The sequence below is a fragment of the Serratia sp. L9 genome, from assembly GCF_050632285.1.
GTDB lineage: Bacteria > Pseudomonadota > Gammaproteobacteria > Enterobacterales > Enterobacteriaceae > Chania.
Genome location: NZ_CP192591.1, coordinates 1,671,317 through 1,725,799, shown reverse-complemented (window position 1 = coordinate 1,725,799; position 54,483 = coordinate 1,671,317). Strand labels below are relative to the sequence as shown.

At 51.9% G+C, this 54,483-nt stretch carries 61 protein-coding genes and 6 pseudogenes (2 of these 67 only partly in view); 22 read left to right on the top strand and 45 right to left on the bottom strand.

Annotation, left to right across the window (positions count from 1 at the left end; genetic code table 11):
* From aroQ to ACQ86O_RS08135, 11 genes and pseudogenes are all read left to right on the top strand, one after another.
* On the top strand, nt 1-158 hold the 3' portion of the coding sequence (gene aroQ / locus ACQ86O_RS08185; RefSeq protein ID WP_431224818.1) for a type II 3-dehydroquinate dehydratase. The gene continues 295 nt to the left of window position 1, outside the view; 158 of the gene's 453 nt are visible here — the last part of the coding sequence; its start codon lies off the left edge, out of view; the stop codon is at nt 156-158.
* Nucleotides 159-190: 32 nt separating this feature from the next.
* Nucleotides 191-652: an acetyl-CoA carboxylase biotin carboxyl carrier protein gene (accB, locus tag ACQ86O_RS08180; protein WP_431224817.1), complete on the top strand. Its 462-nt coding sequence runs from the start codon at nt 191-193 to the stop codon at nt 650-652.
* Nucleotides 653-663: 11 nt separating this feature from the next.
* Nucleotides 664-2,013 (top strand): acetyl-CoA carboxylase biotin carboxylase subunit, encoded by a 1,350-nt coding sequence (gene accC, locus ACQ86O_RS08175; protein WP_431224816.1) that lies wholly within the window; start codon nt 664-666, stop codon nt 2,011-2,013.
* A 200-nt stretch (nt 2,014-2,213) separates the two neighbouring features.
* Entirely contained in the window at nt 2,214-2,456 is a 243-nt protein-coding gene (locus tag ACQ86O_RS08170) for a YhdT family protein (RefSeq protein ID WP_431224815.1), read from the top strand.
* Nucleotides 2,446-3,890, top strand: a pseudogene (panF, locus tag ACQ86O_RS08165) (sodium/pantothenate symporter). Before ACQ86O_RS08170 ends, panF begins: the two are co-directional and overlap by 11 nt.
* A gap of 10 nt (nt 3,891-3,900) precedes the next feature.
* Nucleotides 3,901-4,782 (top strand): 50S ribosomal protein L11 methyltransferase, encoded by an 882-nt coding sequence (gene prmA, locus ACQ86O_RS08160; RefSeq protein WP_431224814.1) that lies wholly within the window; start codon nt 3,901-3,903, stop codon nt 4,780-4,782.
* Nucleotides 4,783-4,973: 191 nt separating this feature from the next.
* The gene (locus tag ACQ86O_RS08155) at nt 4,974-5,708 is read left to right on the top strand and encodes a carbonic anhydrase (RefSeq protein WP_431224813.1); all 735 of its coding nucleotides are present in this window, start codon (nt 4,974-4,976) and stop codon (nt 5,706-5,708) included.
* Between the two features lie 377 nt (nt 5,709-6,085).
* A complete protein-coding gene (gene dusB / locus ACQ86O_RS08150) occupies nt 6,086-7,051 on the top strand; it encodes a tRNA dihydrouridine synthase DusB (RefSeq protein ID WP_431225681.1) in 966 nt (321 codons plus the stop codon).
* Between the two features lie 20 nt (nt 7,052-7,071).
* Entirely contained in the window at nt 7,072-7,368 is a 297-nt protein-coding gene (gene fis, locus ACQ86O_RS08145) for a DNA-binding transcriptional regulator Fis (RefSeq protein ID WP_000462905.1), read from the top strand.
* 484 nt (nt 7,369-7,852) lie between these two features.
* On the top strand, nt 7,853-8,113 hold the full coding sequence (locus ACQ86O_RS08140) for a hypothetical protein (RefSeq protein ID WP_431224812.1): 261 nt from the start codon (nt 7,853-7,855) through the stop codon (nt 8,111-8,113).
* A complete protein-coding gene (locus tag ACQ86O_RS08135) occupies nt 8,113-8,604 on the top strand; it encodes a hypothetical protein (protein WP_431224811.1) in 492 nt (163 codons plus the stop codon). Before ACQ86O_RS08140 ends, ACQ86O_RS08135 begins: the two co-directional genes overlap by 1 nt.
* Before the next feature lie 180 nt (nt 8,605-8,784).
* On the opposite strand, the gene ACQ86O_RS08130 is transcribed toward ACQ86O_RS08135, so the two are convergent.
* The 8 genes from ACQ86O_RS08130 to ACQ86O_RS08095 form a co-directional block, all read right to left on the bottom strand.
* Nucleotides 8,785-10,446: a terminase large subunit gene (locus ACQ86O_RS08130; RefSeq protein ID WP_431225680.1), complete on the bottom strand. Its 1,662-nt coding sequence runs from the start codon at nt 10,444-10,446 to the stop codon at nt 8,785-8,787.
* The gene (locus tag ACQ86O_RS08125; protein WP_223536482.1) at nt 10,430-10,786 is read right to left on the bottom strand and encodes a phage terminase small subunit P27 family; all 357 of its coding nucleotides are present in this window, start codon (nt 10,784-10,786) and stop codon (nt 10,430-10,432) included. Before ACQ86O_RS08125 ends, ACQ86O_RS08130 begins: the two co-directional genes overlap by 17 nt.
* Before the next feature lie 271 nt (nt 10,787-11,057).
* Nucleotides 11,058-11,504 carry an HNH endonuclease signature motif containing protein gene (locus ACQ86O_RS08120; protein ID WP_431224810.1) on the bottom strand — a complete coding sequence of 149 codons (447 nt, stop codon included), beginning with the start codon at nt 11,502-11,504 and terminating at the stop codon, nt 11,058-11,060.
* Nucleotides 11,505-11,798: a head-tail connector protein gene (locus ACQ86O_RS08115; protein ID WP_431224809.1), complete on the bottom strand. Its 294-nt coding sequence runs from the start codon at nt 11,796-11,798 to the stop codon at nt 11,505-11,507.
* Complete coding sequence (locus tag ACQ86O_RS08110) at nt 11,795-12,130, bottom strand: phage head closure protein (protein WP_431224808.1); 336 nt, start codon at nt 12,128-12,130, stop codon at nt 11,795-11,797. Before ACQ86O_RS08110 ends, ACQ86O_RS08115 begins: the two co-directional genes overlap by 4 nt.
* Nucleotides 12,127-13,344 (bottom strand): phage portal protein, encoded by a 1,218-nt coding sequence (locus ACQ86O_RS08105; protein ID WP_431224807.1) that lies wholly within the window; start codon nt 13,342-13,344, stop codon nt 12,127-12,129. The genes ACQ86O_RS08110 and ACQ86O_RS08105 overlap by 4 nt, the downstream gene beginning before the upstream one ends.
* A 1-nt stretch (nt 13,345) precedes the next feature.
* Nucleotides 13,346-13,897, bottom strand: a complete 552-nt coding sequence (locus ACQ86O_RS08100; protein WP_431224806.1) for an HK97 family phage prohead protease — start codon at nt 13,895-13,897, stop codon at nt 13,346-13,348.
* Between the two features lie 49 nt (nt 13,898-13,946).
* On the bottom strand, nt 13,947-15,119 hold the full coding sequence (locus tag ACQ86O_RS08095) for a phage major capsid protein (RefSeq protein WP_431224805.1): 1,173 nt from the start codon (nt 15,117-15,119) through the stop codon (nt 13,947-13,949).
* A 323-nt stretch (nt 15,120-15,442) separates the two neighbouring features.
* Here ACQ86O_RS08095 and ACQ86O_RS08090 point away from each other — a divergent pair, with 323 nt between their 5' ends.
* Complete coding sequence (locus ACQ86O_RS08090) at nt 15,443-15,670, top strand: hypothetical protein (protein ID WP_431224804.1); 228 nt, start codon at nt 15,443-15,445, stop codon at nt 15,668-15,670.
* Between the two features lie 40 nt (nt 15,671-15,710).
* Here the strand turns inward: ACQ86O_RS08090 and ACQ86O_RS08085 are convergent, their stop codons facing one another.
* The 8 genes and pseudogenes from ACQ86O_RS08085 to ACQ86O_RS08050 all read right to left on the bottom strand — a co-directional run bounded on the left by ACQ86O_RS08085 (nt 15,711) and on the right by ACQ86O_RS08050 (nt 19,317).
* On the bottom strand, nt 15,711-15,971 hold the full coding sequence (locus tag ACQ86O_RS08085; protein ID WP_431224803.1) for a hypothetical protein: 261 nt from the start codon (nt 15,969-15,971) through the stop codon (nt 15,711-15,713).
* 271 nt (nt 15,972-16,242) lie between these two features.
* Nucleotides 16,243-17,607, bottom strand: a pseudogene (locus ACQ86O_RS08080) (DNA primase family protein); the annotation flags it as partial.
* Nucleotides 17,490-17,975: a hypothetical protein gene (locus tag ACQ86O_RS08075; RefSeq protein ID WP_431224802.1), complete on the bottom strand. Its 486-nt coding sequence runs from the start codon at nt 17,973-17,975 to the stop codon at nt 17,490-17,492. The pseudogene ACQ86O_RS08080 and the gene ACQ86O_RS08075, both read right to left, overlap by 118 nt.
* Nucleotides 17,972-18,310, bottom strand: a complete 339-nt coding sequence (locus tag ACQ86O_RS08070) for a hypothetical protein (RefSeq protein WP_431224801.1) — start codon at nt 18,308-18,310, stop codon at nt 17,972-17,974. Before ACQ86O_RS08070 ends, ACQ86O_RS08075 begins: the two co-directional genes overlap by 4 nt.
* Entirely contained in the window at nt 18,307-18,609 is a 303-nt protein-coding gene (locus ACQ86O_RS08065; protein WP_431224800.1) for a hypothetical protein, read from the bottom strand. The genes ACQ86O_RS08070 and ACQ86O_RS08065 overlap by 4 nt, the downstream gene beginning before the upstream one ends.
* The gene (locus tag ACQ86O_RS08060; protein ID WP_431224799.1) at nt 18,602-18,790 is read right to left on the bottom strand and encodes a hypothetical protein; all 189 of its coding nucleotides are present in this window, start codon (nt 18,788-18,790) and stop codon (nt 18,602-18,604) included. Before ACQ86O_RS08060 ends, ACQ86O_RS08065 begins: the two co-directional genes overlap by 8 nt.
* Nucleotides 18,783-19,145: a hypothetical protein gene (locus ACQ86O_RS08055; RefSeq protein WP_431224798.1), complete on the bottom strand. Its 363-nt coding sequence runs from the start codon at nt 19,143-19,145 to the stop codon at nt 18,783-18,785. The genes ACQ86O_RS08060 and ACQ86O_RS08055 overlap by 8 nt, the downstream gene beginning before the upstream one ends.
* Nucleotides 19,138-19,317 (bottom strand): host cell division inhibitor Icd-like protein, encoded by a 180-nt coding sequence (locus ACQ86O_RS08050; RefSeq protein ID WP_431224797.1) that lies wholly within the window; start codon nt 19,315-19,317, stop codon nt 19,138-19,140. Before ACQ86O_RS08050 ends, ACQ86O_RS08055 begins: the two co-directional genes overlap by 8 nt.
* 132 nt (nt 19,318-19,449) lie before the next feature.
* Here ACQ86O_RS08050 and ACQ86O_RS08045 point away from each other — a divergent pair.
* Nucleotides 19,450-19,640 (top strand): annotated as a pseudogene (locus ACQ86O_RS08045) (toxin-antitoxin system HicB family antitoxin).
* 262 nt (nt 19,641-19,902) lie between these two features.
* Here the strand turns inward: ACQ86O_RS08045 and ACQ86O_RS08040 are convergent.
* The 5 genes from ACQ86O_RS08040 to ACQ86O_RS08020 all read right to left on the bottom strand — a co-directional run bounded on the left by ACQ86O_RS08040 (nt 19,903) and on the right by ACQ86O_RS08020 (nt 22,680).
* Entirely contained in the window at nt 19,903-20,385 is a 483-nt protein-coding gene (locus tag ACQ86O_RS08040) for a hypothetical protein (RefSeq protein ID WP_431224796.1), read from the bottom strand.
* An 8-nt stretch (nt 20,386-20,393) separates the two neighbouring features.
* Nucleotides 20,394-20,609, bottom strand: coding sequence for a helix-turn-helix transcriptional regulator (locus ACQ86O_RS08035; RefSeq protein WP_431224795.1), 216 nt, complete (start codon nt 20,607-20,609; stop codon nt 20,394-20,396).
* A gap of 78 nt (nt 20,610-20,687) precedes the next feature.
* Nucleotides 20,688-21,161: a DUF6387 family protein gene (locus ACQ86O_RS08030; protein ID WP_431224794.1), complete on the bottom strand. Its 474-nt coding sequence runs from the start codon at nt 21,159-21,161 to the stop codon at nt 20,688-20,690.
* An 11-nt stretch (nt 21,162-21,172) separates the two neighbouring features.
* The gene (locus ACQ86O_RS08025) at nt 21,173-21,460 is read right to left on the bottom strand and encodes a DUF6387 family protein (protein WP_431224793.1); all 288 of its coding nucleotides are present in this window, start codon (nt 21,458-21,460) and stop codon (nt 21,173-21,175) included.
* Nucleotides 21,457-22,680, bottom strand: coding sequence for a tyrosine-type recombinase/integrase (locus tag ACQ86O_RS08020; RefSeq protein ID WP_431224792.1), 1,224 nt, complete (start codon nt 22,678-22,680; stop codon nt 21,457-21,459). The genes ACQ86O_RS08025 and ACQ86O_RS08020 overlap by 4 nt, the downstream gene beginning before the upstream one ends.
* An 820-nt stretch (nt 22,681-23,500) precedes the next feature.
* Between ACQ86O_RS08020 and lpxP the strand changes: the two genes are divergently transcribed.
* Together lpxP and ACQ86O_RS08010 are read left to right on the top strand one after the other, a co-directional pair.
* A complete protein-coding gene (lpxP, locus tag ACQ86O_RS08015) occupies nt 23,501-24,421 on the top strand; it encodes a kdo(2)-lipid IV(A) palmitoleoyltransferase (protein ID WP_431224791.1) in 921 nt (306 codons plus the stop codon).
* A 271-nt stretch (nt 24,422-24,692) separates the two neighbouring features.
* On the top strand, nt 24,693-26,417 hold the full coding sequence (locus tag ACQ86O_RS08010; protein WP_431224790.1) for a SulP family inorganic anion transporter: 1,725 nt from the start codon (nt 24,693-24,695) through the stop codon (nt 26,415-26,417).
* A 40-nt stretch (nt 26,418-26,457) separates the two neighbouring features.
* Here the strand turns inward: ACQ86O_RS08010 and ACQ86O_RS08005 are convergent, their stop codons facing one another.
* The 4 genes from ACQ86O_RS08005 to ACQ86O_RS07990 all read right to left on the bottom strand — a co-directional run bounded on the left by ACQ86O_RS08005 (nt 26,458) and on the right by ACQ86O_RS07990 (nt 31,138).
* Complete coding sequence (locus ACQ86O_RS08005) at nt 26,458-28,107, bottom strand: Na+/H+ antiporter (RefSeq protein ID WP_431224789.1); 1,650 nt, start codon at nt 28,105-28,107, stop codon at nt 26,458-26,460.
* Between the two features lie 180 nt (nt 28,108-28,287).
* Nucleotides 28,288-29,649 carry an NCS2 family permease gene (locus ACQ86O_RS08000; RefSeq protein ID WP_431224788.1) on the bottom strand — a complete coding sequence of 454 codons (1,362 nt, stop codon included), beginning with the start codon at nt 29,647-29,649 and terminating at the stop codon, nt 28,288-28,290.
* A 375-nt stretch (nt 29,650-30,024) separates the two neighbouring features.
* The gene (locus ACQ86O_RS07995; RefSeq protein ID WP_431224787.1) at nt 30,025-30,432 is read right to left on the bottom strand and encodes a VOC family protein; all 408 of its coding nucleotides are present in this window, start codon (nt 30,430-30,432) and stop codon (nt 30,025-30,027) included.
* Between the two features lie 31 nt (nt 30,433-30,463).
* Nucleotides 30,464-31,138, bottom strand: coding sequence for a glutathione S-transferase family protein (locus tag ACQ86O_RS07990; protein ID WP_431224786.1), 675 nt, complete (start codon nt 31,136-31,138; stop codon nt 30,464-30,466).
* A 206-nt stretch (nt 31,139-31,344) separates the two neighbouring features.
* Between ACQ86O_RS07990 and bhsA the strand changes: the two genes are divergently transcribed.
* Nucleotides 31,345-31,605 (top strand): multiple stress resistance protein BhsA, encoded by a 261-nt coding sequence (bhsA, locus tag ACQ86O_RS07985; RefSeq protein ID WP_431224785.1) that lies wholly within the window; start codon nt 31,345-31,347, stop codon nt 31,603-31,605.
* Between the two features lie 190 nt (nt 31,606-31,795).
* Nucleotides 31,796-32,545 carry a 3-oxoacyl-ACP reductase family protein gene (locus ACQ86O_RS07980; protein ID WP_431224784.1) on the top strand — a complete coding sequence of 250 codons (750 nt, stop codon included), beginning with the start codon at nt 31,796-31,798 and terminating at the stop codon, nt 32,543-32,545.
* Between the two features lie 480 nt (nt 32,546-33,025).
* On the opposite strand, the gene ssb1 is transcribed toward ACQ86O_RS07980, so the two are convergent.
* Nucleotides 33,026-33,565: a single-stranded DNA-binding protein SSB1 gene (gene ssb1 / locus ACQ86O_RS07975; protein ID WP_431224783.1), complete on the bottom strand. Its 540-nt coding sequence runs from the start codon at nt 33,563-33,565 to the stop codon at nt 33,026-33,028.
* Between the two features lie 290 nt (nt 33,566-33,855).
* On the opposite strand from ssb1, the pseudogene uvrA reads away from it, so the two are divergent.
* Nucleotides 33,856-36,682 (top strand): annotated as a pseudogene (gene uvrA, locus ACQ86O_RS07970) (excinuclease ABC subunit UvrA).
* Between the two features lie 41 nt (nt 36,683-36,723).
* On the opposite strand, the gene ACQ86O_RS07965 reads toward uvrA, so the two are convergent.
* The 13 genes and pseudogenes from ACQ86O_RS07965 to ACQ86O_RS07905 all read right to left on the bottom strand — a co-directional run bounded on the left by ACQ86O_RS07965 (nt 36,724) and on the right by ACQ86O_RS07905 (nt 45,987).
* Complete coding sequence (locus ACQ86O_RS07965; protein WP_431224782.1) at nt 36,724-37,077, bottom strand: MmcQ/YjbR family DNA-binding protein; 354 nt, start codon at nt 37,075-37,077, stop codon at nt 36,724-36,726.
* Nucleotides 37,078-37,210: 133 nt separating this feature from the next.
* Nucleotides 37,211-38,062: a hypothetical protein gene (locus tag ACQ86O_RS07960; RefSeq protein ID WP_431224781.1), complete on the bottom strand. Its 852-nt coding sequence runs from the start codon at nt 38,060-38,062 to the stop codon at nt 37,211-37,213.
* Between the two features lie 156 nt (nt 38,063-38,218).
* Nucleotides 38,219-38,650 (bottom strand): fimbrial protein, encoded by a 432-nt coding sequence (locus ACQ86O_RS07955; protein WP_431224780.1) that lies wholly within the window; start codon nt 38,648-38,650, stop codon nt 38,219-38,221.
* Nucleotides 38,651-38,771: 121 nt separating this feature from the next.
* Nucleotides 38,772-39,257, bottom strand: coding sequence for a fimbrial protein (locus ACQ86O_RS07950; RefSeq protein WP_431224779.1), 486 nt, complete (start codon nt 39,255-39,257; stop codon nt 38,772-38,774).
* A 10-nt stretch (nt 39,258-39,267) separates the two neighbouring features.
* Entirely contained in the window at nt 39,268-39,756 is a 489-nt protein-coding gene (locus ACQ86O_RS07945) for a fimbrial protein (RefSeq protein WP_431224778.1), read from the bottom strand.
* Nucleotides 39,753-40,256, bottom strand: coding sequence for a fimbrial protein (locus ACQ86O_RS07940; RefSeq protein ID WP_431224777.1), 504 nt, complete (start codon nt 40,254-40,256; stop codon nt 39,753-39,755). Before ACQ86O_RS07940 ends, ACQ86O_RS07945 begins: the two co-directional genes overlap by 4 nt.
* Nucleotides 40,253-40,774, bottom strand: a complete 522-nt coding sequence (locus ACQ86O_RS07935) for a fimbrial protein (RefSeq protein ID WP_431224776.1) — start codon at nt 40,772-40,774, stop codon at nt 40,253-40,255. The genes ACQ86O_RS07940 and ACQ86O_RS07935 overlap by 4 nt, the downstream gene beginning before the upstream one ends.
* On the bottom strand, nt 40,767-41,369 hold the full coding sequence (locus ACQ86O_RS07930) for a fimbrial protein (protein ID WP_431224775.1): 603 nt from the start codon (nt 41,367-41,369) through the stop codon (nt 40,767-40,769). Before ACQ86O_RS07930 ends, ACQ86O_RS07935 begins: the two co-directional genes overlap by 8 nt.
* A gap of 73 nt (nt 41,370-41,442) precedes the next feature.
* Nucleotides 41,443-42,203: pseudogene (locus tag ACQ86O_RS07925) on the bottom strand (fimbria/pilus periplasmic chaperone).
* Between the two features lie 98 nt (nt 42,204-42,301).
* Nucleotides 42,302-42,541 carry a FimD/PapC C-terminal domain-containing protein gene (locus ACQ86O_RS07920; protein ID WP_431225679.1) on the bottom strand — a complete coding sequence of 80 codons (240 nt, stop codon included), beginning with the start codon at nt 42,539-42,541 and terminating at the stop codon, nt 42,302-42,304.
* A gap of 84 nt (nt 42,542-42,625) precedes the next feature.
* Nucleotides 42,626-44,732, bottom strand: a pseudogene (locus tag ACQ86O_RS07915) (fimbria/pilus outer membrane usher protein); the annotation flags it as partial.
* 91 nt (nt 44,733-44,823) lie between these two features.
* Nucleotides 44,824-45,378 carry a fimbrial protein gene (locus tag ACQ86O_RS07910; RefSeq protein WP_431224774.1) on the bottom strand — a complete coding sequence of 185 codons (555 nt, stop codon included), beginning with the start codon at nt 45,376-45,378 and terminating at the stop codon, nt 44,824-44,826.
* Between the two features lie 69 nt (nt 45,379-45,447).
* Nucleotides 45,448-45,987 carry a fimbrial protein gene (locus ACQ86O_RS07905; protein ID WP_431224773.1) on the bottom strand — a complete coding sequence of 180 codons (540 nt, stop codon included), beginning with the start codon at nt 45,985-45,987 and terminating at the stop codon, nt 45,448-45,450.
* A gap of 561 nt (nt 45,988-46,548) precedes the next feature.
* On the opposite strand from ACQ86O_RS07905, the gene ACQ86O_RS07900 reads away from it, so the two are divergent.
* Together ACQ86O_RS07900 and ACQ86O_RS07895 are read left to right on the top strand one after the other, a co-directional pair.
* Nucleotides 46,549-47,331, top strand: coding sequence for a winged helix-turn-helix domain-containing protein (locus tag ACQ86O_RS07900; RefSeq protein ID WP_431224772.1), 783 nt, complete (start codon nt 46,549-46,551; stop codon nt 47,329-47,331).
* Nucleotides 47,321-47,809: a hypothetical protein gene (locus ACQ86O_RS07895; protein ID WP_431224771.1), complete on the top strand. Its 489-nt coding sequence runs from the start codon at nt 47,321-47,323 to the stop codon at nt 47,807-47,809. The genes ACQ86O_RS07900 and ACQ86O_RS07895 overlap by 11 nt, the downstream gene beginning before the upstream one ends.
* A gap of 102 nt (nt 47,810-47,911) precedes the next feature.
* Here the strand turns inward: ACQ86O_RS07895 and ACQ86O_RS07890 are convergent, their stop codons facing one another.
* From ACQ86O_RS07890 to ACQ86O_RS07880, 3 genes are all read right to left on the bottom strand, one after another.
* The gene (locus tag ACQ86O_RS07890) at nt 47,912-48,034 is read right to left on the bottom strand and encodes a hypothetical protein (RefSeq protein ID WP_431225678.1); all 123 of its coding nucleotides are present in this window, start codon (nt 48,032-48,034) and stop codon (nt 47,912-47,914) included.
* Nucleotides 47,988-48,476 carry a hypothetical protein gene (locus ACQ86O_RS07885; protein WP_431225847.1) on the bottom strand — a complete coding sequence of 163 codons (489 nt, stop codon included), beginning with the start codon at nt 48,474-48,476 and terminating at the stop codon, nt 47,988-47,990. Before ACQ86O_RS07885 ends, ACQ86O_RS07890 begins: the two co-directional genes overlap by 47 nt.
* 758 nt (nt 48,477-49,234) lie before the next feature.
* Complete coding sequence (locus ACQ86O_RS07880; RefSeq protein WP_431224770.1) at nt 49,235-49,435, bottom strand: helix-turn-helix transcriptional regulator; 201 nt, start codon at nt 49,433-49,435, stop codon at nt 49,235-49,237.
* Nucleotides 49,436-50,956: 1,521 nt separating this feature from the next.
* Here ACQ86O_RS07880 and ACQ86O_RS07875 point away from each other — a divergent pair.
* Nucleotides 50,957-51,238, top strand: a complete 282-nt coding sequence (locus ACQ86O_RS07875; protein WP_431224769.1) for a helix-turn-helix domain-containing protein — start codon at nt 50,957-50,959, stop codon at nt 51,236-51,238.
* A gap of 61 nt (nt 51,239-51,299) precedes the next feature.
* Here the strand turns inward: ACQ86O_RS07875 and ACQ86O_RS07870 are convergent, their stop codons facing one another.
* Both ACQ86O_RS07870 and ACQ86O_RS07865 read right to left on the bottom strand, forming a co-directional pair.
* Nucleotides 51,300-52,493 carry an amino acid aminotransferase gene (locus tag ACQ86O_RS07870; protein ID WP_431224768.1) on the bottom strand — a complete coding sequence of 398 codons (1,194 nt, stop codon included), beginning with the start codon at nt 52,491-52,493 and terminating at the stop codon, nt 51,300-51,302.
* Nucleotides 52,494-52,571: 78 nt separating this feature from the next.
* On the bottom strand, nt 52,572-53,039 hold the full coding sequence (locus ACQ86O_RS07865) for an Lrp/AsnC family transcriptional regulator (RefSeq protein ID WP_431224767.1): 468 nt from the start codon (nt 53,037-53,039) through the stop codon (nt 52,572-52,574).
* 215 nt (nt 53,040-53,254) lie between these two features.
* Between ACQ86O_RS07865 and ACQ86O_RS07860 the strand changes: the two genes are divergently transcribed.
* A complete protein-coding gene (locus tag ACQ86O_RS07860) occupies nt 53,255-54,022 on the top strand; it encodes a transporter substrate-binding domain-containing protein (RefSeq protein ID WP_431224766.1) in 768 nt (255 codons plus the stop codon).
* A 56-nt stretch (nt 54,023-54,078) separates the two neighbouring features.
* On the opposite strand, the gene alr is transcribed toward ACQ86O_RS07860, so the two are convergent.
* Nucleotides 54,079-54,483 carry the final stretch of an alanine racemase gene (gene alr, locus ACQ86O_RS07855; protein WP_431224765.1) on the bottom strand. 675 nt of this gene lie beyond the right edge of the window, so the window shows 405 of its 1,080 coding nt (coding positions 676-1,080); the start codon falls outside the window, past its right edge; its stop codon occupies nt 54,079-54,081.

Sequence of the window (54,483 nt, the reverse complement as noted above, 5' to 3'; positions counted from 1 at the left end):
TTATCGAGATCCACCTGTCCAACGTGCATGCCCGTGAACCTTTCCGCCAACACTCTTACCTGTCTGATATTGCGGTAGGCGTGATTTGCGGCCTCGGCGCGGATGGCTACACATTTGCTTTACAGGCAGCGGTTCGCCGTCTGTCAAAAATCCACTAATAGCTTCACAAAAAGAGTACGGAATCACACTCATGGATATTCGTAAAATCAAGAAACTGATCGAGCTGGTTGAAGAATCAGGTATTTCTGAACTAGAAATCTCTGAAGGCGAAGAGTCGGTTCGCATCAGCCGTGCCGCACCGGTGCAGTCATACCCAATGATGCAACAGTACGCAATGCCGGCCCAGCAGCAACCAGCTCTGGCTACCGCTGTTGCCCCTGCTGCCGCAGAAACCCCTGCAGCACCGGCGGCCGTGAGTGGCCATATCGTTCGTTCACCAATGGTAGGCACTTTCTACCGCACGCCAAGCCCAGACGCGAAATCCTTCGTGGAAGTGGGCCAGAAAGTGAACGCAGGTGACACCCTGTGCATCGTTGAAGCAATGAAAATGATGAACCAGATCGAAGCGGACAAATCCGGTGTGGTTAAAGCTATTCTGGTAGAAAACGGCCAACCGGTTGAATATGACGAGCCGTTGGTCGTCATCGAATAACGAGGCGCACCATGCTTGATAAAATTGTTATCGCCAACCGTGGCGAGATCGCGCTCCGTATTCTGCGTGCTTGTAAAGAACTGGGCATCAAGACCGTTGCTGTCCACTCAAGCGCCGACCGCGATCTGAAACACGTTCTGCTGGCGGATGAGACCGTATGTATCGGCCCTGCGCCTTCGGTCAAAAGTTATCTGAACATCCCGGCAATCATCTCCGCCGCCGAAATTACCGGCGCTGTGGCGATCCACCCGGGCTATGGCTTCCTGTCTGAGAATGCCGATTTCGCCGAGCAAGTTGAACGCTCTGGCTTCATTTTCATCGGCCCACGCGCCGAAACCATTCGCCTGATGGGCGACAAGGTTTCTGCTATCAGCGCCATGAAAAAAGCTGGAGTACCTTGTGTACCAGGCTCCGATGGCCCGCTGACCGATGACATGGATAAAAACCGTGCCTTCGCCAAGCGCATCGGTTACCCGGTGATTATCAAGGCTTCGGGCGGCGGCGGCGGTCGTGGCATGCGCGTTGTGCGCGGCGACAAAGATCTCGAACAGTCCATCACCATGACGAAAGCGGAAGCCAAAGCGGCTTTCAACAACGACATGGTATATATGGAAAAATACCTGGAAAACCCACGTCACATCGAAATCCAGGTGTTGGCTGATGGCCAGGGCAACGCGATCTATCTGGCTGAACGTGACTGCTCCATGCAGCGCCGCCACCAGAAAGTGGTCGAAGAAGCTCCTGCACCAGGTATCACCCCGGAACTGCGCCGCTATATCGGCGAACGTTGTTCTAAAGCCTGTGTGGAAATCGGCTACCGCGGTGCAGGTACCTTTGAGTTCCTGTATGAAAACGGCGAGTTCTATTTCATCGAAATGAACACCCGTATTCAGGTAGAACACCCGGTTACCGAAATGATCACCGGCGTGGATCTGATCAAAGAGCAGTTGCGTATCGCTGCCGGTCAACCGCTGTCGATCAAACAGGAAGAAGTGAAGGTTCAAGGCCATGCGGTAGAATGCCGTATCAACGCCGAAGACCCGAATACCTTCCTGCCAAGCCCGGGCAAGATTACCCGTTTCCATGCGCCTGGTGGTTTCGGCGTGCGTTGGGAATCTCATATCTACGCCGGTTATACCGTGCCGCCGTACTACGATTCCATGATCGGCAAACTGATCACTTACGGTGAAAACCGTGATGTGGCGATAGCCCGCATGAAGAACGCCCTGGCTGAGCTGATCATCGATGGCATCAAAACCAACGTTGAGCTTCAGCAAAAGATCATGAGCGACGAAAACTTCCAACATGGTGGTACCAATATCCACTATCTGGAGAAGAAGCTGGGTCTGCAGGAAACCTGATCACCGGTTAACGGTTTGGGTTAATAAAAAACACCGTATGAGATCTTCTCTGCGGTGTTTTTTTATATGTCAAGCCGGCTCGTTACTGCCATTGGCCGGTTTTTTGTCGGCTTTAACCACATAACGGCTTGGCAAAACCGTCCCTTGTCGTAAAATCCCCTCCTTTGTAATCCATAACCGTAAACCCCCTGGAGGCACGGATGGAACAACGCTTTGTTCAAGCCCACCGCGAAGCTCGCTGGGCATTGGGCCTGACGCTATTTTACCTGCTGGCCTGGTCGCTGGCGGCCTACCTGCCAGACAGCGCTTCCGGCATCACCGGCCTGCCGCACTGGTTTGAAATGGCCTGTCTGCTGGTACCGCTGCTGTTTATTGGCCTGTGTTGGTTGATGGTACGCGGCGTCTTCCGCGATATTCCGCTGGAGGACAGTGATGCAAATTGAAGTCATTCTGCCGCTGGTCGCCTATCTGTTGCTGGTATTTGGCCTCTCGGTTTATGCCTACACCCGACGCCAGAGCGGTAATTTTCTGAGTGAATACTTCCTCGGCAACCGCTCAATGGGCGGTTTTGTTCTGGCAATGACGCTTACCGCCACCTATATCAGCGCCAGTTCGTTTATCGGCGGGCCAGGTGCCGCCTACAAATACGGCCTGGGTTGGGTGCTGCTGGCGATGATCCAACTGCCTGCCGTGTGGCTTTCGCTTGGCGTATTGGGCAAAAAGTTTGCCATTCTGGCACGGCGTTACAACGCGATTACGCTTAACGACATGCTGTTCGCCCGTTATCAGAGCCGCCTGCTGGTATGGCTGGCCAGCCTGAGCCTGCTGATCGCCTTCCTTGGGGCGATGACGGTGCAGTTTATCGGTGGGGCACGCCTGCTGGAGACCGCCGCAGGCGTTCCTTACGATACCGGGCTGCTAATTTTTGGTATCAGCATTGCGCTGTACACCGCGTTTGGCGGCTTCCGGGCCAGCGTCCTGAATGATGCCATGCAGGGATTGGTGATGCTGGTGGGCACGATACTGCTGCTGGTTGCAGTCATCCATGCTGCCGGGGGTTGCACAGCGCGGTAGATAAACTGCAGCACATCGATCCGGCGCTGGTAACACCGCAAGGCGGCGATCAGATCCTCAGCCTGCCGTTTATGGCTTCGTTCTGGATCCTGGTATGCTTCGGGGTGATTGGTCTGCCACACACTGCCGTGCGATGCATCTCCTATAAAGACAGCAAAGCCGTACATCGGGGCATTATCCTCGGCACTATTGTGGTGGCGATCCTGATGTTTGGCATGCATCTGGCAGGTGCCCTGGGCCGGGCGGTGATCCCGGATCTGAAGATCCCCGATCAGGTGATCCCAACGCTGATGATCACCGTGCTGCCCCCGTATGCCGCAGGGATCTTCCTGGCGGCCCCCATGGCGGCCATCATGTCGACCATTAATGCTCAGTTGCTGCAATCTTCCGCCACCATCATCAAAGACCTGTATTTGGGGGTTCGCCCACAGGAGATGCAGAACGAGAAGATGATCAAACGCTTCTCCAGCCTGACGACATTGATCCTCGGGTTGCTGGTGCTGCTGGCTGCCTGGCGGCCACCGGAAATGATCATCTGGCTTAACCTGCTGGCGTTCGGCGGGCTGGAAGCGGTGTTCCTGTGGCCATTGGTACTGGGCCTGTACTGGGAGCGAGCCAACGCACAGGGCGCCCTTAGCTCAATGGTCACCGGTGCGTTATGCTATACGCTATTAGCCAGCTTCGGCCTGCAACTGGCAGGGCTGCACCCTATTGTGCCTTCGCTGATACTCAGCCTGATGGCGTTTTATATCGGTAACGTCTACGGCGACAAACGCCGGTTGGCGTCGTCCTTATCCTCTTAAGAGAATTGTTATGCCTTGGATCCAACTAAAACTGAACACGACGGGCAGCCAGGCAGAAGACCTGAGCGATGCATTGGTTGAAAGCGGAGCCGTGTCGGTGACCTTCCAGGATACCCACGATAATCCGGTATTTGAACCCTTGCCGGGTGAGACCCTGCTGTGGGGCGATACCGATGTGATTGGCCTGTTTGACGCCGAAACCGAGATGGCCGAAGTGGTGGCCATGCTGGAGCAGCACCCGTTGCTGGGTGCCGGTTTCCGCCACAAAATCGAACAGTTGGAAGACAAAGATTGGGAACGCGAATGGATGGATAACTTCCACCCGATGCGCTTTGGCGAACGCCTGTGGATTTGCCCAAGCTGGCGCGATGTGCCCGATCCAGATGCAGTGAATGTCATGCTGGATCCAGGTTTGGCGTTCGGCACCGGGACTCATCCAACGACGGCGCTTTGTCTGCAGTGGCTGGATGGTCTCGATCTGGTCGGCAAAACCGTCATCGACTTCGGTTGTGGTTCAGGCATCCTGGCAATTGCAGCGTTAAAACTCGGTGCAGCCCGCGCCATTGGCATCGATATCGATCCCCAGGCCATTCAGGCCAGCCGCGATAACGCACAGCGTAACGGCGTTTCTGAGCGCCTTGAGCTGTATTTGCCAAAAGACCAACCGGCCAACCTGTCAGCTGATGTGGTGGTGGCCAACATCCTCGCAGGCCCGCTGCGCGAATTGGCGCCATTAATCAGCGATCTGCCAAAATCCGGCGGCTATCTTGGCCTCTCTGGCGTGCTGGCAACCCAGGCCGCTGGCGTAGCCGAAGCCTATCAGGATAAATTCAATCTCGATCCGGTTGCCGAGCGCGAAGAGTGGTGCCGTATTACCGGCCAACGTAAATAGTTACATTTTCTTCTCTGGTAAAAAACCATCGGAAATTTAACCACTTCCGATGGTTTTCCTGTTTTCGTAGGAATACCCCGGTTTATCCTGACAAAAGCTGGGCGTAATCTTCTGCACCAGCGATGGCGGCCCGTAACACATGAGCTACCCGCAAGGGATTATTGGTATTTTCGTTTGAAAAGGATCAGGAAATGAAAGGAAAAGTGTTGCTTGCTGCCTTAGTGGCCGCCAGCTTCTCAATCAATGCAGCAGAACATGCACATTGGAGTTATGAAGGCCAGGAAGATCCCGCACATTGGGGCAAACTCTCACCCGATTTCTCGCTATGCGAAACCGGCAAGAACCAGTCACCAGTCAATATTCAGGGCGCACTGAAAACCCACCACGGCAATCTTGGGCTGGCCTTCCGGCCAGGCAAGCAGCAAATCGTCAATAACGGTCACACGATCCAGGTCAACGTTAGCGAAGGGAACACTTTGCGGTTGGATAACGCCACCTTCACGCTGCAGCAATTCCACTTCCACGCACCAAGCGAAAATGAGATAGACGGTAAACAGTTCCCTCTGGAAGCTCACTTTGTCTACAAAGATAAAGACGGCGCCCTGGCAGTAATGGCTCTGATGTTCCAGGAAGGTAAAGCCAACCCACAACTGGCGCAGGCCTGGCAACAAATGCCCACCGCTGTTGATCAAACCGCCGTGCTGAACAAGCCGCTGGATATCAAAGCACTTCTGCCGCAAAAATTTAACTTCTACCGCTTCAGCGGTTCACTGACCACGCCGCCATGTTCTGAAGGCGTCAGTTGGCTGGTGCTGGAAAAGCCTGTAAGCGCTTCTGTCGAGCAAATCAACCAATTCCGCTCAGTAGTCCACCATAACAACAATCGCCCGGTACAGCCGCTCAATGGCCGCGTAATCGTCGATTGATATCTACCTGTAACCCATCGTTGCGCCATCACAGCGGCGGTGGGTTTCACCTTGGATTCTCCCTCTGGTTTTGTTTATAACTTTTTTGGTTTTGTCAAAGCATTACTCTAACAATGTTGCAATTGGCCTGCAGTTACGCGCTCACATCCACATTGCCTAAAGATAAAATCCTGTAGATCGCGGAATATTTTATTGCATACAAATTAAGCACTTTAAGCCAAGACATTGTTAAATAACTATAATATTTTCACTAATCGCTGTGAGTCGCATTTTTATTGCTCATTAACCGCCAATTGCTCAAAGTTTGGCCTTTCATCTGAGAGAGAAAATGCGTAATATACGCGCCCTTGCGGACACAGTATGGTCATTCTTTGTCTATGCGCATTGGACACCACCAGTTAACAAATTGCCTGATTGCGGCCCCGATGGCCGGCATCACAGATCGCCCATTCAGAACCCTATGTCATGCAATGGGTGCTGGGATGGCTGTATCCGAAATGCTCTCCTCCAATCCGGAGGTGTGGCGAACGGATAAGTCACGTCTGCGTATGGTACATAGTGATGAACCAGGGATCCGCTCCGTGCAGATAGCCGGATGCGATCCTGATGATATGGCTGCCGCGGCGCGCATTAATGTGGCCAGCGGTGCGCAGATCATTGACATCAATATGGGGTGCCCAGCCAAGAAGGTGAACCGGAAGCTTGCAGGGTCTGCGTTACTGCAGTACCCGGATCTGGTTAAACAGATCCTCCTCGCGGTAGTCAACGCGGTGGATGTGCCGGTAACACTGAAGATCCGTACCGGCTGGGAGCCAGAACACCGTAACTGTGTAGAGATTGCCCAACTGGCCGAAGATTGTGGTATACAGGCCCTGACTATTCATGGCCGAACCCGTGCCTGCCTGTTTAACGGCAACGCGGAGTACGACAGTATTCGGGCAGTTAAGCAGAATGTTTCCATTCCGATTATCGCGAATGGCGACATTACTGACCCGCATAAAGCCAGAGCAGTGCTCGACTACACCGGGGCTGATGCCCTGATGATAGGACGTGCTGCTCAGGGGAGACCCTGGATCTTCCGGGAAATCCAGCATTATCTGGACAATGGGGAGTTGCTGCCACCGATGCCACTTGGCGAAGTGAAGCGCTTGTTGATAGGGCATATTCGGGAATTGCACGGCTTTTATGGCCAAGGCAAGGGATTCCGGATTGCTCGAAAGCACGTCTCCTGGTACTTACAGGAGCATGCCCCGAGTGACCAGTTTCGGCGCACATTCAACGCCATAGAGGATGCCAGCGAACAGCTGGAGGCGTTGGAGGCATATTTCGAAAATCTTGCGTAACAAAAAGAGCTGACAGAACTATGTTCGAACAACGCGTAAATTCTGACGTACTGACCGTTTCAACCGTGAACTCACAGGATCAAGTGACTCAAAAGCCTCTGCGTGACTCGGTTAAGCAAGCACTGAAGAACTATTTTGCTCAACTGAATGGTCAGGATGTTAATGATCTGTATGAGCTGGTACTGGCTGAAGTTGAACAGCCACTGTTGGACATGGTGATGCAATACACCCGTGGCAACCAGACCCGCGCAGCCCTGATGATGGGGATCAACCGCGGTACACTGCGTAAGAAATTGAAAAAATACGGCATGAACTGATACTAGTCAGTCAGGTTGTTGAAAAAAGGCGCTTTTACCTCATTCGGTAAGCGCCTTTTTCTTTAAAATGACTACACCATAGACTACACCGTCACTTGAACGATGCTACCCTTTGGCGAACATAGACAAACAAAAAGGCCGCATAAGCGACCTAATTACGGAGTGCATCACATCTGATCTTCACCAAGATTTATTTCAGCGCTCGAAGCTCAGAAAGAATTTTTCGCCCAACCGCCCCTGATGCCTGATAGTCACACGGCCACCAGAACCAATCCGTTCAGCTAAATCTGCCAGTTCTTTTGCGTTACGCTGATGCCTTATTGTCTCGTTATCTTGCCTGACAACCTTCGGTACTCACAGGTAATGATAGTGCTTGCAACATCCTCCCCTTGAGTAATAATGTAACCATTAGGTTTATCTAATAAATAAAAACAACGAGGAAACCTGTGACGAAGGATACTTCCATCACTCACGGAGAACACAAATGACCGTTTTTGCTGTCGTTTCAAGCACTGAATACGAACTCATGAAAGCGGCTATCATCCGGAAAATACGGCCAGAGAATTTTTACATGGTGCATCAAGGGTTCTGGTTTATTGATAGCCAATTTGCCACTTCGAAGGAGTTATGTAGTTTATTAAGCCCAGACCAAAACATAGGTTCATATGTTATCTTCCCGGTCAATGCCTACTATGGATACCATGATAAAACAATATGGGAATGGCTAAGTGGTAAGGGCATCTAATGGTAAATAGCGATAGATTTACACCGCCAGAGCAATCAACACCGAACACGACTAACCAGCACCCAGGTGAAGCAGAATCGCGTCATGATCAGCATCAGTGGATCGTCCGTTCCTTTAACGAAATGAAGGAGGATAATCGACACGTGAACACTCGAATTGATCAGGTTTATGATCATCTATCAGATGTCAAAAACGATGCGTCATTGGCATGCGCTATCTCTCGTATGGAGGTTACTCTGTCCAATAATGTAACAAAGTTGGATGACGTGAATAGAACTTTATCAGGACATACCCAGCAGCTTGGCAAACTGACTGGTATCGAAAGTAAGCTTGATAAATTAGAAAGCATCGAATCCGCCATCAGTAAGGTAAAGATCGCTGTTGGCATTGGTAGTGTGATTATTGCTGGTGCTATAGGTATTGTGTGGTTCTTGTTTGGTGCCTACCTAAGCAAAATCCTCGAGGCGCTTAACGCCCTAGTTCTTAAGTAACGCCCATCACTGTGGGCTTCTTGAATATTAATACCCTTTAACGAACTCAATTAAAAAATGCTACCAATACAACCAATTACTAATTAATGTGGCATCAGACATTGACTGTTTTCTAGTTTAAACCGCTCCGTAATTTGCGGATATTTTGAGTACGCTATAGGGTAGTATGCTGATCTCCGGTTAGATCCCCTTGAACGCCGCTAGGCGCTGTTGTTGTTCTTCGCTCATGTCGAAGGCAAATTCTTCATGTTGAAGCTGGTAAGTGCCAAAACTCATCAAGAATGCAATCGCTGGGTCTATCTTGTTGGCCGCCTTCTTCTTGTTCGGCTTGATATTGGCGTTCGCGTCGGTTTCCATCACTACGTTAGCCATCGCCCAGGCCAGCACTGGATCGCCGTTGTGCTCGATCACCTTGCGGTTAACGAATACCTCCGCCGATTTCGCTACCGGGCTGAACTTCATATAGGTTTGCGGGAAAGGCTCCACATCGAGGCCGGCCCCCTGCAATTGGGTGCGGATTTGCGTAGCGTTCCAGGTGTCGAAACCCACCAGCTCGATACTGAACCGCTCGGCATCGGCCAGCACATCATCTCGGATGCGGTCATAATCGATACAATCCCCCGGCGTGGTGCGTAACCAGCCCTGTTTCACCCACTGGCGGTACAAGGTGCGGTTTTTATTGGCAGGGTTTTGTAGTTGAGCGTCAGGGATATAGTGGCGCGTCAGCAGGCGAACAGACCGCTCCAGCGGGAACGTATAGCAAACACTGGTAATATCACTGGTAGACGACAGATCCAGACCGGCATAGCACTGCAATCCTTCCAGGTCGTCTTCGGTATACTCAGCGGCGCAGGCTTTCCAGGCACCTTCCCCCATCCACGGTGTTGCACCCTGGCACCAGATATTGAAACGCTTGGTGAGCATTTCTACCCACTGCGAGGGAATGCCGCGGGCCTTCTGGATGGTATCAGCCAGCGCAGCCACATCGACGGACACCGACAGGTTAGGATTGGCCTTCACCCATTGGTCCGGGTCGTCTACTTCGGTTTCGTCGTCCAGCTCGTAGATCAGCGCAAACAGGGATTCATTCTCTTCTTCCCCGGCCAATATCTGGCAGCAGTAATCATAATGTTGCTTGCAGGCCGATACGATGTTGCTACCGGCTGTCGTGATGGCAAACAGAATGCCTTCAGGGCGTGCACCCATCCCCAGTTCGAGCGCCGAATACACGCCGTTATCCGGGTGCAGGTGGTATTCATCGACCACCGCCAGGCTCGGGTTAGTCCCTTCAATGGTGGATGCCCTGGCCGCCAGCGGTTTTAACAGGCTGTTGGACTTGGCGTAAATCAGCTTGTGCTGCTGGATAGCCACCCGCTTGCGCAGCGGTTTGGAGAGCAGGCACATCTGCCGGGCATCATCAAACACGATACGGGCCTGATCGCGGCTCACGGCGGCGGTGTAAATGTCCTGCTGGCCGTGCTCCATCACCAGGAACCAGTTAGCCAGCATCGCGGCGACCGTGGATTTGGCGTTCTTGCGCGGTACCTGAATGTAGGCGCTGCGGTATTTGCGGCGACCGGTGGCCACCACTTTGAACCCCAGCAGGTTGGCAAAGGCAAATTGCTGCCACGGTTCCAACTCTATCGGCTGGCCGCGCAGCGGGCCTTTGACGTGGGGACAGAGGCGAGAAAAAGCGACAAAACGCTCTACCGTGGCCGTATCGAACACGTAAAGGGGGTTGTTGAGGTCGGTAAAGTACCGATCCACCGCCTGCTTAAGCCGTTCACAGGCCGGGATTTCACCGCTTTTTATCGCTTCTGCGTATTCATGCCAGGCGGTCAAGTTCGTCATCCTCGTCAGTTTCCACCGGGTTACGGCGGCGGGATACCGGATCAAAGCCCATCAGAGAGGACATTTTGATCATGATTTTCTCTGCGTCCGATTTGGCTTTCAGAGCGGGGTTGGTGGTGGTGGCACCGCGTGAACCCTCGACCGAAAAACCACGCGCCGCAAGGTCTGCCACGGCTCGGCGGTACATTGAATAATTGAGGCAATACAATTCCAGGTTGCGCCAATCGGCATCAATCAAGTCGCCGCGATCCATCAATTGCTTGGCTCTCGTTTTCCACTCGGCTGTAGCAATCTCATCTAGATAAGCGGGTGGTTTGGGTGGTCGTGCCATAACTTTCTGTTTCCTATGCCTTACTGCTGTGAAAAAAATGCCGCACGTAAAAATTTGAGGAGGCGGGTGGTGCCAGCGATAGGGGCTTTCGTCCTGAAAACTCCCCCACCCTGCCTGTACAGTTCACTATCGGTTTCTGAACGCCTCGGCTAATTCCCGGTCACGCTGTGATAGGCGTTTGCCTGTAACTTGTTCGGGTGGCTTGCCGTGACGCTTGATGAATCCATCACGGCTACTCTGCAAGCCTTTAACCAACTGATTAATCTCTTCTTCACGCATTTTTGTTGTACTCGTGTATCCAATCGTTGCGGTGGCGGGCGGCTTCTTCCTGCTCACGGAACATACCGGCCTTGCGCTGCTGCTTGGTGATCGGGTCTTGGGTGGTGGTCTTGCGGCTGTGATGGCTAACGCATAGCCCCTGGTGGTTGCTGGCAGGCCAGAACAGCACATCGCTGCCACCTTCGATCGGGATGATGTGATCGACTATCTTGGCCGGGGTGTAGATCCCTTCCTTCTCGCACATCACGCAAAGCGGGTGCGCCTTGAGATAGAGCAGACGGTACTTGTCCCACTGTGGGGTATAGCCACGCTCACGCCGTGATCCACGTTTTGCATCTTGCTGGCGATCTGCCTGGCGCTTGTGTTCAGGGCAACGACCGGCCTTGACGCGATTCCGACAGCCTGGATAGGTACAACGCTTCAATGGATGGACGGGCATTTAGTACACTCCTGGCTCGCGGTAGTAGTTCCACAATGAGGTCGTGGTAAAGGGCAGCTCGGCGGTCTTCTCTGCGGCTATCTCGCGGTTCTCGTACCAGTGACTTATCAACAACAGGCAACCCACCTTGATAGCCGGGTTAAGCTCCAGCTCATTACCGAAACGCCTACCGATATGTTTCTGGCAGATCTCCAGCGCCGCAGCGATATAGCCCTGTAGCAAGGTGTCTTCCTCGCTGCCATCGATACGACAATGCAACTTGACTTCTTCCAGGTCGATTGAGGCTTCACTCATAGCTCAATACCTCCCTTGCATAACAGTTCTAACCGGCTGGCTTTCGGGTCAGGAATAGCTGAGGCAATGCTGTAGGCCAGTTGCCTGCGTCCTTTCTGTTGCCATAAGATACGGCTGGCACTGCCCACATCGGCCCGGTAGCGCAACCACACCCGGAGGGTGATCTCCGACATCTCCGCACCCGAGGCCAGCAACTCGCGACCACTGATCGCTTTCACCTCGGCCCACACGGTAGCCGCATCAAACCAAACCTCTTTCTCTTCGCCCGATGGAAGCTCAATCGTGGTGAAGTTCTGGATGGTGATCCGGTGGCGCATCTGTCCAGCTTTCATTCTGCCCCCTTACCGCTATCTGTTTTCACCTGGACAGTTTGTTTCCACGCCTGGCTAAACTCTTCACCACCCTCGCGTGGCGGCATCCCTTCACGTTCGCGGGCTTCGTTCGGGCACATCACGCCAGACTTGATCGCCGTCTCGTAACTCGTGAAGCGATCCTGTGGATTGGCGCGTAACAGGTCGGCGGTGTCGAACTCCACCTGGTAGCGGGAACCGGCAGACGGGGAACTCAACAGCAAAGCGGCTTTAAGCTGTTGCTCAAAGTTGGTCAACCAGGGGCGCATTGTCATGGTGAGGAAGGCGCGGCTGGCTTCGCTAAAGTTGCTGTAGGTGCTGTTGGAATACTCTTGCAAGAAGATCGGGCTGATATTGAATATCCGGGCAATGTCTTCAATGGTGAAGCGGCGAGAACCCAGCCACTCGGCATCCTGGTTACTCATACCTAATTGCTGGTATTCCATGCCACCTTCAAGGATGGGCGTCTTACCGGCGTTCTTGGCCCCTTTGTAACGCTCCAGGGCATCCATAGCTGTCTTGCCTTTGGCCTTGTCGAACCATTCACCTGACTTGATGATACCCGCGGCCATCAAGCCATCTCGCATAATGCTGGCACCGTGGCGCTGTTGAGCCATACCCAGCCCCAGGGTTTCCCGGCAGATGCTGACAGGTGAACGCGAAATAAAACCATCATCGGTGGAATAGCGCAGGTGCAGAATTTCTTCCTGCAGGTAGGTACGCACACGCCCGCTAAAGGGTTCGGTAATGGTGTAGGCATAGCGGTGTTCGTCCAGACGCTTCGGTACAACCGCCCTCGGCGGGTACGGGTGTAATGATTGCGGCTGGCCGTCTTTGCCCCATTGGATCACCGCGTAGGCGTTACCGTTCAGCAGGCAATGGCGCATCAGGGTGCGCTTGAACTGGTAAGGGGTCTGGCAGTCATTCGGGCGCTCATTGAGCAACACGTCAACGGGGTGATCTGCCAACCAGGCGCGGGCCTCAACACCGTTGGTACGTGTTACCCGGTACAAATAGCAGGGCATGGAGGCTACCGCTTCGCTAATCACTGCCACGGCGTTGAGTACCGCTGGCAGGGTTTCAGCATTGCCCGATGAGATATGCTCACCTGATCCTGTGTTAGGGATACCGGCCATAGCCAGAAACTCATCAATGGTCATGCTGCGGGTTTCGGTCTTGCGTTTCCACGGCCACATATCACAACCCCGCCAGATAAGCCCAATGGGAGCGCAGATCCATCAGCTCCGGGTGTTGGGCCAGCAGTGAACGTTTGGCGATCTGAATGTCGGTTTCACGGTAGGCCGGTAAGCTGGTCACGGTGATTTCGCGTAGCTCGGCGGCCAACACGGTACGGACATACGGCTGTTGGGTGCTGTCCCACTGGTCTTTCAATGCCCGGAACCCGAAGGACATGCCGGAAATGTCGCCACGCTCGACCAGTGTCAACACATCACGGCCCAGTTGGGTATCGGGTGGAGTCAACTCAAAACGCAAGCCGGTGGCGTCTTCAATCAGTACCAGGGTGCCGGAGGTATTGCGGCCCAATAGCGCGGTATAGTCATGCTCGTACAGGGCGCGAACATCTGCACCGCCTGCCAGACTGTCTTTGAAGGCGTTGGGGGCAAACTGCTCTACAAACTCGTCCCATAGCACTTCCGAACGGCTGTTCCATTTCACGGCATAACCCACCAGCTTTTTATCGGTGGCGGAAAGCGTGGCGGTGCGGATTTCAAAATCATTATTTTTCATCGGTGGATTCCCTCAGACAGAAAAGGGGCCGCAGCCCCTCTACTGATACTTACTTTTTGATTTCCAAAACCTTGATCGCGTTGGAGTCCACCAGCCCGCCGCCCAGGTACTTATCGGTATGCACCTTGTAGAAGCCAGGCTCGGTGATGTTGTCCGGGCGGGTCCGGGTACCAGTGTCGTGATCCACGATGAAATAGCCGCGCTTGAAGTCGCCTACTGCAATTACTGGCAGACCTGCGGCGGCGTCGGGCATATTCTCTAGATAGTGAACCGGGTGGCCCAGCAACATATCCGGATCTCCGGCTTGCAGGCGGTCGCGCCAGATGTAATCTCCGTTGCCGTTCTTCAGCTTTTGCAGCATGGCAGCGGTGTTAGAGTTCATCGCCCATACGGCATTCTTGCGGTAACGACGGCGCAGCTTGAAGACCAGATCGATCAGCTCATCAGCGGTAGGCGTGGTGCCAACGGTAACCATTTTCTCCAGGGTGCCGAACGGGCGAGCGCGGTCACCTGTCGCGACGCGGGGATAGGCCAGGAAACCTTTGGATTTTTTCGCCCCGTCACCGCTCACCAGGTCGGTTTCTTCGGTTTCGGCAAAGGTGTCGCTGATCTCTTCGGTCAGCCAGCCCAGGATATCTACATCGCTAAAGTCGAGGATTTCCTGGGTGGTTTTCGGGTAAGCGTAGATAGGGTTCAGCTTGATACTGACCTCTTCCAGCTTAGGCGTCGCGGTTTCGGTACGGGCTTCACCTTCGGTGCCACGTCCTACCGCCGCGCCGCCTACGGACACGAGTTTTTTGTATTCGTTGGATTTGGTGGTCTTCACCGTACAGATCTGGCGCATCACGCTTTCATCCGCCAGCATGCGCATGATCTCGGTGTCCAACTCTGGAATGACAGAATAGCCGCCGCTCTCATTGACGGTGGTAGATAACATGCGGGTTTCACCGGTCATGATGTAGTGACGCAGCTCTTCATTGGTCACGGTCTTGCCGTCTTTGGCTGGCTTGGCCTTGCCACCTTGGGCGCGTTCTTCATCGGCCAGGGATTCATAGCGGACAATATCAGCCTGTAAGGCGTCGGCCTGGGTGCGGAGTTCGTCAAACTGGGTAGCTTCTTCGGTGGTAAGGCTGCGTTTCTCTTCTTCGGCCTTGGTCAGCAGGGAGCGCATTTGGGTGGCGAGTTCGGCTTTCTTCTGGCGGAGTTCAATCAATTTCTTCATAGCGGTTTCTCGTTGAGATAAATAACGTGACGTGAAACCAGCACTAAAGGAGGGGTGGCCGTTTATTCTTTTTCTGCCTCTCGCAGGCTACTTCTCGCAGCTTGATTAAACGGCCAGTGGCGGCTCACGTCTGAGTGCCACTTATCAACATATACAGCAGAATAAAATAGTAAACAGGCTATTTTTACCCTAAACAACGACAAACAGCAGCGGACAAATAATTTACAAAATAAGTGGATTTTATGACCGACATCAACCTGACATAGCTAACTTAGTTTGATAGTGGATTCGCACGTTATATTTTTATCTCAAAGGAAATGAATATGGCACGATATGCGAATCTTGGTGGGGACTCTGGTGTAGTTGCGTTCGAAATTACTGCTGATTCTATAACGGTTGAATTTCGAGATGGCTGGAAGTATGTATATGATAATTCAATTCCAGGCGCAGCAGTTGTGACACAGATGAAAACTCTTGCTCAGTCTGGCCGTGGGCTTAATAGCTATATCAGTCGTGTAGTAAAAAAGAGCTTTGCGCGTAAGTACCGCTAGTCAAATCATAAAGGGCGGAATTATCATCCGCCTTTTATTATCATTTATCACTCATCCATTCAGCTGGTGAAGGCATCTTTTCCCTGTACTTTTGGAGATGTTCGATCATGGCATCCAACTGCTCACGGTTGGTAGCAAAAATCTCCCCTGAAAATGTACTACGAACAAAGTCATGATGATCGATCCAGAAGAAGGCACCATCAGATAATGCTTGTCGATACTCAGTGGTATGCATTGAGTCCAGGTCATGAATACCGAACTGATCTTTGTGTTCTTTGATTTCTTTCACGGTGATAGGCATGTCGCCCCCTTATAAAAATTTTAAAATATACGTTTAACTGTCCACCTCTCCACTTTCGTGATTTTTACCAATTAAATCATTATGTTGAAAAGTGGTTAGTTTCTTTTTAAGTGTCCGTAACTCACCACCCCAACTCACCACCCTTTTTTAAAATAGGTGGAGAGGTGGATACTTAGTGGAGAGTTAAAATTAAACTATCCACCCATTAACTGTATGTTTTTAAATACATATTCTAGTGGGTGGATAGAGGTGGACACTTATTGAATAACTTTTACGCTGTACCCCCTGCTGCTGTTGGTAGCCATTCCTCGGCTTCATCACTCAGGCTGACATTGGAACGGATATTTCCCTTGGTGCTTTTCTTCCTGAGATACTCCTTCCCATACTCAGCCATCGCCCCCGGCATATCGGTACCAAAACGGGTCAGCGATACCGTGGTCTTGCTCAAGCCATAACTTTGCATATATGCCATATAGGCGTGATACAGATACTTGCGAGGGCTGAATGGGATCACGCTGGCGTTACCGACGAACATGCCATCACACTGCACTGACGCCATCAGGTAGCCGCAGAAGTCCACCAGCGAATCCCCCTCACGCTTGATAGCCAATGCCTCTTCTGATTTCTGTTGTTCGAACAGTAGCCGCTTGGCTTCGCCCTGGTCAGCAAACCGGGTCAACAGGTGGCGAATGATGACGGCCAGCTCTGCCTCAATCTTTTCTGCCAGCATTGGATCACGGTCATTCTCCGGTACCACCTCGGCGAAATTGAAGATAACCCGCCTTCTGCTGATCCCACCGCTGCGGTCACTAAAGCTCATGGCGTTGTTGTTGACCGCCAGGATCACCGCAGGAATTCGGGTGGAGTAAGGCGCTTTGTGTTTAGGGTCGATGGCAACCTTATCGCCACCCGTGATCGCCTTGATACCAGCACCATCACCGGCATAGCGCGACATATCCGGCATAATGATTAAAGAATACCCAACCACCAGCGCCCGTTCCCTTGGGTTTTCCAGCGCCGCCATACTGGCTGATACGGTATTGGCCTTACCCGCCAGCATGGTACAGATCTCTGCCAAGACACTTTTACCGCTGCCCCCTGGTCCGGTGATTTCAAGGAACAATTGCCAGTCATAACGGTTAGCCATCACCATATAGAGTGCCGACAGAACCCGATCGGCTTTGCGGGCATGGCCTCCGGTAGAACGGGTTAGCCATTTCCAGAAGCTCGGCGCATGACTGGCCAGCGTTTCCCCCTCTTGGGCCTGATTGAATTCAACCGTACTCGCAATCATTAGCCAATCATCACGGCGGTGTGGCCGGAACTCCCCCGCCTTGGTATCGAATACGCCATTGCTGAAACCGATCAGATTACGGGCCGTGTTGCCCATCAGTGGCAGGCTTAGTTTCATGGTATCCACGGCTGACTTGATGCCGTTCTGGGAATAGGAGATCTCAGACTCGATAAAGATTGCGGCCATTTCCCGCTGTAGCTCCTTATCGGGCACTGGCTTCCAGATCACCCCGTCATAATGGTGAACGGTGTCTGAGTCGCCATGTATCGCCAGCGCTCCATCGTACCGTGCCAGAAGTACCTCCCCTCGCTGGCTGGCCCCCATCTGGTTAAGGGCCGGGGTTGCTGCGTGTTCGACGGGGGCGGGACAGCGTTGAACAGGCTATTAATCCGGTCAGCATCGGCCAGCACGGCCACCAGCTCTTTACGGTCGATAAACTCCAGCACCACCGCTTCGCGCTTCTCCCTTGCAGGTTCAGGAGCAAGGTTGGAGGAAAAACCGTTATCAGCTAACCATTCAGGGGTGACATTCCCGATAGCAAAGGCATGTAGCTTTCTTGCCAGTTCGTTAAGTGGCGTCCCTGCTGTGGTTTGCAAAATGGCTTTTGCCGCTATGGCCTTCTCTATCGGGCGACCGTTAACCCAACGGTAGACACAGGAAAACAGTTCATTCGGCCATTGGCTGGTATTAACCTTCTGTGGTTTGTTCATACCTGTGGCCTCACTGTCATGATGAATTTACCGATCAGCGGGTGATACCAATACTTGCTGCCGTATTTGCGCTTGGCACCCTTAATGACGATCAGCGCGGCTTCCCGGAATTTCGCCTCATGCACAATATGGCCGTTACCCTGGCGAACGATCATCACGCCACAGTTACGCGCCAACTCTTCCGCCTTGCTGGTGGACAAGCCCATTTCAGCGGCTATTGAGGTTAATTGGGTCATGCCTTCCGGTATGGTGTCTTTACGTAGCAGGGAGGACAAAGCCAGCTCAAGTGATTGGACACGCTTTTCCAGTTCGTTAAATTTCAGTTGGCTGTTCATTTGGCTGCCCCTTTACGCTTTTTCAATTCAAATTCAGCATTACTGCTGTTTTGATCCAGCGCCTGACTCATGCGCGGAAATTGTCTGAGCACCGAACCAATTAAAAACAGGTCGCGCTTTGCATCCTGATCTGAATATTCTTTATCCCCCTGTAGTTCTTGTAAAAGATTACCGATAACCTGCATTGCAAAATTAATGCCCATACTGGCATCGCCATAAATATCCCGTGTTTCCGCCAATGTTCTATCGGATACCTTGCTGAAATCATGGGTTACAAGTGCATGGTAAATATCACGCATGGAGATCCCCTTTCTCGTATGCCTCTTTAATTTCGCGCAGGCGGAACAGGACTTTATCGAGCAACTCGAAAGATATTTCACGTTCATCATCAGGCCCGCCGTGTAATTCAGCAGCGGCAGTAAGAAGCACCTCAGCCCGGCGAAGTTCATCGTCAATCGAGAGGGTTATTTTTTTAGCCATGAGTCACCTCCAGCCGGGTAAATTCACGAATAAAACCACTGAGTGAATAATCGTGACTAGCCTCCGGATACCTCTCGTAGGAGAACACCACTTGGTCACTATTCTGCTCTCTGACAATAACCACGCTTCCCTTGTCGTTTTGCGTGTAGCGATCGCCTACTACGGGCAGTTCACTGCATATCGGGCATTTCTCCGGCAACATCTCATAAAGCGTGTCTGCTCTGTCCAGCAGGATAAATAACAACGCTTCTGTTACTGCGACCTCATCCGAAAATAAGGCGGCATGAGTCAGTGCCAGGCACTGAAACGCCACCTCTGCGGCGGTGAGTGGAGTTTTATCAACAAGGTTAGACATGCTCACCCCCTTGCACTGGCAGACGGCCAGCGAACAGCAAGACATAATCAGAGGCATAGCGGCGGCGGGCTGACTGTTCATCCAGCGCGGTAACCCGCAACATAACAGGCTTAACTTTCTTCTGGGTGCGGTTGATCGCCGCAAAGATGTAGGTACACTTTGACGTAGCCATAGCGTTAGTCCTTCTAACGTGGTGGTTAGACGCCTCGGTACTGCTCCAACAGTCCGGGGCGTTGCTTTTTGTAAATACGACGTGTTAACGTACGTACATAACAAAAACCATACTATGAGGTTACGTACGTACATGTCAACCATCAGAAGAGATAAAACTCCAAAAGGCGAGGGTCTGTCACCAACTTTCCAGATCCGCATTACTCCTGAATTACGCCAGCAGCTGAATGAGGCTGCCAACCGGGAGGGGTTAGCCTCGGCAATTGGTTAAAGGCTTTAGCTCGCGCAGAATTACGCCGGCAGGGCATTGAACCCAAAGGTTGACTGTTAGGGGTATGCGCCAATGCCGGATACCCCCTAATCACTGCTACCGATACCGGATTCCCGGTAACGTGATCGAACTGCGCCAACGGCGCGGTTACCACCAAAGCATTATTTAGTGCTTGGCTCAAAGCGTGTCTGATATCGAACTCAGCCAATGGCGGGGTTAACTTGACCAGATCGATCAGTGTGATAAGCTGACTTGGCTTAAGTTTTATGCTTTGACACTGGCGGCCCTGCAAGGCCGCTTTTGTTTTATATGCCCTCATTCCAGCACCTCCAAACGCACTCTCTTAGCCGTATAGCCTGTTACCTGCTTGCCATCGACACGGACACGCTTCTTGGTCAGAAAGCGAATGTGATCGTCGTACACGAACAGCCATTTTCCATCGACTGCGACACGCTTAAACGCTTTTCTTGGCTTCTCAGATGCCTGCACAAAGTGACACAACTCATTGTTTTTAGTCTTTTTCGTTGTGCCAACCCCCTTATCATTCCCGCCCTTGCGGTACAACCAAAACCGATCAAGGTTTCCGGTAAGCTGACGAGTGCGAACCGGCACATAACCAGCCTCACGCATAGCCTTACCGAATGCAGCAGCATCAGGATAATACTGGCGGCGTAATTCAGTTGGCACCGACACAGCAAAACTTTGCTTAGTCCAGAACTCCACCCACTGGCGAACTAACTCGATCGGTAAACCATTTACCAAAACACCGTTAACCGTGGCCGCTGGCTTGGTTTTCATATTTCACCTCACGCCGCTTTATTGGAGGTTACTTTTGGCTGGCTTTGCTGCCATGCCTGGATCTCAGAAAGCATCCAGCCAACGGCGCGGCCACCTAGTTTTCGGCGTGCAGGGAATTTCCCTTCTCTTTCCATCAGGTAGCGGGTGGTGCGGCATAAGCCGGTAATTTGTCGGCACTCTGGTTCACGGATAGTGCGATCAGTGAAGGTTGTTTGATTGTTCATCAAGATATGTCCTCGTTCGTTTTAGTTCGAGGACAATTCTTGTCTATATGCTGCTTCCGTGTAATAGAAGCAAAAAACTTATTTTTTATTGATAATTTCTCTTCTGTATTTTTCTAGAGAAAAATCCTTCATCAAATTATCTATAAATAGTTTTATGGTTTGCGTTATGTTCGTATAGCCATAACGACCATCAGGAAACAGAGTGACCGCTAAAACATCTTTTGTTATGGTCTTACCACTCCAAGCAGCCCAAGTAAGCAGATCAATCATTGGAAAAATGTTGTAGTCAAAAATTTTCCGCTTTACAACGTCCCATGATTGAGAGGTGAAAGCCTGAGATTCATTTGTTTTAGATAAACTCTCCCTCCATAAAGGCAAAAGTTGCATCATGTCTTTTAAAATTAAATCATCAGGCCAGTCCAAATTAATACTAAGATGCATCATATTGCCACTTTCAATAGTACTGGCCACAGATCTTTTCTGTCCTCTCAGTGAGCGACCAATATCATTTTCTGCTATGTAATGCTGTGCCTTATCACTCAAACGAGCCAAGGAAATAATACTTAAAGGCTCAACTCCCCCTTGGCATGAAGTTGCAAATCAGAGTATTTCTTTACAAACTCCCCATCAGTATAAGAATAGAAAAATTTATCCCTTTCCTTTATTACTCCCTGGGAAAAATAATAATCAATAACTTCCTGACAATTCATTTCCTTGCAGTCTCTGAAAGTTCCCCTTCGTCCAATAAGCTGGAATATTATTTCATCATCGCTTAATGATAATAGTTTCTCGTAATCATCTATGCAAAACCAATCTGGTAGCTGGTCTTTTCTGTTAATCCGCTTAGTCATTTTCTCACCTGCAACAAAATAACATTATCGTGTTCACCGGCCAGCAGTTCCAAGCGCTCACACCACATATTCAGCGCCACCAGCTTTTCCGGCATATATTGGCTAAGGTTATACACCGCCATCACTCCCGGCATAATATGGCCGAGTAACTGTTCAACCACGTGCGGGGCAACACCCAGATCATTAAGTTTGGTGGCGAACGTGCGCCGGATATCGTGAAGTGACCAGGGTTCGACGTGGCCTAAACGCTTCCAGACAAGACGGCCCCAGGCGCTTACCGCGCTTGATTCTTTTATCTCACCCAGTAGCAAGCCGCTGTCTTTATGCTGGCGGTGTAAATTCTCGATAAACGGCCTCATGGCTTCTGGCACAGGACGAACTATTTTAGCTCCACCCTTGCTGTGTTCCTTGGGTACCGTCCATACCCACTTTTTCAGATCCCATTCTGACCAGGTAGACAACCTAACTTCCTGAGAACGGCAGCCGAACACCACCAGCAGACGCAACATGGCGGCATAGTAGGGTTTAAATTTTAATTGCTGGCTGGCCTGCCATAGTTGGCCGATCTCGTCGTCCGTATGGCTCCTATCACCTTTGTCCTGTTTACTGCCCACATCGGGTATGGTCAGATCGTCCAGTACATTACTAATGGCATAACGGCGCACACGGCAGAACTTCAGAGCCTGCTTGCTCATCTGGAAGACATAACCGGCAGCCACGGGGGCTTCTTTCTTCATCCGGTCGAAGCATTCAAGCCAATGGTGCGTTTCACACTGCGACAAAGGTAGATCACCAATGTAAGGGTAAATATGCTTTTCGAGTTGGGCCTTGTGCCGTTCGACGTTGGCGCGGTGATCTTCGGCATACTCCCTAATCCAGTATTTCAAGGCATCTTCAACGGTGACCGGCTTTAAGGTTTCGGCTGTCGCAAGGTTTAACTGGTATTTGGGGTCTTTGCCTTCGGCTAGCCAGGAACGACACTGATCGCGCCTTTCTCTCGCCACCTTAAGACTCATATCCGGGTAGTTCCCCAATCTCAAGCGCTGAGGTTTGGTTTCGCGGCCACCGAGACGATAGGCAAACAACCAGGTCATAATACCAGACTTGGTTACTTTGATACTCAGGCCGTCACCGTCAGCGTAAAAGTTATCGCTTGGACTCTCCCGACCTATCATTTTTCTCAGCGTAGCATCGCTAAGTTTGTTCGTTCCACTAGCCATAGAAATCTCAGTTCATACGTTGCACTGACTACACCATAGACTACACCGTTCTCCGCATCTCAATAAACAAGCATGAACAGAAATGAACCAAAATAGGTCATTAACCAATAAATATCATAAGGTTAAACAACCATCAATGAACCATGATAAACTATAAAAAACGGTGCTTGATAGAATACGGCATGAGCTGATACTAGTCAGTCAGGTTGTTGAAAAAAGGCGCTTTTACCTCATTTGGTAAGCGCCTTTTTCTTTTCTAAAGCGCTTTTTCGTATCAGCCTTCCTGGTATGCAAAAAGAGGAACAATTTCCTCTTCAATAAAGAGTCACATCGGGGCTCAATAAAGCATAAACAAATCAAATAAGTATCGATGCGATACCTGAATAAAAAGAGAACCGCGGATTTTTTCAATCATTTGAAAATGATGGCATTTTATGCTGAACAGGGAGATTTTTATCGCCAGCAGGTAAGTTTAAATCAGGTAAGGATCTTTATCTTCAATGCAATCCTTAACACAGGCCGCCAAGTGCAATTTGCTTGTGTGAAACAAGAGCAAGGTGAACAGGGATCTTGATGCGCCACTCTTTATTTCACCTATCTATTATGTGGTAGAATACTTTTTTCAAGAGCCCATTTCGCTGGCAAACAGCCGCTCTCCCAAGCCTGATAGCAGTGCGAACCGCCCTTCGAATGTAAAGGTTTCGTCAATTTTATAATCTGTCCAAACGATCGCCATGGCTGGGGGTCTGAGTATTGTATCGCTATCGAGTCGCTCCTCTATGCGCTACAGGTTTCTATCCAAAATCGCATAAGAGTTAATATGAAGCGTCCCAAAAGTTTCCAACGTGCATTATTGCACCCACGCTACTGGCTAACCTGGTTCGGTCTGGCTGTCCTGTTCCTGCTGGTTCAACTTCCCTACCCGGTGCTGTACAAGCTCGGAGGCTGGATGGGCCGCACATCGATGCACTTCCTTAAGCGCCGTGTCTCGATCACACGGCGTAATCTTGAACTGTGTTTCCCTGATATGGATGAAGCACAGCGCGAGCGCAAAATTATCGGCAATTTCGAATCTCTTGGCATGGGGTTGCTGGAAACCGGCATGGCCTGGTTCTGGCCGGATAAACGTGTAAAGCGGTGGTTTAACGTTTCTGGCCTCAATAATTTGAAACTTGCCCAGCAGAATGGTCGTGGCGTGCTGGTGATTGGCGTACATTTTATGTCGCTGGAACTTGGTGGCCGGGCGATGGGCCTGTGCCAACCCATGATGGCAATGTATCGCCCGCACAATAACAAAGCGATGGAGTGGGCACAGACCAAAGGCCGTATGCGCTCCAACAAAGCCATGCTGGATCGCAAAGACCTGCGTGGCATGGTGCAAGCTTTGAAGCGCGGTGAAGCCGTGTGGTTCGCACCCGATCAGGATTACGGCCCACGCGGCAGCGTATTTGCCCCGTTGTTTGCCGTCGAACAGGCGGCCACAACCAGCGGGACTTTTATGCTGGTGCGTATGGCAAAACCCGCGTTGATCACCGTGGTGTTAATTCGCCGCCCGAACGGTTGCGGTTATGATTTGCTGATCCAACCAGAGTTGGAAGGTTACCCAATCGACGATGAAGTGGCTGCTGCTGCCTATATGAACAAGGTGGTAGAAAAAGAGATCATGCGCGCCCCAGAGCAATATCTGTGGCTGCACCGCCGCTTCAAAACACGCCCGGCTGGTTCACCTTCTCTGTATTAAACCGCGCCTGCCGGGAGGCCTGATTGCCTCCCGGTAGCTGTTGCCACATCCCTCAAGACAATATCTGCCCAGTTCTAACCCCACCTGAGCCCAGGCATTCTTAAATATCCCCACCCGGTATCAATTGCACCAAAAATTCAGGCAACGCCACGCGCTCTTCTTCAACTAATATTGGTAGAAACCCGCTGATTCTCTCCTTTACCGGCCACCAGCTGAAGGGAGGGACAGCAAGATAATAACGTTGCCATTATGATGTTTGAGGGAAAAATCTATGCGCTGGAAAACCCTCCAGGGGCTCACCCCCGGCCTGATGAACCTGCTCGCTTATGAGCGTAGTTGGCTGAAACCTGATATTCGGGCAGGCCTCTCAGTTGCGGCAGTTGCACTGCCAGTCGCCATTGCCTATGCCGAACTGGCCGGTGTCAGTGCCATCGTCGGGCTTTATTCCTGTGTTCTGCCGATGATCGCTTACGCAATTTTTGGTTCATCGCGCCAACTGATCGTCGGCCCCGATGCGGCAACCTGCGCGGTCATTGCTGCGGTAGTTACTCCGCTGGCTGCCGGCAAAACCGAACTCCACTGGCAATTAACCATCGTTATGACTCTGATGATGGGGACCTGGTGTCTGATAGCCAGCCGTTTCAAGTTGGGAGCGATAGCGGATCTGTTGTCACGTCCGATATTGAACGGCTTGCTGAACGGCGTGGCGTTAACCATTATCGTCAACCAGATCAGTAAGGTATTCGGATTTGCATCCCCCTCAAGTGAGTTGATTGAACGCATTTACGCGCTGCCAGTCAGTTTGCTTAGCAGCCACTGGCCAACGATGGGTATCTCACTGTTTACGCTGCTGATCCTGTTGGGGGTGCATTATACCCGACCAAATTGGCCTGCACCGCTGTTCGCCGTCGTGTTGGCTACCGGGTTGACCTGGGCGGCAAACCTGCCTCGCTTTGGCGTTGAAACCGTCTCTGGCTATACCGGTGGCAGTTTGCCTATGGTGTCCTGGCCCGATTTTAAACCAGGACTGCTGCGCGATCTGGTTATCCCCGCATTAAACCTGGCGGTAGTCAGTTTTGTCAGCATGATGCTGACCACCCGCAGCTTTGCGGCAAAAAATGGCTATGAGGTTGATGCGGACAGCGAGTTTCGCGCTCTGGGGCTGGTGAATATTGTCTCTGGGCTTTCGCAGGGGTTCGCCATCAGCGGTGCCAACTCCCGCACCGCGGTTAACGATGCCAATGGCGGTAAAAGCCAGTTGGTCTCGATAATTGCTGCACTGGTGATAGCGTTGGTGGTGTTATTCCTTAGCGAACCCTTGCAGTTCATCCCCATTGCGGTATTAGGTGTGGTGCTGATTTATGCTTCCTGGTCACTGCTGGATATGCGCAGCATTTTCCGGCTACGTAAACGCAACCGTCCCGCATTCTATCTGGCGTTGTTTACTTTCCTGAGCGTACTGCTGGTGGGGATTATTCCCGGTATTGGGCTCGCGGTGTTACTGGGCCTGCTGCAGTTTCTGCAGACGGTTTTCCGGCCTACCGAGCAGTTACTCGGGGTAAAAGAAGACGGCATGATCCATTCGATAAGCAGCACTAACGGGGTCAAACCGGTCGACGGTGTCATTATGTACCGCTTTAATTCGCCATTGACCTATTTTAACGTGGCCTACTTTAAACGGCGGATCGTCAATCTAGTGACCGGTACGCCCCTCCAGCCACGTTGGGTGGTGATTGATGCGGTAGCCAGCTTCACCCATGCCGATATCAGCGTGCTCGCGGCTATCGAAGAATTAAAGCAGGATCTTGAACAACGAGGTATCAGCCTGGTGCTCGCAGGCCGCCGCACCGAGTTGACACGTTGGTTCCGCATGCACCGCTCCAGCAGTAATAAGCGCGATCTTATCCTGGTTCCCGATCTTTATCTGGCGTTGAAGCTGATTCAAAGCAAAGAACGCAAGGCAGAAGCAGAGCAAAATGCAGACGCTTTACCATAAGTAACAAGGGCCGCATCGCGGCCCCTATCTATAAGTTTTATTACCCTTCCCGCTCAATCAGCAGAGCTTCCAGCAGGTCGAGATCGTGCAGCAGCTTCTGCAGGGTCTCGTTGCTGATTTTCTGTGTGGCGCGCAAATGATATAACTCACCACGCTCAGCCCGCAAAGCGGTCAGGCGGAAACGCCGCTCCAGGTTTTCCAGCTCCAGCGCATTTTCGATATCATCTTTGCTGGTGATGCGCCGCCGCAACGTGCCGATCACCCGTGAACTGATCTCTTTAAGCACCTGCGGATCGAAGTTTTCCTCGGTGTCCGCAACCAATCGCTCCTCCATCTTGTTGATGCTCTCGATCGCCACTTCCGCTGCCATGGCAATCGCCATACGTTCTTCGCTTTTACTGACGCTTTTGTCTACCACATGCACACCGCGCAGCAACAATGGCAAGGCCAACACACCAACAATTAGCGACAGCAAGATAACCCCGGTGGCGATAAACACCAGTTGGTAACGTGCCGGGAAGGCGCTGCCATCACTGAGTAGCAGCGGAATGGAGAGCACACCCGCCAGGGTAATCGCACCACGCACGCCAGCGAAAGACGCCACCCACAACTCACGCGTGCTGTAATCACCAAACTGCAGAGGGCGTTTTTTCATAAAGCGCTTGCTGGCGTTTTTCATCAACCACAACCAGGTAAAACGCAATATCAGCAGCGCGGCGTAAATAATGGCCACGTCGGTGAACAGGTACCAGGTCTCAATGGTCGGATCCAGCTCGGCCTGCACGATTGAGACTTCCATAATGCCCGGCAACTGTAGCCCCAACATGATGAACACCATGCCGTTGAACACAAATTCCAGCATCGCCCAAACGCTGTTGGCGCGTAAACGCATGGCCAGCGGCGCGTTGCGGATCACCCCGGACTGGCTGATAGTCATCCCCGCCGCCACCGCAGCCAAAATGCCAGACACGCCGATATGTTCAGCAATCAGATAAGAGGCAAAAGGCAGTAACAGCAAGAACACAATCTGCGTGGCCGGATCGTCCCCGCTCCAACGGCTCATTACACGCAACGATTTACTGTAAGTCCAGGTCACGGCCACGCCGGCCAGCAGGCCACCGATCGCCACTTTGAGGAATTCCATGGTAGCGCCGCCGACGGTGAACACCATGGTCCCCATCGCCACTGCGATGGCAAACTTCAGTGAGACCAGGCCGGAAGCGTCGTTCATCAGCGCTTCACCTTCCAGCACGCCCATGATGGACTTGGGGATACGCCCTTTACCGACGATGCCACCCAACGCCACAGCATCGGTTGGTGACAATACCGCCGCCAGCGCAAACGCCGCCACCAGCGGGATCCCTGGAACCATCATATAGATCAGATAACCCACACCCACCACGGTAAGCAGTACCAGCACCAAGGCCAACCCCAGGATTTCACGCCCATGGTGCAGGAACTCGCGCGTTGGGGTTTTCCAGCCATCAGCAAACAGTAACGGTGGGATAAACAGCACTAAAAACAGTTCGGGATCAAAATCGACATGTAACCCGAAATGTGGCCAGGCCAGCAAAGCCCCGATAGCTATCTGCATTAACGGCAAGGGGATCTGGAACGGCAGCATGCGCGTCACGACCCCTGAAAGGGAGACCACCAAGATCAAAATGAGGATTGTAAAAAAGATTTCCATGCTTTCCTTAGACTCTAAATCATCAAAGCTCACTGACAAAGTATGCCGAATAGTAGATCACTTTTTTTAGTGCGGATAAAGCTTGTTGTGCCTTTCAAAATGCAGCACAGAAGAGAAAAAGATTTGTCTTAACGGGAATAAAACAGTGGGGCCGAAGAACCGGCCCCATGAGAAACCGTATTAGATTGCCCAACCACCGGCATAGAACGCCACCAGTGCCACCGCAATCAGCACGGTGCCGATATTTAGCTTGCGCCATTCACCAGAGAATACCCGGCCAATCACCAGCGAACTAAAGCCCAGCATGATGCCGGTAACGATGTTACAGGTCAGCACGATAAACACCGCACACAGCAAACCGGCCATTGCATCAACAAAGTCGTTGAAGTCCAGTTTGGTGACGTTACTCAGCATCAGCAAGCCAACGTACATCAGCGCTGGCGCAGTAGCATAAACCGGCACCAGATAGGACAGCGGCGACAGGAACAGGAACAACAGGAACAGCAGCCCAACCACGGTTGCCGTCAGGCCGGTTTTACCACCTGCCGCCGTACCCGCCGCAGATTCGATATAAACCGCCGCAGGTGCGGCCCCTACCAGCCCGGAGAAAATGCTGCTCAGCGAGTCTGAAGTCAGCGCTTTGCCCCCGTTGATGATCTGGCCATCTTTATCCAGCAGGTTCGCCTGCCCGGCGACCGCACGGATGGTGCCCGTAGCGTCGAACACTGCCGTCATCACCAACGCCAGCACGCTTGGCAGAACCACGGGCTGCAAAGCACCCATAATATCCAGACTGAAGATTAATGATTTGCCATCTGGCCCCGCCAGGCTTGGCATGGCAAACAGCCCCTGGTATTTCACCGCTGGATCAAAAATCAGGCCGATGATGGAAATGGCAATAATCACCAGCAGAATACCGCCTGGCACACGCAATTTTTCCAGGCCGAAAATCACTGCTAACCCAAGCAAGGTCATCACCACGGGGAATGAGGTGAATGCCCCCAGCGCCACCGGCAGACCATCCAGCGGGTTTTTCACCACCAGGCCGACACCGTTGGCGGCAATCAGCAGCAGGAACAGGCCGATACCAATACCGGTGCCATGTGCTACCCCCATCGGTAAGTTACGCAAGATCCAGGAACGGATGCCGGTCACAGAAATAATGGTAAACAGCACCCCCATCAGGAATACCGCGCCCAGCGCGACAGGAATACTGATCTGTTGGCCAAGCACCAGGCTGAAGGCGGTGAACGCCGTCAGTGAAATGGCACAGCCAATCGCCATCGGCAGGTTAGCCCACAGCCCCATCAACAGAGAACCCAAACCGGCGACCAGGCAAGTGGCAACAAACACCGCCGTGGGTGGAAAACCGGCTTTACCCAGCATGCTGGGTACCACGATCACGGAATAGACCATCGCCAGGAAGGTGGTTAACCCTGCCACCACTTCCTGACGCACGTTGGTACCACGCGCTGAAAGTTTAAAATACGCATCAAGCCCGCCCTTTGGTTTCACGGCGTTATTCGCTTGAGAATTCGACATGTTGCTGTCCCCTGTTTTCATTACCAGCCCGTATGAAAAGGCTTGTTATTCCACTTATGCATGGTCATTACGAAACCGTTTCCGTCACGTTCGCTTCCTTACCCTTAAGGCAAACGTTTAACTCTCATTGCATAAAGCGGGTGATTTATGGTGGTGGCGCCCAAAGATCCCAAGCAAAAATGACAACATCAAAGCTTGAGCCATAAGGGGCATTTTTTAAGGCAAACGATTATCTAGCCTTCTATGCCGTCTGATCAACTAAAGATCGCGACATTTATGCGAAAACACCTGAGGAGCAATCACGTTGAGGAGGCGAGATCGATAACATCCAGAATGACGGTAGGAAACCGCCCCCAAATCTGAGGGCGGAAAAAGTTACTGCTTCTGCATCGCTTGTTCATCCATGTACATCAATTCCCAGATGTGTCCATCCAGATCCTGAAAACCATGGCCGTACATAAATCCGTAATCCTGCGGTTGATTGTAGGTATTGCCCCCGGCAGCAATCGCCTTGCGTACCAACGCGTCTACCGCAGCACGGCTGGGTTGCGACAGGCAAATCAGCACTTCAGTGGCTTTTTTGGCATCACCAATGGGATTTGGAGTGAACATTTTGAATTTTTCGTGAGTCAGCAGCATCACATAGATGGTTTCACTCACTACCATGCAAGCCGCAGTTTCATCGGTAAACTGGGGGTTAAACATAAACCCCAGTTGGCGGAAGAAATCGGTGGAAGCAGGCAGATCGCTGACGGGCAGGTTAACAAAAATTTGCGTAGCCATGGGCTACCTCCAATAAAAGTGACCGCAACAATTATAGTTCACCCAAGTACGTTGAATGGCCCCCCTGTTCCAACGCCCGCTGATAGGCTGGGCGGGCGTGAATACGCCCCAGATAATCCTGCAGTTTCGGGCACCCTTCCAGCCCGCCGCGCCCGGCCAGAGCCTCTATTGGAAAGCTCATCTGGATATCCGCTGCGCTGAATTCATTGCCCACAAACCAGGTGCTTTTATTCAGATGTTGTTCTAAATAGTCACGGTGAGTCGCAATCTGCTTATCCAGATACTCTTTCTGTACCCCTTTGCCAATAGCTCCGGCAACCGGGCGTATCACCCACGGGATCGGCGGATGCCCCAAGCGGCTGAACACCAGCTTCATCACCAGCAACGGCATCAACGAGCCTTCGGCATAGTGCAGCCAATAGCGATATTCCTGGCGGGCGTGGAAATCGGTGGGCGTGAACAGCCCTTGCGCGTCGTAGGCTTCCTGCAGGTATTCGATAATGGCCCCTGACTCCGCCAATGTCAGATCGCCATCAACCACCACCGGCGATTTACCCAACGGATGGATTTTCTTTAATTCCGGCGGTGCTAGCATGGTGGTCTTGTCACGCTCATAGCGCAGTACCTGATAGGGCACACCCAGTTCCTCCAAAAACCACAGGATGCGCTGCGAGCGCGAGTTATTCAGGTGATGGACGATAATCATGCGTTTTCTCCAGTAATAACCTCCCGTTAAAGGTAGTTGCGATCCGGTTCCCTCGCCAACCCTCCGCTGGCAGACAACAAACTGTCAATTTATTTGAATGAGATACTCAAAACTCTCCGATTTTCCATTCCACCACTGTGGCCTATCATTCATTTCATCGAGAGAAAACAGCCTCTCACCCAACAAAAACCTGTGAGGATTGAATCATGAAAAACATCAAAATTTTTGCTACTGCCATTCTGTTGACTACCGCTTCTTTCGCCACCATTGCTGCTGACCAGGCCACCAGCCAACCCGCAGCCGACGCACAAAAAATCGGCGTTGTCAGCGTAAGCGGTGCAAGCAACCTGAGCGCTCTGGAAGCAGAACTGGCGAGCAAAGCAGCCGCATCCGGTGCCAACTCCTACCGCATCATTTCCGCCGGTGGCCAGAACAAACTGTACGGCACGGCTGAAATCTTCAACTGATCATCAGGTGATGCCCTGCCAGAAGAAGCCCCTCACGGGGCTTTTCTGGCTTTGGCGGGCAGCAAAATGGCGGCTAAACGGCTCGGCCCGAACCTGGTAAATACAATATTTTCAGGCAATCCTCAGCTACCTTTATCACTGGGTCTGATTGCTTCGACTTACTCACCTTCCTTAGTTCTGGAGACACATCATGTCTACAACTCAATCTCTGCAAGGTAAAGTGGCCTTTATTCAGGGTGGTTCACGCGGTATCGGCGCAGCTATCGCCAAACGTCTGGCAAGCGAAGGCGCTGCCGTCGCCCTCACCTATGTTTCATCCCCGGATAAAGCAGATACCGTGGTCAATGCCATCACCACTACCGGTGGCAAAGCCGTCGCCATTCGTGCTGACAGCGCGGACGCAGCCGCATTGCAGCAAGCCATTCGCCATGCGGTAAGCAGCCTGGGCAAACTGGATATTCTGGTCAACAACGCGGGCGTATTGGCAATGGGGAGTCTGGAAGCGCTATCCTTGGCGGAGTTGGATCGCACGTTGGCCATTAACGTGCGCAGTGTGTTTGTCGCCAGCCAGGAGGCAATACGCCATATGAATGACAACGGCCGTATTATCAATATCGGCAGCACTAACGCCGAACGCATGCCGTTCGCCGGTGGAGCGCTGTATGCCATGAGCAAGTCGGCACTGGTCGGCCTGACCAAGGGTATGGCTCGTGATCTTGGCCCACGCGGTATCACCGTCAATAACGTACAGCCTGGCCCGGTGGACACCGATATGAATCCGGCAGACAGCGACTTTGCCGAGGTGATGAAATCCATGATGGCCGTTGGTCGCTATGGCAAGGATGAGGAGATCGCCAGTTTTGTAGCTTATCTGGCAGGCCCAGAAGCGGGATATATTACCGGTGCCAGCCTGATGATTGACGGCGGTTTCTCGGCTTAAAATGATTTTCATTTATAATACATCGACACGTTATAAATCGTGCCGATGTATTATGCGGCTAATCTATTAACTGCAAGCAACGCCTGCTGGACTGACCCCACTTAGGTTCCACTTACGTTCAATTGCCACTCTCACCGAGTAGGTGCCAATATTGTTGGATATAGCGGCCTTCTAACAATAACCCCTATAAATACTGATATGACTCCTGAATAACCGTGAGTCAAAGGTATCCCGAAACCCACTATGAACTATGATTCAACCAATCAGGCTTAACCATATGGGACTTGCAATGGCTGGCGCAAAGTAGGTTATTTCCCCGCAACCAGCCTTTTCCTGACATGCTGCACTCCCCTTCCTCTTTCGAGGTTCAAACCCATTACTGGGTAAGGATAAGTCAGGCTTGCAATAGGCACTCCAACAGCCTATGGTTATTTCGAAAAAACGAGATAACCACTTGATTTGCAAAGAAAAATGGCGCAATCAGAACGGGATGTCGTCGTCGAAATCCATTGGTGGTTCGTTGCTGGTCGCTGGCGCGTTGTTTTGCGCTGGACGAGCCTGCTGCTGGCCGCCGCTGAACTGATTGCCACCTTGTGGCTGCTGAGGCTGGCCCCAACCGCTCTGCTGGCCGCCTGCTGGCTGACCACCGCCTGCTGGAGCACCGCCGCCCTGGCGGCCACCCAACATCTGCATGGTGCCACCCACGTTTACCACGATTTCGGTGGTGTATTTCTCTACGCCAGCCTGATCGGTCCACTTACGGGTCTGCAGTGCGCCCTCGATATAAACCTGGGAACCTTTACGCAGGTATTCACCCGCGACTTCGGCCAGCTTGCCGAATAACACCACGCGGTGCCATTCCGTTTTTTCTTTCTGCTCGCCAGTAGCCTTGTCACGCCAGCTTTCGGAGGTCGCCAGGGTAATATTGGCAACTGCGCCGCCATTAGGCATGTATCGGACCTCAGGGTCTTGGCCCAGATTCCCGACCAGAATTACTTTGTTTACGCCTCTGCTGGCCATGTTCAATCTCCTGATGAGTCGTTTGTTAAGTGGATACAGACCACATTTTAGATAGTCTAAACCACAAATTGTAGCATGCCACCTGCTTAGATTATACCTGCGAAGTGCCTTCCAGAATTGTCGCTGCTATCGACCTGTTTGCATTCGTATACTGGATATTCATTCAGGTTTTTTTGTGCCATAATTATGCGTTTCGTACTGCCCGTGCCGTTTTTTTGCGCATTAGATCACAAAATCCTTAGCAAAAGAACGCAGACAGGTGCGGTGTATCATCAAGACGGGAAGTGTAAATGGACAATATCGAAGTTCGTGGTGCTCGAACCCACAATCTGAAAAACATCAACCTGATTATCCCGCGTGACAAGCTGATCGTCGTCACCGGCCTGTCGGGTTCAGGCAAGTCCTCACTGGCCTTTGATACACTGTATGCCGAAGGGCAGCGGCGGTATGTCGAATCGCTCTCTGCCTACGCACGCCAGTTCCTTTCACTGATGGAAAAACCGGACGTCGACCATATTGAAGGTCTGTCGCCAGCGATTTCCATCGAGCAGAAATCCACCTCGCATAACCCGCGTTCTACGGTGGGGACCATCACCGAGATCCATGATTATCTGCGCCTGCTGTTTGCCCGCGTCGGCGAACCGCGTTGCCCTGATCACCACGTCCCGCTAGCGGCACAAACCGTCAGCCAGATGGTGGATAACGTGCTCAACCAGCCGGAAGGCAAACGCCTGATGCTGTTGGCCCCGGTGGTGAAAGATCGTAAAGGTGAACACACCAAGACGTTGGAAAACCTGGCCACACAGGGCTATATCCGGGCACGTATCGATGGCGAAGTGTGCGATCTCTCTGATCCCCCCAAGCTGGAACTACAAAAGAAACACACTATTGAAGTGGTGGTGGATCGTTTCAAAGTGCGTGAAGATCTGGCACAGCGCCTGGCCGAGTCATTTGAAACCGCATTGGACCTTTCCGGAGGCACCGCCGTGGTGGCCGATATGGACGACATAAAAGCGGAAGAGCTGCTGTTCTCTGCCAATTTTGCCTGCCCTATCTGTGGCTACAGCATGCGCGAGCTGGAACCGCGCCTGTTCTCGTTCAACAACCCGGCCGGTGCCTGCCCGACCTGTGATGGCCTTGGAGTGCAACAGTTTTTTGATCCTGAGCGTGTGGTGCAAAACCCAGAGCTCTCTCTGGCCGGTGGCGCCATTCGCGGTTGGGATCGCCGTAACTTCTATTATTTCCAGATGCTGCGCTCGCTGGCGGAACATTATGAATTTGATGTGGAAGCCCCATTCAGCAACCTGAGCGCCAACGTTCAGAAAGCGGTGCTGAGTGGCTCAGGCAAAGAGACCATCGAATTCAAATACATTAACGATCGCGGTGACACCACCGTGCGCCGCCATCCATTTGAAGGCGTGCTGCATAATATGGAGCGTCGCTACAAAGAAACCGAATCCAGCGCGGTGCGCGAAGAGCTGGCCAAATTTATCAGCAACCGCCCTTGTGCCTCATGCAGCGGCACCCGTCTACGTGAAGAAGCGCGTAACGTGTTTGTGGAAGACACCACGCTGCCGGAGATCTCCGATCTCAGCATCGGCCATGCCATGACATTCTTCCAGAATATGAAGCTGAGCGGTCAACGTGCCCAGATCGCCGAGAAGGTGCTGAAAGAGATTGGTGATCGTCTCAAATTCCTGGTCAACGTCGGATTAAACTACCTTTCTCTGTCGCGCTCGGCGGAGACGCTGTCGGGGGGAAGCTCAGCGTATCCGCCTGGCTAGCCAGATCGGGGCTGGGTTGGTTGGCGTGATGTATGTGTTGGATGAGCCTTCCATCGGCTTGCACCAACGCGATAACGAGCGCCTGCTGGAAACCCTGATCCATCTGCGCAATCTGGGTAACACGGTGATCGTGGTAGAACACGACGAAGATGCGATCCGCGCGGCTGACCACGTCATTGATATCGGCCCTGGCGCCGGTGTCCACGGTGGGCAGATAGTGGCAGAAGGCACCGTTGACGACATCATGGCGCAACCGGAATCGCTGACCGGACAGTTCCTGAGCGGCAAACGCGAAATCGCCATCCCGGCCGAGCGCGTACCCGCCGATCCGACCAAAGTCCTGAAGCTGAGCGGGGCGCGTGGTAACAACCTGAAAGACGTGACGCTGACGCTGCCCGTCGGGCTGTTTACCTGCATTACCGGGGTTTCCGGTTCCGGTAAGTCCACGCTGATCAACGATACGCTGTTCCCGATTGCCCAACGCCAGCTTAACGGGGCGACCCTTGCCGAGCCAGCACCTTACCGCGAAGTGACCGGCCTGGAGCATTTCGACAAGGTGATCGACATCGATCAAAGCCCGATTGGCCGTACACCGCGCTCTAACCCAGCCACTTACACCGGTATCTTTACCCCGGTGCGGGAATTGTTTGCCGGTGTGCCAGAATCGCGCTCCCGTGGTTACACTCCAGGGCGTTTCAGCTTTAACGTGAAGGGAGGCCGTTGTGAAGCCTGCCAGGGCGACGGGGTGATCAAGGTTGAAATGCACTTCCTGCCGGATATTTACGTGCCGTGCGATCAGTGCAAAGGCAAGCGCTATAACCGCGAAACGCTGGAAGTGAAGTACAAAGGCAAAAGCATTCACGAAGTGCTGGAGATGACCATTGAAGAAGCCCGCGAATTCTTCGATGCCGTACCGGCCCTGGCGCGCAAGCTGCAAACCTTGATGGAAGTGGGGCTTTCTTATATTCGTCTTGGTCAATCGGCCACCACCCTTTCCGGCGGTGAGGCGCAGCGGGTAAAACTGGCGCGGGAGCTGTCGAAACGCGGCACCGGCCAGACGCTGTATATTCTTGATGAACCCACCACCGGCCTGCATTTTGCCGATATCCAGCAGTTGCTGGCGGTGCTGCATCAGTTACGCGATCAGGGCAATACCATCGTGGTGATTGAGCACAATCTGGATGTGATTAAAACGGCGGACTGGATTGTCGATCTGGGGCCAGAAGGTGGCAGCGGCGGTGGTGAGGTCCTGGTGTCCGGCACGCCGGAAACCGTGGTTAACTGTAAAGAGTCCCATACCGCCCGCTTCCTCAAGCCGATGCTGGAAAAGTAACTCTCTAATGCATGCGGGTCGTTCTGCGGCCCGCATCTGCTTTAAACGCGCAGCGCCTGGCGCACCTGCTCGGGCAACCCTTCCAGCACCAGTTGATAAGAACTGTCGATCAGATGGTAGAACTGCGAGTCTGGCAGATTGCCGTCCAGGAACACCGTGTTCCAGTGAGCTTTATTCAAATGTTCGCATGGGACAATGTCAGAGTGCTGCTCGCGCAGGCTTTCCGCCAGTTCCGGGCTGCTTTTCACCGCCAATGCCTGGCGGCCTTCCACTTCGCACAGCATAGCAAACATGACATCGCCAACCTTGATCTGGCTGGCCTGCCACTGGTTTTGCTCGCTTTGCTCCGCGCCCGGTTTGGCCATGCAATATTCCAATAGTGTTGAATTGTTCATTCGTTGACTCCCCTATGAAAATAACCCCGTCTGCGTAACCAAGCAGATTATCTGGTTACGGGGTCAAAAACACTGACAGTGGCATCAATTATAGCAGGGGCTGTGTGTACCACAGGTCTGCCCGGCCAGCCAACTATTGGACATTGGCGATGATGATAGTGTTGCCCGCAAAAGGGCCCGGTTGCGGGTTAGATGCCGCGAGCGTCGATTTTATCGTCACGTTAGTCGGATTATTAACGCTAACAACAGGCGATAAGCTGTCATTAATTTTGACAGTAGACGTGATGCCATTCCCCAGTTCAACCGGTTGGTTCAAGACCCTGAACTCTACGGTGGCCGGCTTTGTGCAAGATAGAGTGGCAGTCGCGGTCGCGGTGTGCCCGTTGACAGCCGATTCGTTTAGAGTTTCATGGTCCAGGTTGTTCGACCCGATGATAGCGATATCGCATACTGCCGGATTTTCTACTTCCGGAATGTTGTTGCAGGATAACGGGTCAGGCATAACGTTGTCACGTGTATACCCGACGTTTTGACGGGTGACAACGGTGCATGCTCTTACAAGCGCGTAGTGATTAGCCACCGTGCTATGGGGCCAAATACTTGTCCCGCTGGCACCAGCTTTGTCAGCATACTTGGCCGCCAAAGTTGCCCATGTATCTGTGGGGGTGATGTTGATCATGATTCTGTTATTGGCGTATAGGGTGTCCCAATACTCGGTATAGCTGGTGTGTGTAGCATCGCTGTATTCCCGGGCCTGGAGAGCGGGCCCGTAGGAGCGATAGCCTTCATCGTAGGGATGCAAGCTGGTTGGGTAAACCGCATTGGATTCTATGGTGGTCCAGCTTGCTGATACAGTAGACAGGATGGAGCCTTTAGTGATTAAGGATGCGCTCGTGACAATAAGGCGCGGTTCTGCATGAGCCAGGCTTGTCAGCACTGACGCAAACAGTAGAAAACCCGTGAGAGCTGTGTGTTTTTTGTTCATTTTTGCATCGATGTTTTAAATAGGATGATCTTGCGGAGGTTCACTGCTGCTAGGTGCAACAACCTCTCGCTCCCTGGATACGGCAGAAGCCCCACATCATTATCAGCGTGACAGGCCTGATGACATGTCGCGTCTTGCCAAGGGCAACCTGGGCTGCTACTGATATTCCAGTGCAAAGGTTGCCGTGGCGGTAAATGGCCCCCGCACTATCCCCTGATTTGCCTTCGCCGCTGGCTCTGCTTGCACATAGGCCTGAAACGCAATCGTCATATCGCCCGGCGTCAGTGGGGTAGTGGAACTCTGAACATTGAGCGGCAACGACTGACCCGCACCGGTTTCTATCCCTATCGCCACCCCACGGGCCATGCTCGCCCCGTCCAATGCCAACAACCCTGGCAACGGCAGGCTTTCGGTTCCGATAAACGAGACTTTCACGCCTGTCGCCACCGCCGTATTACAGTTCTCGAGATGGAGCGAGAACGGCTTGCTGGGGGTTCGTGTGTAAAGGTAAAGGTACTTGTCAATTATCGTGTCAAAATCCAGCGTTATCGCCTCATCACCCGGGCGCAGCGTACAGGGCGCATCCAACAATACCCCCGGAAAAGCACATTCTCGACGGCCTGCACCGGGGGCAGAACAAAAACGGGCCGGTTAGCAAAAGCGCCAGACTTGTGCGCACAAAACCTTGCCATTGGTTCATCACATACTCCTATTGGTACTCGGCCAACAGCATGGCCCGCGCCGTAAACGCTCCTGGGCTCGGTGGCTGCGCCGGGTTCACTACCGGCACAGCCATCAATTGCGGCGGGGATTGCACGTCAATTTCGGTAAGATACGCGTCTGGCAACACAGAGATCGGAACGCCATTTGACGTAATGCGGATCCCCAGATCTGGCGAACTGGTCTGAACGACCCCGATATCAAAACTGCTACCGGTAGCCCGAAAACTCAATCGAACCGCGCCTGCGGCGCTACAATCAATCTTGTAAGGTATCGGCTTGCTGTAGCGTACCCCGTCGATATCACGGATAACCATATCGTTAAAATCCACCTCGATCAGTTCACCATCACTGATGGTACAAGGTATTGCCTCTATCAGACCGCCCTGAAAGTTTACCTGCACGGCCTGCGCCGAAGGGACTATCAGGCCCATCATTGCCAGCCCTGCGGCCAGCGCGATGTCTTTTCCTTTCATTGGTAATTCCTTACTGATAATCCACGACCAGTGTTGACGTCGCGGTAAATACTCCACCATTCAGTTTGTTACCCTTCACTGGAACAGCCGTCAGCACCGGACGGGTCGGATCGGTAAAATTAATCCAGGTGTTCAGCGGTAACTTGACGCCGTCACTGCGTAACTCCAGCCCTAGAGCCGGCATACTTGTGGCCAGCACGCTGGCATCAAATACCGTGCCTGCCCCCTGAAATTGCAACTTCAGTGCCGTGGATGTCGCCCCGTTACAGTCCAGCGTATAGGCGATAGTTTTTTCATAATTGACCCCATCGACTCGCTCGGTCAGCATATCGTTACCAAACACCACCGAGATGGCATTATCGCTGTTGATTTCGCAAGGGGGCGGCACCACCAGATTGCCGCTGAAGATGACATCCACCGCCACCGCCTGCGCCGGTAACACACTCCCCAAACTGACCAACAAGGCCAGCGCTGGGCGTATCGCCTTTAGCTGTTTCATAGCACTTCCACCAGCAGCGTGGCCGAACCATTGAACGCTCCGCCCGGCAGAATGGTGCCTGGCCGTTTCACCGGTACTGCCTTGATGGCGGGCGGGGTAACCGAATAGGTGAAAGTAAACCAGTCACCCACATTCAGCGCACTGTTGTTTGGCCGCAGCAGTTTTATACCCAGGTCTGTCACGTCGGTCGCCAATACGTTGGGGTCAAAAGTGCTCCCTGTGCCCTGGAACCGCAGGCGCAGGCTGGACGGGTTGCCGGTACAGGTCAGGGTAAACGGCACCGGGGTAGCATAGTTGCTGCCATCTATACTGGTGGTCTGTAACGCGATGCCGTTGTTAAACTTCACATTGATGGCGCTGTTGCCATTTAATACGCAAGCTGGGGGCACCACCAGGGTGCCACTGAATTGGACATCCACCTGCACCGCCTGCGCCGGTAACACACCGCCCAAGATGGCCAGTAAGGCCAGGGCAGGACATATCACGTTTAGCTGTTTCATAACACTTCCACCAACAGGGTTGCAGAACCGTTAAATACGCCACCCGACAAGGTGGCACCTGACCGTTTCACCGGTACCGCCTTGATGTCGGGCGGGGTTGCCGAATAGCCGAAGGTAAACCAGTCACCCACATTCAGCGCACTGTTGTTTGGCCGCAGCAGCTTTATGCCCAGGTCCGTCACGGTGGTCGCCAAAACGTTGGGGTCAAAGGTGCTGCCTGTCCCCTGAAACCGCAGACGCAGGCTTGATGGGTTGCCGGTACAACTCAGGGTAAACGGCACCGGCGTGGCGTAGTTGCTGCCATCAATGCTGGTGGTCTCTAACGCAATGCCGTTGTTAAATTTCACATTGATGGTGCTGTTGCCATTCAATACGCAAGCTGGCGCGCTAATCACTGTGCCTATGATTTTGATCGGCAGTATGTTGCTGGCCTGTGCCGATGCCAGGCATAGCATCAGGCCACTGGCCGCGCCAATCAGCGAGCGACAGACTACGCTGCCTTGAGGAAACTTATTCATAGCTCAACCTGAAGTTGACGTGGGCCAGATAAGCCCCCACCTGCAGCGGTGCCCCGGTACGTTCCGGCATGATGTAATAAGTCAGTACATTACTGCCCGGCGTCAGTAGTTGCGGTTTTCCTGCCAAACCCGGCAGCACGTCATGTCGTGCGCCATCGGTCATACGCAGCCCCATCCCGCTGACACCGCGCGCCATGAACAACTGCGGGTTACTGTTATCCTGTTCGCCAGTAAACGTCAGTGATACTGCCGGCTGGAGGATTCCCCAGGTCAGGTTACCTTCGATATCACGATTGCTGGCCGCACTACGCAGGCAGTCCTGCAAACGCAGTTGTACCGCCACCGGCGTACCTCGCTCACCGAAGTGCTGTAGACGGCCGGTCCCCACGTCCCCCAGCAAGACAGACTGATCGGCACTACTCATCTCCAGGCGGCAGGCGCTCTCGGTCAACGCCCCCGTCACGTGCAACACCCCATGTTCGCCGTCAATCTGCCCCGCATCCGCCTGTACCGCCGGGGAAAGCAAGGCCGCCAGCATCAGGCCAACCAGGCCTGAATACGATGCCGTCTTGCCAGTCAGTCTTCTCTTTTCCATGATTGTTTCCCTCGTTCTTCCGTTACGGCACATGCCTAGGGGCAACGTCCAACACTACCGTCATCTCCGGTGACTATTTGTCGCGTTTGCTTTCATCCACCTGGCAACTCGTGCCACCACAGCGGAAGGTCAGTGCCGGTTGGCCGCCGTAGTCATTCACATACACCAGTACCGGGGTAGCCCCCAGTGCCGCAGCGCTACCGCCCAGCTTGGCGCTGCCCTTCGGCGGTACCATCAGCGGTTCAAAGCCCTGTACTACCTCACCCCCTTCTTCGCGCTGGCACCAATCAGCGTGACAAAATAAGGTGTCGGGTTGTTGACGGTGTAACCGTCACCGCTTTTACTCAGCGTCAGTTGTTCCTGATACGGGATCGCCTGCTGCTTCGCAGCAGCATCCGCCAGCGCCGCCGGGCGGTAGAACATCTTGATGCGCGTCTGTAGCGCTATCTGCAACACGTTGGCCTTATCGCTCTTCGGCGGGATTTCCCGCAGGTTGAAGAAGAACAGCGACTCCCTGTCTTGCGGCAACAGACTGGCACCCGGCATCGCCTGGATTTTCACCTGAGTCTGCCCTTTAGGTTCAACACGTTGCACCGGTGGCAACACGGTAAAGGCGCTGCTGCCCTCCAGTTTGGTGCCCTGTGCATCCTCCAGCCAGCCCTGCGCCAGATAGGGCAGTTCCTGGTTCTGGTTGCGCACGGTCAAGCTCACTGACTTCTCGTTACCTGGGAATATCACACGGGTCCGATCCAGCGCGATGGCTGCCTGCACGGCCGGCACCAGTGTGGTCACCGCGGTGCCTGCCAGCAGACTCATCAAAAAAATACGTTTCATGGTCATGACTTGCTTCTCTTGTTCATGGGCGCTCTCGCGTTGGCTGTCAGGCCTTCGTCAATAGCGCCCCTTACTGTTCAATAGGATTAATTCTGCTGTTACCCTTTCACACAGGGCAGCAGCAGGTTGGCAATCAAGCCTGCCGGGAGTTCTTGCGGCAGGGTGATCCGGCACTGCTCTTGGTTGTTCCAGTGCACCGTCATGGTCTCGCCGCCCTTAAGACCGCTGAGGTAGACATTGCCTGCATCGGTCACCATGCCGGTTTCCTGCTTCTTAGCATTCAGAACCGTGGCGCCGAACGGCGGTACCGACCCGTCAGCCAGACGTATCACCGCCATCGCCTTCTCACCAGCCACCACTTCAAAGTGGCGGTAGCCAATCGCGCCTTCAGTCAACGTCCCCTGCACCACCGAGGTAGTGGCCTGGGCGTTCTCCGCCAGCTTGTCCACGTCAATACGCACACTGTTGCGGTAATAACTGTTCACATCCGCCACCACCGCTTTGCCGAAGATGTTGGAGTTAACCGTACTGCCATAGCCACCTACCGGCACCCCGGCCACGCCGTCGGTGTCAATCAGCATTCGCGTTCCGCCCAACACGCCCGCACGGTGTATCGCTCCGCCTTCTCCAGTCAGAGTGGCGCCCCCATCAACGACATGCCAACCGAGCTGAACTGCCCGGCGCGATAGCTGGCTATACCGTTAACTTGCGCCAGAGAGCCACGGTGCGAGTAATAACCACTCATGTCGGCATCGCTGCCCGCCATACCGGCCCGCAGCGTATAGTTGCCCGTGTCACCGACCCGATCGGAATAGCTGATCGCGTTGGTATTGCTGCCTGCCGCATAAGAACCGGAGAAGCTCACCGTTCCGGCGTTCCCCCACGGCATTGATAACGACAGGTACATGCCGTCATCTTTGGTGTTGTTGAAATTGTTGCGGTACGCCGTCAGCGACAGGTTGACGTTACGCAAACGCCCAATGTCGAAGTAACGTGCCAGCGACAGGTTGTAACGATCACTGGTGGCCTGGTTCCAGTAGGTCTGGTGGTCGTAATTCAGGTAAGCGCTCAACCCCAGCGACGTGAGCTGCTGATTAAAGGAAACGGTATACATCTCCTTACTACGGCCAGGGGCGACACCGTTGTCGTTCTGCAGGGTACTCAGGTAGTCAGCCATCGACAGGAAACGACTATCAGAGAACCGATAACCAGCAAACGTCACCTGGCTATTGGTCTGGTCAAAACGCTTCGAGTAGTTCAGGCGATAAGATCCGCCCTGCTGCGAGCCCTGTTGTGGCAATCGGGCACGCGACTGCGTCACATCCGCCGACAATGCACCAAAAGCCATCAGGTCCCGTCCAAGCCCCAGTGACAGGGCCGAATAATCGTCGCCCCCGACCCCGCCGCCATACAGCGACCAACCGTTACTTACCCCCAGGAGAACTCACCGGTAGCAAACAGCGGTCCGTTGACCTGGTGTTGCCAGTCCGAAGGGCGCCCCGCCGCCAGCTTGAAGCGCACTTGCCCAGGCCGGGTCAGGTACGGAATAGTGGCGGTATCGACCTGGAAGCTCTGCACGCTGCCATTGGCCTCTTCCACCCGCACATCCAACGCACCGGAGACCGCACTATCCAGATCCTGAATGCGGAACGGCCCGGCAGCGACCAGCACCTCCTTGATAACCCGTCCTTGCTGGCTGATCACCACCTTGGCGTTGCCCCGTGCCACACCGCTCACTTCCGGTGCATAACCACGCAGGTTCGGTGGCAACATATTGTCATCAGAGATAAGGCTGGCCCCGGTGAAACGGAAGCTGTCAAAAATATCGGATCTGAGGAAGTCTTCCCCCACCGTCAGTTTGGCGCGCAGCGGGGCAATCGCCCGGTAAGCGGTGTACTGCGTCCAGTCAAAACTCCGCTCGGTCGGTTGACCGGAAGCGGTGCGGTGATCGACACGCATCTGCCAACTGGCACGCAGCCGCCAGGAACCCAGATTGGCCCCGGTTACCCCGTTGCCACTGAGGTTATAGTTCTGGTTACCTTCCTGATGCTGGTGTTGTGCCTGGGCATTGAGGTTGTAATCCAGCAGAATGCCGGGAATGCCCTCTTCCCAACGCGACGGCGGGTCCCAGTCCGTGCTGCTGTATTCCAGATAAGCCTGTGGCACGCTGAGGTACAGCGTGTTGGTACCCAGATCGCCACGGGCTTCCATCCCAGGCAGGCTGGCAACCTCCAGACATTGTTCTTGATGCCACCAGGTCAGCCCTTTTAGAGCCGTGTTGGTGAGCCCCAATTGATCAACCAGTTTTTTGCTCAGACAGGCCTGGCTACCTTTAGGATCATTGTCCGGCGCCAGAAACACCACCGGACGCGCAGGCATCACATGCGTATTAAGGTTGATGGCCAGGTCATAGGTCCCCGGCAGGATGAACCCCTTTTGCGTAAACTGGCTTAAATCGAGGTTGCCTCGATCCTTGAGATCCAGGATGTCCGTATTGAGCTGAATATCTTTCGCCTGGGCCACGCTCATCGCCCCGAGCAATACGCTGCTGCCCAGGCTGGCCTGACAGAGGACGGCAAGGAGGGAGCGGGAAAAATAACGCACCATGAAGAAATTCCCTTTAGTAATAATCCATTCTGAATCGTATTGCCGAACGGTAATCCCCTGCCTGCAAGGTGTCCTGGTTGCCCACCAGACTCAGTGTGTAACGCAGATGGCGCTCTCCCGGAGTGATGACACTGACTGGCAAGGCATCGCCCGGTATCGCCACCTCTCCCTTGATATCGCGGATCATCAACGCCACGCCGCGAGCCTCTCCGGTCACGCCGAAGTAATTGCTATCACGGTCACCATCAAAAGTTACCTGAAACAACTGCCAATCAGGTTGGGCCGGGTTGAGACGGGTCAGTACGCAATCCACCAGGTGGATTGCGAAGTCCTTTTCCGGTCCTCGACCATCACGGATCAACTGGCTGATGGGTAAGGTATCCATCACCAGACTCTGGTCACGATCGCCGACATCAATCGCACACGGCGTCTCAACGATGGTGCCTTCCATGCTGACGCGCCCCTGCCCCGAAACGCCAGCGGAAAAAACACTCTCGGAAAATACCAGGGCACAACACATCAGCAGGGAAGGCGCCACACAAGGTGAAGCGTCATGAGTCCATTTCATTGACCTACTCCATGGGGATAAAAAACCTACGGCAGGAGCGCCGCAGGTTGGCTAACATGTCGCAAAAACTTATTGATAAGTCATTACGAAGTTGGTCGGTACCTGGAAGCTACCTGGTTTGATCGTCGCGCCAGTACCGCCACCTTTCAGAGCAGCAGTGAAGCTCAAGGTGTTGTTACCATTGATTACAGTCTGAGCGCTGGTTGGCGTGTTCAGTGCTACCTTGGTGCCGTCTGCCTGAGACATCAGGATGTAGGCACCTTCAGCGGAACCGATCAAGCCCAGGCTGTCAGAGTCATAAGTAGAAGCTGCACCGGTAAAGGTCACGGTCACGTTGTCTTTTGTACCCGCAGTGGCAATCACACAGTCTTTCAGCTCAATGTAGAAGGGCTCTGGAGAAGACACACCGGTATTGCCGTTAGCCGCCAGAACCACGTTAGAGATAGCGCCCAATGGGATAGTCTGGTCAATAGAATCACTTGAGAGAGAGCAAGGTGCATCAATGATAGAACCGGTGAAAGTGATTTTGCCTTCACCTTGACCTGCAGCAAACGCAGAACCAGCCATCAATGTGGTACCCACAAACAAAGCGATCGTTTTAAAGTTCATGAAATCCGTTCCTATGATTTAATTATAAAAAAGAAATTTTCAGCGCGCTGTGAAATACACTAAGCGCGCTTTAATCACTATCCACGATACTGCCTCCGGGCTAGGATTGGTGTATGATACTTAGCCAGAAAATTACTTATATAGGACGTTCCTCTTTGTTTCTTCTTCTTGTCTTATAAAGCGTTACCGGCAAAAAAATCAAACGCAACCCAATGTAAGCACTAGGAAAAATCCGTATTTATTATTTTAATCAGTCGTATTTTCACGCAAAAAATAGCAAGAAATATCTATGTAAGGGGATTAAAAACCACTTCGCAATTCAATTTTAATCGAGTGCGGTATTTTAAGCGTTTTTATACTGATTGCCTGCTGGAGTGCACGACGCATGAGTCAGTAATACTGAGGTGTAAACTATAATCCCTCAAAAGGGCTGTGCTCTGTGGTTGAGAGGGTTTGATGATGTGCAAGTCGGCTCAGGCGTGGTATCTGGATACAACACAGCAATACCTTGGATAATTTATTGGTGTAGAATCAAGCAATAACCCGCGAAAGGGGAGCAAAATGATTTTTACGATTTCTAATATGATTATGTTCAGAAGCGAAGATGATGCGATGTGGAACATTGCGTACCCCGACAGAAGGCTCTCCCTCACCACCATACCCGCACGACTGTTCACTTACCTGCTTGAAAATGCCGACAAAATGATTAGCAGGGAGGAACTGCTCAATAACATATGGGATAAATATGGATTAGATCCTTCCAACAACTCGGTAAATCAGTATATTTCTTTGATCCGCAAGTCATTAAATGAATTGGGCTGCGAAGAGGAAATTATAAAAACCATCCCTAGAGCAGGGTTTTATATTAGTGGAGAACGGGTATCTGTCAGCAAAGCAACAAAACAGGTAGCTGAAGCCAGAAATATTGAGTCAGTCTCCACTAAATGGGAACAAACGCTGCAACGAAGTTACCGGCCCATACTGCTCGGAATAAGTTTGGTTGTCGCAATTTTTCTGGTTATCCAACCTTTTCACCTCACCTCTGCTAGCCAGGACGAGCGCTTCCCTACATCTATACTGTATAAAGTGGGTAATATCGGGACTTGCCCAGTTTATAGCCTGAATAAGAACCCCTCAGAGAATGCGCTGCGAAAGGAACAAATCGCGCGCGATCTGGCCGCTGATAATGCAGCTTGCTTTGACAACAATATGTATATTATTCAAATAGGTGAGCATTATAGCTATAAGAAGGAGGGCAGAGCTTTTATGACCCGTTGCACCTACAGTGACAATACGTTGACTCATTTTGCTGACTGCAAGGATGTCTATGTTTATGCTAAATAATCGTAATAGATCCTTTATTTGGCTTATTTCTTTTGCCCTCATCGCAGGCGCTCTGCTGTTCAACATCCTTATGCACAAGTTCGTTGTCAGAGAAAGGAGTCCCTACGTCAGTTGCACCTCGTTTTTCACGGTACAGAGTGATTTTAAAACAGAAGGTGTCATGTCCTTGGATCTTGACGGCAACGGCCAAGGCAGAATGAGTATTTCTGGCAATGTTCTCGGCAGTGCCGACTCAAAAAAATTGACGCTTTTGCGCGACATAAATTTTCAGTATCGCTATGAAGGTAACGGTTACCTCACCCTGCAACAGGTGACCGTACAAAAGAATGCACGCGATAATATTCCTGATGCCTTGCTTAATGAGTCAATTTTCGACTTTTCACTTGGCTCCCGGCGATTGAGGCTCACAAAGGTGGAAAATGGTTACCTGCTGTGGAATGCCTTTTCACCGGTGCTGATGTGCATTAGCAACATATAAATGTTCAATGGAGCTTAACTCCAAAGGCCTGCCCTCCTGGGGAAAAACCTGCCTTGATGCTATTGAAGCAGGAGCCTTTACCTTGATAACCGTCTGGTTGGATTAAAAGTTATTACTAAACTTCAGCATATAAAGCTCATTGAAATTTCTTGCGCCATATCTTTTTACTGCTTTGATCTTATAGCCACTGACCGTCTTTATCGACAAATGCAGCATCTTTGCTATCTGGTATTGGGAGTAGCCTTCCAGCAGCAGTTTCAATACTCGATGTTCTTTCTGAAAAGACGTCAAGATCCCCCCAAATATCGCCAAAAACATTATCAGCGAGAGCCTTGGGCTCCGAAGCGACCATCATTCTCACCAGGTTTTCCAAGGCAGCATAGCGGATTTGTTTATCGACCACCAGATCGGATAAATGTCTGATGACAGTAGAACACTCATTGCCTTTAGACAAAAACGTGATGGTATAGACAACTTTGTTCTCTTTTCTCAAATCATAAATGCTCTTTACCATGCTGGGAATATCGGCCGAATCCCCATCCACAAAAGCAATGTTGCTCTCACTATAAAGGAAGCAAGGGTTTACTTCGCTATTTAAAGACTCAACGATCGAACCAAAAGCAACAATGCTCAGTGGGCAAGGGTAATTCGTGTCAGTCAAAAACATAGATATATTCCTGCCGTAATACTCATACTTTTTGGAAAATACCTGGCGTGAAGTTATCCAGGATAACTCCTCATCTTGTTATCGGCGCTAAGGGTCTTCTATCCCCCGAGAGCCACAGATGCCTGCCAGATACGTAACGATATTTAAGTGGTTTTGCTGGTTCAACGTTCATCTAATGCTGAACTCAGCGTCACCACACCATTGATTGAAGTCTGATCTGTATGACCAGTGTCATTTCTGTATAAAGGCATAATGTCTGTCACCATATCTGCTGGCTTATTGCGTAAAAGTATCGTTCCAACAACCAGCAAGGGAGCCTTCACAAGCTCACGGGTGAATCAGAGTAAAACCGTCAACAATGGGCCCATATCAATATTCAATCCAATCTACATACCAGTGAGCATTTAAGATATTTATAACTACAAAAACGCAATTTATAGATAAAAATTCTTAATTATTACTTATTGATGTCACTTAAAAGCATTTAATGCCATTTTTATTGAAGAGAAAAATCATACCAGGAGGCCAGCGGCGTAAAGCGCAAGCTCTGGAATACTGAAGTTGTAGTGAGGCAGTGTGATCAGGGCCTTCTTGCATGATTGTGGCGATGGCGGGGAGCGTCTGTCAAAACTGTTATGGCTAAGAGGGATTAAGACTCAACAACAATGCGGCCACAGAACATGGCCGTATGAAGGGATAACAAGACCTATTTAATGCGGGTCATTGAAGCGATAAGCTACCTGCCAGTTGCGATTAGATTAAAAATAATTATGCAATTTCAGCATATATAGCTCATTGAAATTCCTTGCGCCATGCCTTTTAATCGCTTTGACTTTATAGCCGCTGATCGTTTTTACCGATAAGTTTAGCATCTGTGAAATTTGGTATTGGGAGTGGCCGTCCAACAACAGTTTTAACACACGATACTCTTTCTGAGAAGATTTGAGGATCTCCCCCAAACATCGCCAAAAACATTGTCTTCTAAAACCTTGGGCTCTGATGTAAGCATCAATTTGACTACCCTTTTCAGCTCACTATAAGTAATTTTCTTATCAACCATATAATCAGATAAGTGCCAAATTACAGATGAGCAATTTTTATCTTTTGATAGTAGCGTCACCATATAAACAATTTCGTTTTTTTTCTTAGCTCGTAAACATGCTTTACTATGTTGTGTATATCAGTTGAATCACCATCAACAAAGGCAATAAAAACATCATAATAACGAAAGTCTGGGTTTGGCTCACTCTTTAACGATTCAACAAGTGAGTTAAAAGTTATCTTACTCAGAGCACAGGAATAATTTGAATCTATTAGAATCATTGGAAAAATACCTCCTGGTAAAAAACAATCCCTTATTTTTGGAACGCTCTGATTTATGGTTTCCCAGGCTAGGGTAAACAGACATCATCTCTAATAGGCAACCTTGTACCCACTCGGCGACCAGAACATATCCAAAATAGTGTCAAACACATGATTAAAAACATGCGGTATCCTTACCAAAAAGCAGATGAATTATATTGGCAGTAGAACCTGCTGCTATCGTGAGAAAACGATGCGATATAACACCGCCATCCGTCCTGAAAAGCCATACTTAGCAACCTTCATCAACTAAGTATATTCTTATAAAATTATTATCGTCAAACGCTTTTACTGTTCAAAGTAACAACTTGAGAAAGTTGTAAAATATTCCGGATTTTTTATTTCCGCTTATAGATGAATTTATTGAGAATATATTAATTCATCAGACAAAAATGAAAAACAAAGAGAAAAATCTCATTTAATTCAGATGAGAACCTCAATAGAATGATGTAGAAAAAACCTATCAACATCAGGGAGCAATGAGTTACCAGTAACACCTGCTATATACGGCATTTTCTTAGCCTCAATTCTCAGCGTGAAATTAAGATTATTTTTCGTCAGAAATAGCCTTTCTTAAATTGTGCGTTAATATAAAAATTACCAAGGCCAAATCCCATAAAAAGAAAAAGGCCTTACTCTCTGGTCTACAGCTTCTGACCCGTCCCGTCGTTCCTGTTGGGTTGTCTTGGAGATCGGCTCTGTAATCTGCAAAGAGGCAGTATGATAAAGCGCACAATGTCTATTTTAATAGCCGATGATAACCACTATTTTGTTGATGGCTTACGCCACATGCTCAAGGTTTTCAGCCAGTTACGGGGAGTATCCCTGCGCTTGCTCGACAGGAATGCCCTCTTCAAGGGTAAGATAGATATCATTTTTCTGAGCAATTGCCTTACCTGCCCTCCTTGGCTGCAGGAGTTATACCAACAAGGTTACACGCCGCAGGTCTTTTTCATCCAGGAGCAGGTACGCAATACACTTAACCCCAGAGGGCCGACGCACAACTCGGAATGTGGCGCAGGCGTTCTGTACCGTCATCAAACGGCACAATCTATCGAAGTCCTGCTCGACAACGTATTGTATTCAAATAGCCAGGCTGGTCCTCCTCTGGCAGATACATGCCGTTGTACATCACCGTTAACCCCCGGGAAACTGAGGTGCTACAGTGCCTGGCTACGGGGATGTGCGTGCAGGATACGGCCGATTACCTCGCCATCAGTAACAAAACCGTCAATGCTCATAAACGAAGTGCCATGCATAAACTGCATTTCAGGCGTAACCAGGAACTGCATAAGTGGTTTCTACAAGGAGGGGCTGTCAGCTTGGCTCAGCGGCCTGAGAAAAAGGGAACTGAGGTCAAACATGCGGTAAACAGCACTGCCGATAGGGTACTGCGGTAATAAAAACACAGGGGCGATATCACTATCCCCCTGGCAAATCATGTAATTATCATTACAGCATTTACTGAACTGCCGCAAAAGCCTCAGCCACCTGACGCACATTGTTATGGTTCAGGCCAGCGACGCACATACGGCCGCTGTGGATCAGATAAACACCAAACTCTTCACGCAGGCGATCGACCTGCTCTGCACTGAAACCGGTATAGCTGAACATACCGCGCTGTTCCAGCAGATAATCAAAGTTACGCTGCGGCAATGCGCTCTTGAGCGTCTCGACCAGCGCTTTACGCATTTCCAGAATACGGCTACGCATGGATCCCACTTCTGCCAGCCACTGCGCCTTCAACTGGGTGTCATTGAGCACTTTTGCCACCACCTGCGCACCAAAGTTCGGCGGGCTGGAGTAGTTACGGCGCACGGTGGCTTTCAGTTGCCCAAGCACACGCTCGGCGGCTTCGCTACTTTCACATACCACGGAAAGCCCACCAACACGCTCACCGTAAAGTGAGAAGATTTTCGAGAATGAGTTACTTACCAGACAGGGTAAACCAGCAGCAGCGATGGCGCGAATAGCATAAGCATCCTGCTCCATTCCGCCACCAAAGCCCTGATAGGCGATATCGAGGAACGGGATCAGCTCACGCTCGGCAATCACTTCAATCACTTGATCCCACTGGGCAGTAGTAAGATCGGAACCTGTCGGATTATGACAGCATGGGTGAAGCAAGGTGATGCTCTTGGCGGGGAGCTGTTTAAGCGTGCTCAACATCGCCTCAAATTTCACACCCAGGTTTTCACTGTCGAAATAAGGGTAGGTATTTACCTTAAAACCGGCACCACCAAAGATGGCCACGTGGTTTTCCCAAGTCGGATCGCTAACCCAGACCTGCGAGTCCGGGAAATAGCTTTTCATAAAATCGGCACCGACTTTCAACGCGCCAGAACCGCCAACGGTTTGGATAGTGGCAATGCGCCCCTGTTGCAGCATGCTGTGCTCGGCACCAAACAGCAGTTGTTGGATGGCACTACGGTAAGGCTGCAGGCCCTCCATCGGCAAATAGACCGATGCGCCATGTTCACTACTGTTAATCTGGGCCTCTGCCGCCGCAACGGCCTTCATCTGCGGGATAATGCCCTGCTCGTTATAGTAAAGGCCGATACTCAGGTTCACCTTGTGCGCACGGGGATCTTTTTTGAATTTTTCCATCAGCGACAGGATCGGGTCACCTGCATAGGCATCAACATTCTGGAACACGGGTTGGTTCTCCTGATTTTTGGTTGTTAGGGCGGGTACGCACCTAATATAGACATAATTCAGCGTTTGGTTTTAGCTTTATCTCGCAACCGGCAGTAAACCATTTTCTTTAATCCGGCCTAACACCACGGCCGTTTTGATATGGGACACACTTTTATGTCGTGAAAGCGTCTGGCTGATGAAGTCGCTCAGGGCTGGCAAGTCTGCTACCGCGACTTTCAGCAGGTAATCCGCATCACCGGTAGTTTTATAAGCATCAACAATAGCGTCCACTTCTTCCAGCATCTGGTGAAAGCTGTCGATCAGTTCCTGGGCATGGGTGATCAGGCTTACCTCAATCAGGCCCACCAACCCCAGCCCTACCGCTTCCGGAGCTAATCTGGCGTGATACCCTTTTATCAGTTGAGCCTGCTCCAGGCTGATACGACGCCGCGAACATTGGGAAGCGGAAAGCCCGACCAGTTCACTCAGCTCCTGGTTGGTCAGACGACCATTGGCCTGTAACAGCGTCAGGATTTTCATATCAAAATCATCAATGTTGTACATAGCCACCTGTAAAGTGTGTTAAGAAATGTTGACGTTACAGACTATCAGTTTTTTTAGCCTTGCAACCATGCTTGCTGTCCCGGTTGTAGGAGCCACAGCAGCAAAGCCAGCTTCGTTGCTCATCAATGGCATAAAAAACGGGCAAATCACGCAAACCAACAACAATTGACGGCTAAACAGCGCATAAAACCATTTAAATATAAAAAGGACATTGTATGAAGAAGCTATTACCTCTCGCTTTGCTGGTTGCCACCGGCAGCGCCAGCGCCCAATCCAATCTGGACAAGGTCCTGCAGCAAAAAACGCTGACCGTCTGCACCACCGGCGATTACAAGCCTTATACCTTCCTGAAAGAAGACGGGAGCTATGAAGGCATTGATATCGCGATGGCGGAGTCACTGGCTAAAAGCCTGGGTGCCAAGGTGAAATGGGTAAAAACGACCTGGAAGACCCTGACGCCAGACTTTGTATCTGGGAAATGCGACATCGCCATGGGCGGGATTTCTGTCACGCTGGAGCGCCAGAGACAGGTGTTCTTCGCAGAACGGCTGGATACCGACGGCAAGATCCCGCTGGTGCGTTGTACCGACGTGAAGAAATACCGCACCATCGCGCAAATCAATAAGCCTTCGGTACAGGTGATCGAACCGGCTGGCGGCACCAACGAAGCCTTTGTGCGCGCCCATCTGCCAAAAGCCAACCTGACGCTGTCCCACGACAATATGGGCATCTTCCAGCAGTTGGTAGACCGCAAGGCGGACGTGATGATCACCGATGCTTCCGAAGCGTTATATCAGCAGAAACGTTATCCGAAACTGTGCGCAGTAAACCCGAACAAGCCAATGCAATACGGTGAAAAGGCTTATATGCTGCCACGCGATGATATGAGTTGGAAACTGTATGTCGATCAGTGGCTGCACCTGAGCAAGGCGACCGGAGAGTACCAGAAGATTATCGATCAGTGGCTGGCGGTAAAGAAGTAACCAAAGGTTTGGTTTAGCCCCTCTTCTCTCGGCCGAGAGAAGAGGTAAAAGGTAGGTTATTCGCCAATATATTCCATCGCTACGCGCTGGGTAAGCTTGGTGATCAGCTCATAGGCACTGATGCCGCTGAAAGCAGCGACCCGTTCAACCGGCAGTTGATTGCCCCAGAGTACCGCTTCGTCACCGACTTTGTCGGTGGCTCCCGGCCCCAGATCGACAGAAATCATGTCCATGGAGACGCGCCCAGCAATCGGCACCTCACGGCCATTGATCCAAACCGGCGTGCCAGAAGGCGCACTGCGTGGATAGCCATCGCCATAACCCATAGCCACCACCCCCAGCCGAGTATCCCGCTCGCTCACCCAGGTGCCGCCATAGCCCACGGGCTCACCGGCTTTATGCTCACGCACTGCAATCAGGCTGGATTTAAGCGTCATGGCCGGTTGCAGACCAAAGCGATC

What these genes read in the sequence shown, in the direction of transcription:
- accB (WP_431224817.1), top strand. Translation starts at nt 191, where the DNA reads ATGGATATTCGTAAAATCAAGAAACTGATCGAGCTGGTTGAAGAATCA.
- accC (WP_431224816.1), top strand. Translation starts at nt 664, where the DNA reads ATGCTTGATAAAATTGTTATCGCCAACCGTGGCGAGATCGCGCTCCGT.
- ACQ86O_RS08170 (WP_431224815.1), top strand. Translation starts at nt 2,214, where the DNA reads ATGGAACAACGCTTTGTTCAAGCCCACCGCGAAGCTCGCTGGGCATTG.
- prmA (WP_431224814.1), top strand. Translation starts at nt 3,901, where the DNA reads ATGCCTTGGATCCAACTAAAACTGAACACGACGGGCAGCCAGGCAGAA.
- ACQ86O_RS08155 (WP_431224813.1), top strand. Translation starts at nt 4,974, where the DNA reads ATGAAAGGAAAAGTGTTGCTTGCTGCCTTAGTGGCCGCCAGCTTCTCA.
- dusB (WP_431225681.1), top strand. Translation starts at nt 6,086, where the DNA reads ATGCGCATTGGACACCACCAGTTAACAAATTGCCTGATTGCGGCCCCG.
- fis (WP_000462905.1), top strand. Translation starts at nt 7,072, where the DNA reads ATGTTCGAACAACGCGTAAATTCTGACGTACTGACCGTTTCAACCGTG.
- ACQ86O_RS08140 (WP_431224812.1), top strand. Translation starts at nt 7,853, where the DNA reads ATGACCGTTTTTGCTGTCGTTTCAAGCACTGAATACGAACTCATGAAA.
- ACQ86O_RS08135 (WP_431224811.1), top strand. Translation starts at nt 8,113, where the DNA reads ATGGTAAATAGCGATAGATTTACACCGCCAGAGCAATCAACACCGAAC.
- ACQ86O_RS08125 (WP_223536482.1), bottom strand. Translation starts at nt 10,786, where the DNA reads ATGGCACGACCACCCAAACCACCCGCTTATCTAGATGAGATTGCTACA.
- ACQ86O_RS08120 (WP_431224810.1), bottom strand. Translation starts at nt 11,504, where the DNA reads ATGCCCGTCCATCCATTGAAGCGTTGTACCTATCCAGGCTGTCGGAAT.
- ACQ86O_RS08115 (WP_431224809.1), bottom strand. Translation starts at nt 11,798, where the DNA reads ATGAGTGAAGCCTCAATCGACCTGGAAGAAGTCAAGTTGCATTGTCGT.
- ACQ86O_RS08110 (WP_431224808.1), bottom strand. Translation starts at nt 12,130, where the DNA reads ATGAAAGCTGGACAGATGCGCCACCGGATCACCATCCAGAACTTCACC.
- ACQ86O_RS08105 (WP_431224807.1), bottom strand. Translation starts at nt 13,344, where the DNA reads ATGTGGCCGTGGAAACGCAAGACCGAAACCCGCAGCATGACCATTGAT.
- ACQ86O_RS08100 (WP_431224806.1), bottom strand. Translation starts at nt 13,897, where the DNA reads ATGAAAAATAATGATTTTGAAATCCGCACCGCCACGCTTTCCGCCACC.
- ACQ86O_RS08095 (WP_431224805.1), bottom strand. Translation starts at nt 15,119, where the DNA reads ATGAAGAAATTGATTGAACTCCGCCAGAAGAAAGCCGAACTCGCCACC.
- ACQ86O_RS08090 (WP_431224804.1), top strand. Translation starts at nt 15,443, where the DNA reads ATGGCACGATATGCGAATCTTGGTGGGGACTCTGGTGTAGTTGCGTTC.
- ACQ86O_RS08085 (WP_431224803.1), bottom strand. Translation starts at nt 15,971, where the DNA reads ATGCCTATCACCGTGAAAGAAATCAAAGAACACAAAGATCAGTTCGGT.
- ACQ86O_RS08075 (WP_431224802.1), bottom strand. Translation starts at nt 17,975, where the DNA reads ATGAACAAACCACAGAAGGTTAATACCAGCCAATGGCCGAATGAACTG.
- ACQ86O_RS08070 (WP_431224801.1), bottom strand. Translation starts at nt 18,310, where the DNA reads ATGAACAGCCAACTGAAATTTAACGAACTGGAAAAGCGTGTCCAATCA.
- ACQ86O_RS08065 (WP_431224800.1), bottom strand. Translation starts at nt 18,609, where the DNA reads ATGCGTGATATTTACCATGCACTTGTAACCCATGATTTCAGCAAGGTA.
- ACQ86O_RS08060 (WP_431224799.1), bottom strand. Translation starts at nt 18,790, where the DNA reads ATGGCTAAAAAAATAACCCTCTCGATTGACGATGAACTTCGCCGGGCT.
- ACQ86O_RS08055 (WP_431224798.1), bottom strand. Translation starts at nt 19,145, where the DNA reads ATGTCTAACCTTGTTGATAAAACTCCACTCACCGCCGCAGAGGTGGCG.
- ACQ86O_RS08050 (WP_431224797.1), bottom strand. Translation starts at nt 19,317, where the DNA reads ATGGCTACGTCAAAGTGTACCTACATCTTTGCGGCGATCAACCGCACC.
- ACQ86O_RS08040 (WP_431224796.1), bottom strand. Translation starts at nt 20,385, where the DNA reads ATGAAAACCAAGCCAGCGGCCACGGTTAACGGTGTTTTGGTAAATGGT.
- ACQ86O_RS08035 (WP_431224795.1), bottom strand. Translation starts at nt 20,609, where the DNA reads ATGAACAATCAAACAACCTTCACTGATCGCACTATCCGTGAACCAGAG.
- ACQ86O_RS08025 (WP_431224793.1), bottom strand. Translation starts at nt 21,460, where the DNA reads ATGACTAAGCGGATTAACAGAAAAGACCAGCTACCAGATTGGTTTTGC.
- ACQ86O_RS08020 (WP_431224792.1), bottom strand. Translation starts at nt 22,680, where the DNA reads ATGGCTAGTGGAACGAACAAACTTAGCGATGCTACGCTGAGAAAAATG.
- lpxP (WP_431224791.1), top strand. Translation starts at nt 23,501, where the DNA reads ATGAAGCGTCCCAAAAGTTTCCAACGTGCATTATTGCACCCACGCTAC.
- ACQ86O_RS08010 (WP_431224790.1), top strand. Translation starts at nt 24,693, where the DNA reads ATGCGCTGGAAAACCCTCCAGGGGCTCACCCCCGGCCTGATGAACCTG.
- ACQ86O_RS08005 (WP_431224789.1), bottom strand. Translation starts at nt 28,107, where the DNA reads ATGGAAATCTTTTTTACAATCCTCATTTTGATCTTGGTGGTCTCCCTT.
- ACQ86O_RS08000 (WP_431224788.1), bottom strand. Translation starts at nt 29,649, where the DNA reads ATGTCGAATTCTCAAGCGAATAACGCCGTGAAACCAAAGGGCGGGCTT.
- ACQ86O_RS07995 (WP_431224787.1), bottom strand. Translation starts at nt 30,432, where the DNA reads ATGGCTACGCAAATTTTTGTTAACCTGCCCGTCAGCGATCTGCCTGCT.
- ACQ86O_RS07990 (WP_431224786.1), bottom strand. Translation starts at nt 31,138, where the DNA reads ATGATTATCGTCCATCACCTGAATAACTCGCGCTCGCAGCGCATCCTG.
- bhsA (WP_431224785.1), top strand. Translation starts at nt 31,345, where the DNA reads ATGAAAAACATCAAAATTTTTGCTACTGCCATTCTGTTGACTACCGCT.
- ACQ86O_RS07980 (WP_431224784.1), top strand. Translation starts at nt 31,796, where the DNA reads ATGTCTACAACTCAATCTCTGCAAGGTAAAGTGGCCTTTATTCAGGGT.
- ssb1 (WP_431224783.1), bottom strand. Translation starts at nt 33,565, where the DNA reads ATGGCCAGCAGAGGCGTAAACAAAGTAATTCTGGTCGGGAATCTGGGC.
- ACQ86O_RS07965 (WP_431224782.1), bottom strand. Translation starts at nt 37,077, where the DNA reads ATGAACAATTCAACACTATTGGAATATTGCATGGCCAAACCGGGCGCG.
- ACQ86O_RS07960 (WP_431224781.1), bottom strand. Translation starts at nt 38,062, where the DNA reads ATGAACAAAAAACACACAGCTCTCACGGGTTTTCTACTGTTTGCGTCA.
- ACQ86O_RS07950 (WP_431224779.1), bottom strand. Translation starts at nt 39,257, where the DNA reads ATGAAAGGAAAAGACATCGCGCTGGCCGCAGGGCTGGCAATGATGGGC.
- ACQ86O_RS07945 (WP_431224778.1), bottom strand. Translation starts at nt 39,756, where the DNA reads ATGAAACAGCTAAAGGCGATACGCCCAGCGCTGGCCTTGTTGGTCAGT.
- ACQ86O_RS07940 (WP_431224777.1), bottom strand. Translation starts at nt 40,256, where the DNA reads ATGAAACAGCTAAACGTGATATGTCCTGCCCTGGCCTTACTGGCCATC.
- ACQ86O_RS07935 (WP_431224776.1), bottom strand. Translation starts at nt 40,774, where the DNA reads ATGAATAAGTTTCCTCAAGGCAGCGTAGTCTGTCGCTCGCTGATTGGC.
- ACQ86O_RS07930 (WP_431224775.1), bottom strand. Translation starts at nt 41,369, where the DNA reads ATGGAAAAGAGAAGACTGACTGGCAAGACGGCATCGTATTCAGGCCTG.
- ACQ86O_RS07920 (WP_431225679.1), bottom strand. Translation starts at nt 42,541, where the DNA reads ATGGCGGTGATACGTCTGGCTGACGGGTCGGTACCGCCGTTCGGCGCC.
- ACQ86O_RS07910 (WP_431224774.1), bottom strand. Translation starts at nt 45,378, where the DNA reads ATGAAATGGACTCATGACGCTTCACCTTGTGTGGCGCCTTCCCTGCTG.
- ACQ86O_RS07905 (WP_431224773.1), bottom strand. Translation starts at nt 45,987, where the DNA reads ATGAACTTTAAAACGATCGCTTTGTTTGTGGGTACCACATTGATGGCT.
- ACQ86O_RS07900 (WP_431224772.1), top strand. Translation starts at nt 46,549, where the DNA reads ATGATTTTTACGATTTCTAATATGATTATGTTCAGAAGCGAAGATGAT.
- ACQ86O_RS07895 (WP_431224771.1), top strand. Translation starts at nt 47,321, where the DNA reads ATGCTAAATAATCGTAATAGATCCTTTATTTGGCTTATTTCTTTTGCC.
- ACQ86O_RS07885 (WP_431225847.1), bottom strand. Translation starts at nt 48,476, where the DNA reads ATGTTTTTGACTGACACGAATTACCCTTGCCCACTGAGCATTGTTGCT.
- ACQ86O_RS07875 (WP_431224769.1), top strand. Translation starts at nt 50,957, where the DNA reads ATGCCGTTGTACATCACCGTTAACCCCCGGGAAACTGAGGTGCTACAG.
- ACQ86O_RS07865 (WP_431224767.1), bottom strand. Translation starts at nt 53,039, where the DNA reads ATGTACAACATTGATGATTTTGATATGAAAATCCTGACGCTGTTACAG.
- ACQ86O_RS07860 (WP_431224766.1), top strand. Translation starts at nt 53,255, where the DNA reads ATGAAGAAGCTATTACCTCTCGCTTTGCTGGTTGCCACCGGCAGCGCC.